The organism is Nonomuraea sp. JJY05 (assembly GCF_043496855.1).
Taxonomy (GTDB): Bacteria; Actinomycetota; Actinomycetes; order Streptosporangiales; family Streptosporangiaceae; genus Nonomuraea.
Map to the genome: position 1 here is coordinate 1 of NZ_JBIEIS010000031.1, position 55242 is coordinate 55242.

A 55242-nucleotide genomic window follows, 5' to 3' on the forward strand; every position below is an offset into this window, starting at 1 on the left:
TCCTTGCGCCCGGCCTGGCGAGCCGCCTCAACCCGGGCCTTCCACTTCTCGTTTCCGAGCAGCCAGTCGAACGACTCGGTCTGCAGAGCGAGAAGGTCAGGAACTTCGAGGGGCTCCTGGATGTGCGCGAATGACACGCGACGGGGACCAGCGGGTACGGCGGAGGCGTTGCGCGAGGCTGCCAACAGATGTCCTTCCGGGAGCTGACGGCGGACCGAATGCGCGCATGCCAAGCGCCCGGCATTTCACCGGGACATGAGGCAGCACGGAATGGCAGCATAAACCGAAAGGGACATGGATGGCAACATTTAATATAGTTGTCAACCTCGCTCCCGCTTCAGGATGGCATATCCCCCTAGTCATCGTCAACTTCAACACCACCGCTCGGGGTGCGGGCGAGCACATCCATGATGCGGCCGGCGACGTGGGCGGGGTTGGGCCGCACCTACCGGCTGGGCGGGGGCGACGGTTCTGGCGCGGGACGGGCGGCGCACGTCATCCTGTTCACGACGTTGCAGGTTTCGGCGAGGTGACGCGTAGATGCGATGGAAGGAGCTGTCCGGCATCGCCAGGTCGCCGCGATTACCCCTGCTGACCGGCGTGATCGGGATCGCCGGCGCGGTGGCGGCGGTGCCGGCCGGGGCGTGGCCGGCGGCGGCGGCGTTCGCCGGGCTGCTGGGCGGCGCCGGGCTGGCGGTCGCCGCCATGCGGCGGGCGGCCGCGGCCCAGCAGGCCGAGCTGGCCCGGCTGGGCGAGCTGGTGGAGCGGCGGGCCGAGCAGGTGACGGCGCTCAGCCACGAGCTGCGTACGCCGCTCAGCATGATCAAGGGAGCGGCGGACCTGCTGGGAGAGGGCAGCCCCGGGCCGCTGACCCCGGACCAGCAGCGCTTCATCGCCATCGTGGACCGGCAGTGCGCGCAGGTCATCGCCCTGTGCGAGAGCCTGCTCACCCAGGCGAAGATCGAGGCGGGGCTGTTCACGCCGCGGCTGGAGCAGGTGGACGTCTCGGTCGTGGCGCGCGACGTGGTGATCGCCATGCGGGCCCTGTGCGCCGAGCGCAAGCAGCGCATCACCCTGGACACCCCGCAGGTCACGCCGCGTATCCAGGCCGACCCCATGCTGATCGTGCAGGCGATGACCAACCTGCTGTCCAACGCCAGCCGGTTCACCACCGTGGGCGGCGGCATCGACGTGCGGGTGGCCGTCATCGACACGGGGATCGCGGTGTACGTCACGGACGACGGCGCGGGGATGACCAGGGAGCAGCGACGGCGCCTGTTCCACCGGTTCGTGACCGGCCGCCCGCTGGCCGACGGCACCGGGCTCGGCCTGGTCATCACCAAGACGATCATCGAGCTGCACGGCGGGGCCATCATGGTGGACACCACGTCGATGCACGGCACCACCTTCCTGTTCACGCTGCCAGGCTAGGGAGAGCCCCATGTTCACCGCGCTCGTCGTCGACGACGAACCCCAGATGACCGCGATCATCGCTTTCGCGCTCGCGACGCAGGGCTTCCAGGCGATCGAGGCGCACGACGGCGCCACCGCCATGCACCTGCTCCGCACCCGCCACGTGGACCTGGTCGTGCTCGACGTGCTCATGCCGGCGCTGGACGGGCTCACCCTCTGCGAGATGATCAAGGCCAAGTACCCCAATGTCGCGATCGTGCTGGTCACCGCGCTCTCCCGGCCCGAGGAGGTCATCGCCGGGCTGGAGCGGGGGGCGGACGACTACGTGACCAAGCCGTTCCACCCGAGAGAGCTCGTCCTGCGGGCGCGGGCCGTGCTGCGCCGCTACACCGGCCCCACGCTGCTGCGGGCCGGCGACCTGGTCATCGACGCCGCCCAGCACACCGTCACGATCGGCGAACGGCGGCTGACCCTGACGGACACCGAGTGCAAGCTGCTCGCCCACCTCGCCGCGCGGCGGGGCACCCCGCAGTCGTGGCAGGACCTGCTGCGGGAGGTGTGGGGCACCACCAACCTGACGGGCGGCCGGGACGTGGTCAAATCCACCGTCTACCGGCTCCGGTCCGCGCTGGAGGCGCTCGACGCCGCCTCGTACGTGCAGACGGTGCGCGGCGCCGGCTACATGATGCCCGACCGGCCCGATTGGTGGGTGACGGCGCCGTCACCGACGCTCACCGCGCTGTCACCGGCGGGGCCCGCCCCGCGGCCTAGCTTTGCGGCATGGCAACCCTTCAGCCGCTCCAGGAGGTCGACGATGGCTTCACCTCTTGCTCGTTCACGTCCGGTCCTGTCGATCGGCGCCGCCCTCGCGCTCGCGTGCTGCGGGTGCACGAACGCACCCGGAGCGGCGAGCGCCGACGCCGGGAAGGTGGTCGTCGCGTGCGGCGCCACCGAGGAGTGGTGCGCGGCGACGACCTCCGTCTTCACCTCCGAGACGGGGGTCCCGGCGGAGTTCGTCCGCCTGTCCAGCGGTGAGGCCCTCGCCCGGATCAAGGCGGGCCGGGCCGATCCGGAGTTCGACGTCTGGCACGGCGGCCCGGCCGACGGGTACGCTGCGGCGGCCGACGACGGCCTGCTGCAGGACTACGTCTCGCCGAACGCCGCCGCCATCCCCGACCGGTACAAGGACCGCGACGGCACCTGGACCGGCGTGTACGTGGGCGTGCTCGGCTTCTGCGACAACACCAAGATCCTCGCCGAGAAGCACCTGCAGGCGCCCACGTCGTGGGAGGGCCTGCTGGACCCGGCTCTCAAGCAGAACGTCGGCATCGCGCACCCCTCCACGTCCGGCACCGCGTACACGGCGCTGTGGACCCAGGTGGTGCTGCACGGGGGCGCCGACGACGGGGCGCTGGCGTACATGAGGCGGCTGCACCCGAACGTGCTGCAGTACAGCAAGTCCGGCGCGGCGCCCGCGCAGCAGGCCGCCAGGGGCGAGATCGGCGTGGGCATCGTGTTCTCCCACGACTGCGTGGCCACGCGGGAGCAGGGCTTCTCCGACCTGCGGGTCACCTTCCCCGCCGAGGGGACGGGCTACGAGGTGGGCGGCGTGGCGATGGTCAAGGGGGCGCACAACGTGGCCGGCGCGAAGAAGTACATCGACTGGGCGCTGACCCCTGCGGCGCAGGAGATCGGGCCGACCGTCCATTCGTACCAGGCGCCGACCAACCCGGCCGCGAAGCGGTCGGACAAGACCGCCGACCTGGCCGCGCTGAAGCTCGTCGACTACGACAGCAGCGCCGCGGGCGCCCGCAAGCTCGACCTGACCCGGCGCTTCGACGCCGAGATCGCGAAGGCCCCCAGATGAGCGCCCTCGTCGACTCTCCGCCCGCGCGGCCCTCGCGGGCGCGGCGCAGGCGGCGCCGCGAGGCGAGCGTGGCGCTGGCGATCGCCGCCTGCGTCGTCCTCGTCCTCGCCGGCAGCGTCTTCCCGCTCGGCACGGTGCTCGCCTCGGCGCTGTCGGCCGAGGCGTGGCCGCGGTACGCCCGGTTCTTCACCTCGCCGGTGGACCTGCGGATCCTCTGGAACACGCTCGTCCTCGGCGTGCTGGTCGGCCTGTGCGGCACGGCGATCGGCTTCCTGTTCGCCTTCGTGCAGACCCGGCTGGACGTGCCGGGCAAGCGGCTGCTGCACCTCGTCGCGCTGATGCCGGTGGTCAGCCCGCCGTTCGCGGTGGCCACGGCCACGATCGTGCTGTTCGGCCGGCGCGGGATGGTGACGCACGACCTGCTCGGCGTCGAGTACGACGTCTACGGGCTGGACGGGCTGGTGTTCGTCCAGTCGCTGTCGCTGTTCCCCGTGGCGTACCTGGGGCTGCTCGGCATGATGCGCGGGCTCGACCCGGCCATGGAGGAGGCCGCGATGACGATGGGCGCGTCCCGGTGGCGCGTCTTCAGGACCGTCATGCTGCCGCTGCTCGCTCCGGGGCTGGCGGCGCCGTTCCTGCTGCTGTTCGTGGAGGCCATCGCGGACCTGGCCAACCCGCTCGTCGTGAGCGGCGACTACACGGTGCTGGCCAGCCGCGCCTACCTGGCCGTGACCGGCGAGTACGACACCACGGGCGCGGCCGTCTACAGCCTGATCCTGCTGGTGCCGTCCGTGGGCGTGTTCGTGGCGCAGCGGTACTGGCTGGGCCGCAAGGTCCGCACCACGATCACCGGCAGGCCCTCCGGCAGCGTGCACCCGGTCACGAGCTGGGTGCGCTGGCCCGTCCTCGCCCTGGCGGTGCTGGTCGCGCTGGTCATCGTCGGCCTCTACGGCACCATGGTGGCCGGCGGGGTCACGCGGGTGTTCGGCGTGGACAACACGCTCACGTTCACGCACCTGCGCGAGGTGCTGCTGGGCGTGGGCCGGGAGGCGCTGACGGACACGACCCTGCTGGCGGCGATCGCCACCCCGGTCGCCGGGGGGTTCGGGCTGCTCATCGCCTGGCTCGCGGTGCGGCAGCTGGGGCGCACGGGCGGCTGGCTGGACTTCGCCGGAACGCTCGGCGTGGCCGTGCCGGGGACGGTGCTCGGCATCGGCTACGTGCTGGCCTACCGGCCCGCCCGGTACGCCGGCGACCTGCTGGTCCTGCCCGGGCTGGTGGGCGGCAGCGCGGTGGCGGGCGGGGCGCTGGCGATCGTGCTGGCGTACGTCGTCCGTTCCGTCCCGGCCGGGCTGCGTACGGGCACGGCGGCGCTGTCGCAGCTGCACCCGAGCCTGGAGGAGGCGTCGAGGAACCTCGGCGCCGGCCCGCTGCGGACGTTCCGCAAGGTCACGCTGCCGCTGATCCGCCCGGCGCTGCTGACGGGGCTCAGCTACGGCTTCGCGCGGTGCATGACCTCCGTCTCGACGATCATCCTGCTGGTCACCCCGGGCACGCACATCATCACCTCGCAGATCCTCAGCGCCGCCAACACCGGCCGCTACGGGGTCGCGTTCGCCTACTGCACGGTGCTGACCGCGATCGTGCTGGCCGGCTTCGGGGTCATCCGGCTGCTCGTCGGGCGCTCCGCCACGCTCCACCGCTCCCCCGGAAGGCAGGAACGATGACGGACGAGACCCGCAGGGGGCGCCTCCACCTGGACAAACTGACCAAGGCGTTCCTGGGCCGCGCCAGGACCCCGGTGGTCGCGGTCGACACGGTCACGCTCGACGTGGCGCCCGGCGAGTTCATCACACTGCTCGGCCCCTCCGGCTGCGGCAAGACCACGACGCTGCGCATCGTGGCCGGCCTGGAGGAGGCGTCGAGCGGGCACGTGCGGCTGGACGGCGAGGTCATCGACGGGTTGCCGCCGCAGCGCCGCCCGATGGCCATGGTGTTCCAGAGCTACGCCCTCTTCCCCCACCTCACCGTGGGCGAGAACATCGCCTACGGCCTGCGTACCCGGCACCGGGCCAAGGACGAGACCGACACCGCCCTCCGGATCGCCCTCACCAGCATGAACCTCGTCGGCCTGGAGAACCGTGCCCCGCACGAGCTGTCCGGCGGCCAGCAGCAGCGCGTCGCCCTGGCCCGCGCCCTCGTCATGCAGCCGGAGGTGCTGCTGTTCGACGAGCCGCTGTCGAACCTCGACGCCAAGCTGCGCGGCGCCATGCGCGCCGAGATCCGCCGCATCCAGCGCCGGCTCGGCATCACCAGCCTGTACGTCACCCACGACCAGGACGAGGCGATGACCATGTCGGACCGCGTCGTGGTGATGAACAGGGGCCGGATCGAGCAGGCGGCCACCCCCGCCGACATCTACTTCCGCCCGGCGACCGTGTTCGTGGCGGACTTCATCGGCCGGGCCAACTTCGTCGAGGTCGTGCCCGAGCGGATGGACGCGGGCGGGGCGGTCGTCACGGCGCTGGGGCGGACCATGACGGTGGCGGCCCACCCCGAGGTGCAGGTGAACGCCGCCGCCTACCTCATGGTCCGGCCGGAGACGCTGTCGCTCCGCCCGGCCGCCGAGGGCGGGACCGGCTCGGTGCTGCGGGCCGCCTTCCACGGGCACAGCGTGGACTACGAGGTGGAGACCGCCTCGGGCACCCTGGTGGTGACCGTGCCGGGGCCGGATCCGCAGGGCCTGCTGGCGGAGGGGACGAACGTGACCGTCGGGATCGACCCCGGCCGCGCCTACGTCCTCACCAAGTCATGACAGGTCGGGCAGCCCGAGGTCGAGGTTGGGCCGGTCGATCCCGCCGTCCACTTCGAGCACCTTGCCCGTCACGTAACGGGCGGCCGGGGAGACCAGGTACAGCACGGCCGCCGCGACGTCCTCCGGCTCGCCGATCCGCCGTAACGGCGTGGCCTGCTCCATCTGGGCGCGCAGACCCTCGTCGTTCATGACGATGTCGAGCGCGGAGGTGGCCACCGCACCGACGGCGACCGCGTTGACCCGAACGGCGGGGGCCAGGTCGAGCGCGGCCAGCCGGGTGTAGTGCGCCAGGGCCGCCTTGGCGGTGCCGTAGGCCAGGTAGCCGCGGCCCGCCACGCGGCCCACGGCGGAGGAGACGTTCACGACCGCGCCGCCGCCCGCCTTCAGCAGGTGCGGGACGGCGGCCCTGGTCAGCTCGTGCGCCACGCCGACGTTGAACTGGAACGCGTTCTCGAGGTGCTTGCGTTTCGTGTCGAGGAAGGCGCGGGGCATCGCGCCGCCCACGTTGTTGACGACCACGTCCAGGCGGCCGAAGGCGGCCGCGGCCCGCTCTGCGAGGTCCTCGGCGGCGCCCGGGAGCGTCAGGTCGGCGGGGACGACCAGGACCCGCCTGCCGGCCTGTTCTACCTGCTCGGCGATGGTGCGGAGCTGGTCCTCTGTGCGGGCGCAGATCGCGACGTCCGCGCCGGCCTGGGCGAGGGCGACGGCGGTGGCCGCGCCGATGCCCCGGCCGGCGCCGGTGACCACGGCCGCGGCGCCGCCGATCTGGAAGCGGTCCAGGATCATGACCCCACCCTAGGAACAACTGCAACCCGTTTCAATACGGACCGGGCCGTGGTGCGTGAGGGTGGGTGGCCCGCCGTCGAGCGGGGGCGGGCCACCCGAGGGTCCGGGTCAGACCTCCAGTTTCTCCTCGATGCCCCGGAGCTGGTGCCTGGACAGCGCCAGGTTGGCGCGCCCACGGTCGAGCGCCAGGTAGAGGAACAGCCCCTTCCCTCCGCGCCCCGTGATCGGCCGGATGATGTGGTACTGGCCGCCCAGCGTGATGAGGATGTCCTCGATGCTGTCCTTGAGACCGAGCGAGTCCATCGTGCGGAGCTTCGCCTTGACCACCTCCGTGTTGCCCGCGGCGGCGACCTGCAGGTCCAGGTCCTTGGAGCCGCCGAGGGTGCCCAGCGCCATGCCGCTGCCGTGATCGACGATCGCCGCTCCGATGGCGCCGTCGATCGTCATCATCTCCTTGAGCGAGACGTCCATGCTGGCCATTGCTTCCTCCCTTTCTGCCAGGTGACGGGTTCAGTGCCTACGTGCTGCGACGGCGGCCACTCCGGCGGCCGTCTTCCTGCCCTCCAGCCGCAGCAGCCCGACGTTCGCGCCGGGCTTGGCCAGGACTGTGAGGACGATGTTGGGGCCGGCGGCGTAGAAGGCCACGAAGCCGGCGGTGCCCGAGATGAGCGTTTCCTCGAGGGCGCCCTGGCCGGTCATGGTCAGCATCCGCCTGCTCATCGCGAGCAGCGCCGCCGACAGCGCCGCGGCCTGCTCGCCGCGGTCTCCTTCCAGGTCGCAGGCGATCTGCATGCCGTCCACGGTGCAGGCGACGCTGCCGCTCACGTCCGGCGTGCGCTCGCGCAGGAGCGTCATTTCCTCCAGAACCTCTTTCCGCAGCTCCACCGGTGGCCTCCTCCTGAGTACGGGGAACCTCACGCCAGCTCCTCGAGCGCCTTCTTGAGCCGCATCAGCAGCGCCAGATCGGTCGGGTCTCCGGTCACGGGCGGGCCGAGCGGCTGGGCCGCCGTCCCGGGATCGTGGGGCGGTCGCCCGTACGGGTGCCGCGCCCGCTTCGGCAGCCCGGCTCCCGGCGCTCCACCGCCGTCGGCGGCCTCATCGGGCTCGGCGGGCCCGGCATGCTTGGGCCGCTTGTCGGCGGGAGCGGCCCGGCCCGGAGCGGGCAGGGCGGTGCGGCCCGGGTCGCCTGGAGCGGCGCGGCCTGGGTCGCCTGGAGCGGCGCGGCCCGGAGCGGATAGGGCGGTGCGGCCCGGGTCGGGTGGGGCGAGCAGGCCGGCGGCCGCCAGCCTTCTGACCGCCAGCAGGACCGCGTAGCCCGACCGGCCGAGCTGCTTGGCCAGCTCCAGCGGCGTGGCCTTGTGGTCGGCCCCGACGATCACCTCCCACTGGACCCGGGTCAGCGTCACCCCGTGCCCCGGCAGCCACGGCACCGGCCGCACCGGCAGCGTGTCCACGTCCGCGGACGGCCAGATCTCGGCGAGGTGCGCCCGCCGCCGCGCGCACTCCCGCACCAGCCCCGCCACCTCGAAGAACCACTGGCCGCCCAGCCAGTGCCGCTCCCCCGGCCGGAACTTGGGCCGCGTCCCGCTGATCGGCAGCAGGAAGAAGGCCGCGTCCAGGACCGTACCCAGCACCGCGAACTGCAGCTCGCCGGGCGTGAGCGGTCCCTCCTCGAGGAGCCGCGCGCAGCCGCCGTCCGCCTGGAGCCCGCGCAGCGCCGCCTCCGTCATCCGGCCCCTGGCCGTGAGCAGGCGCTCGACGCCCGGAGTCTGGGCGCACTCCATGTACGTCACGCGCCCGTCGTGGAGGAAGATCGTGCCGTTCCTCCCGAGCCGGAGCGCGCCCGTCGAACGCTCGCGCGCCAGCCCGGCCAGGAGTGCGTCGAGCCTGGTCATGACTCACGTCGTCAGCTGGCTGGAGACCGACCGCAGACGGTGGCGAGCCAGGGCCAAGTTGGATCGTTCCAGGTCAAGGCGTACGTAGATGACCAACGGCCCCTCGAAGACCGTCTCCAGCGGCCGGAGCAGATGATGCCCCTTGTCCGTGGTGACGAGCATGTCGTCGATCCGTACGATCTCGCCCGGGCAGGCACGGGCAAGACCGTCGGTCGTGGCCCGCAGCGCCTCGGTCAATGCGGCGGCCGACCGGTCGGCGTCCACGCCCGAGGCACTGCTGAAGGCCACCGCCATGCCGCTGGTGTGGTCGAGCAGCATGGCATCCAGCGCCCCCGGTATGGACATGACCTCCGCCAGGCAGGTGTCGATTCCGAGCACGTCATCCCCCTCGCCGTAAGTGGAACGGGGACAGCGTAGGGGGGTAATGAATCACACTGAAGCGCCCCAAAGACCTGCGGTTACGCTTTTATGCGGCCAAGGCGGAGAAAAACAATACCCATACAGATAGTTCTGATATTTATGAGTATTTCTCGTAATGAATGCGCTGCCGCCCGTCCAGCGCGCCAGGCGCCGAGGTGCTCGGCTCCGCACGGCCGCGACGCGGCGCGCCTCGACGGCGGCATGACGGCGGTGATCTGAATGGACGCGAAAGCCCTCGTCGTCACCGGCCCCGGGCACCTCACGATCGAGACCCGGCCCACTCCGGCGCCGCGACCGCACGAAGCCGTCGTCACGGTCGTCTACGGCGGGATCTGCGGCTCCGACCTCCACTACTACCGCAGCGGCCAGGTGGGCGAGGCCGTCCTGCGCTCCCCCATGGTCCTGGGGCACGAGGTGGTCGGGATCGTCGCCGAGTCCGCCGCCGACGGCTCGGGGCCGCCGGCGGGCAGCCGCGTCGCCGTGCACCCCGCCCAGGTGTGCGGCCGCTGCGGCTACTGCCTGCGCGACGAGCAGAACCTCTGCGAGAGGCTGCGCTATCTGGGCAGCGCCGCCCGGACGCCGCACACGGACGGCGGGTTCGCCGAGCGCCTCGCCGTGCCCGCGAGCCGCCTCGTGCCGATCCCCGAGGGGCTCGACCTGCGCACGGCGGCGCTGGCCGAGCCCGCTTCGGTGGCGCTCCACGGCCTGCGCCGGCCGAGCTCCGGCGTCGAGGGCCGCGACGTCCTGGTGATCGGCGCCGGGCCCATCGGCCTGCTCTCCGCTGCCCTGGCCGCCTGCGCGGGCGCGGCCACGGTCACGGCGACCGACGTGTTCGGCGAACCCCTCCGGCTGGCGCTCCAGGTGGGCGCGACCCACGTCGTACGCGCGGACCGCGGCGAGCCGATCCCCGCCGCCGACGTCGCGATCGAGTCCTCCGGCTCCCAGGCCGGGCTCGTCTCCGCCGTCGAGGCGCTGCGCCCCGGCGGAACCCTCGTCAACGTGGGGCACCTGCCCCCGGGCGGGGTCACCGCGCCGCTGCACCTCGCGGTCACCCGCGAGCTGACCCTGATGGGGTCGAGCCGCTTCTACCACGAGATGCCGGCCGCCCTGTCGATCATGAGCCGGGAGGCCGGGCGGTTCGCGCCCATTGTCACGTCCGTCTTCGGGCTCGGCGCGGCGGTGGCGGCGTTCGAGGAGGCGGCCGACGCCCGGCGGTCGAGCAAGGTCCTGCTCGCCTTCACCTGAACCCCCGTGCCGCCCGGGCCGTACCTCCTGTCGACTGTCGGGTCGGGATGGGCGGGCGATGGCGTACGGCACCAAACGCGGCGAGGCGGTGGACGGGCGGACCGGCGACGACCCGCGGCGGCTCGGCGGCCACCGCATCGTGCGCCGGCTCGGCTCGGGCGGGATGGGCATCGTCTACCTCGCGAAGAGCCGGTCGCGGCGGCTCGTGGCGATCAAGGTCATCCACCGGCACCTCGCCGGCGACCCGGAGTTCCGGCGGCGCTTCCGCCGCGAGGTCGCGACCATGCAGCGGGTCGCCCCCTTCTCGACGGCCGCCGTGCTCACGGCCGACCTGGACGGCGAGACGGCGTACGTCGTCACCGAGTACGTGCCGGGGCCGACGCTGTTCCGCGCGGTCGTGGAGCGGGGCCCGATGTCGGGCTCGGAGCTCGAGGGACTGGCCATGAGCACGGCGGTGGCGCTGTGGGCCATCCACGCGGCCGGCGTCGTCCACCGCGACCTCAAGCCGTCGAACGTGCTGCTGTCCCCCGTGGGCCCGAAGGTCATCGACTTCGGGCTCGCCTTCGTCGCCGACTCCACGACGCTCTCCGTCACCAGGATGGGCACCCCGGCGTACATGTCGCCCGAGCAGGTGCGCGGACTGGCGTCGCCGGCCTCCGACGTCTTCGCCTGGGGCGGTGTCATGGCCTTCACCGCGAGCGGGCGGCCTCCGTTCGGCTCGGGGGCGGGCCACGACGTGCTCTACCGCGTGGTCCACGAAGAACCCTTGCTCCCCGAGCTGGGCGGCGTGCTCGGCCAGCTGGTGGCGCGGGCGCTGAGCAAGGACCCGGCGGCCCGCCCGACGGCCGCCGAGCTCGTGGACGCGCTCGGCGAGGGCGCGACGCTCCGCCTCTCGCCCGACTTCGTCCCGGTCGGGCCCCCTCCGCGACGCCGGGCGAGCGGCCGGCTCCCGTACAAGTCCGGGGCGCCGCGCCCGGCCGCCACCGCCTCGGGCCGGACCCACGCCGTCCCCGAGCAGGGCCACGCCGCCACGGATCAGGCCCACCCCGCCACGGGGAAGGACCGCGCCGCCCTGATCCAGGGCCGCACCACCCCGGACCGCAGCCGTTCCACCCCGGACCGGAGCCGCACCACCCCCGACCGGGGCCGCGCCGCTCCGGCGCACAGGGGCCGGCGACGGGTCGCGTCCAGGCGCTGGCGGTGGGGCGGCGCCGCGGCGGCCGCGCTGGCCGTGGCGGCGGCGGGCGCGTACCTGCTACCCGGCCTGCTCCCCGGCCTGCCCGCCGTGCCCCCTGCTGTGAACCCAGCGGTGAACCCGGCGGTGAACCCGGTGGACCCCGCCATCGCGAAGGAGGCCGGCACCCTGTGGCGGCAGCTCCCCGGCGAGAACCCGCTGCGCGCGGACGGCGTGCGCTTCTACGTGCAGCCGGACACCGACGCGGCGCGGCAGGCGCGGACGTGGTCGGCGCAGGGCAGGACGGCCGACGCCGCCGTCATGCGGGCGCTGTCGCAGGTCCCCCAGGCGATGTGGCTGGCCGGCGGCTCCCCCGCCGACGTCTCCCGCACCGTGCGCGAGGCGGTCGCCCAGGCCGAACGCCGGCGAACCGTCCCGGTGTTCGTCACCAACAACATCCCGGGACGTGACTGCTGGAACGGCGGCGCCCCGGACACCGCCGGCTACCGGGCGTGGATGGACGCGGTGGCCGAGGGCATCGGGAACCGGCCCGCGGTCGTCGCCCTGGAGCCCAGCGGCCTGGCGCGCATCCCCGGCAGCCCCGAGTGCCCCCAGGGCGGGGAGGCGGCCGCCGTCCAGCGTTACGGCGATCTCTCCTACGCCGTGGAGACCCTGACCGGCCTGGCCCGCACCGCCGTCTACCTCGACGGCGGGCTGGCGGGCTGGCCCGCGTTCACACAGATCGCCGACCGGCTGGTCAACGCGGGGGCGATGCGCGCCGACGGCTTCTACGTCAACGCCGTCGGCTACCGGCCGACCGGGCGCTCGCTCACGTACGCCGCGAAGCTGTCCAGGTGCGTCTACCTGAGGGCGGCGGCGCGGACCGCATCATGCGCCGACGCGGCACTGGCCGCCGTGCCGGACGACGCGCCCGGCCTGCCGCACTTCATCGTCGACACGAGCAGGAACGGGACCGGCGAGTGGCAACCGCCCGCCGGGCGCTTCCCGGTTCCAGACGAATGGTGCAACCCCCCTGGCAGAGGCGCGGGCGCCCGGCCGTCGGCCGACACCGGGAAGCCGCTGGCCGACGCGTTCCTCTGGCTCAACAGCCCGGGATTCTCCAACGGCCAGTGCACCCGGGGCACCTCGGGACCGGCCGACCCGGTGTACGGCATCGTCACCCCGGCCTCCGGCCAGTGGTGGCCCGACCAGGCCCTCGATCGGGCGCGGAACGCCGTCCCCCCGCTCGCGCCCGAGGCCCCGTAGCCGTTCGCCGCGCGGGTCATCCGCCTTCGACCGCGTACTTCACCAATGTGGTGAGCACCTCCTTGACCGACGCGCGGTCGCGGACGTCGCACAGCACGATCGGGATGCGCTCGTTCAGCGCGAGCGCCCGCCGCACCTTGGCCGGGTCGTGGCGGCGGGCGCCGTCGAAGCAGTTCACGCCGACCACGAACGGGACGCCGCGCTGCTCGAAGTAGTCCACCGCGGGGAAGCAGTCGCCCAGGCGGCGCGTGTCGGCGAGCACGACGGCGCCGAGCGCGCCGAGGGCCAGTTCGTCCCACATGAACCAGAAGCGGTCCTGCCCGGGGGTGCCGAACAGGTACAGCCACAGCCCGTCGCGGATGGTGATGCGGCCGAAGTCGAGCGCGACCGTGGTGGTGGTCTTGGACTCCACACCCGAGGTGTCGTCCACCCCGATGCCCCGCTCGCTCAGCAGCTCCTCGGTGTGCAGCGGCCGGATCTCGCTGATGGTGCCGACCAAGGTGGTCTTGCCGACGCCGAAACCGCCCGCGATGAGGATCTTGATGGCCAAGGCCGAGGCGACCGCGGTCGTCCCCGGCTCAGAGGCTGCGTAGTCCATGCAGCACTTCCCTGTAGATGCGTTCGTCGATCGTCTGCGCCGCGGGGCGCGGGCGCTCGATGCTGACAAGGCCCTCTCGCCGCAGATCGCTCAGGATCACCCGGGTGATGTTGAGCGGCAGCCTGAGGTGCGCCGCGACGTCGGCCACCGGCGTGGGCTTCCGGCACAGCGACAGCACGGCGCGATGCTCCGGGAGCAGCTCCGCGGGCTCGTAGGAACCGACGGCCGTCGTGACGATGGCCACCAGGTCGAACGCCTCGCCCTGCGGACGCGCCCGGCCCCCGGTCAGCCCGAAGAGCCGGAGCAGCGGCCCGGGATCCTCCCCGGTCACGGTCTTGCGCCGTTCCAGGCGGGTGCCGGTGCCGCTCCCCTCGGCTGCGCGGAAAGGTGCTCGCCGACCCGCTTGACCATGAGCGCCATCTCGTACGTGACCATGCCCAGCTCGGCGTCGCCCGTGGCCAGCACGGCCAGCCGGGCGCCCTGGCCGGCCGCGGTGACGAACAGGAAGCCGTCCTCCATCTCGATGATCGTCTGCCGTACGCCGCCCATGCCGAAGTGCCGCCCTGCGCCCATGGCAAGGCTGTGGCTGCCGGCGGAGATGGCGGACAGGTGCTCGGCGTCCTCGCGGGTCAGGTTCCGGGAGCCGCCCATGGCCAGCCCGTCGGCGGACAGCACGATGGCGTGCCTAATGCCGGGGACGCGCTGGGTGAGGTCGTCCAGCAGCCAGCTCAGTTCACTTCTCGGGTCGGGCATCGGGATGGTCGTCCTTTCGGTTCCACACGTCTTGTCCCTGCTCTGCCTGGCGACGGCCTTGCTGCCAGCCGCGTTGCATGGACGACATGAGTTGTGCAAGCTCCTCCGGCGAGCGCGCCGAGGTGCTGCGCCGGTCCGCGCGTCTGGCGGAGCGGAGCTGGGGAGCCAGGCTGGCCTGCGGTACCCGCATCGGCAGCCCGTCGAGGTCATCGTCGGCCTCCTCGGCCGGCACCGTGACACTCCAGCCGGCGGGCGGGCCGGGCGGGGTGGCGGGGCCGGGGACCGGCGTCGGAATCCGGATCGGTCCAGTGGCGGGCCCGCTGCCGGACCCGCTGCCCGGCCCGTCCACGAGCCCGTCCACGAGCCCGTCCACGAGCCCGTCCACGAGCCCGTCCGCAGGTCCATCCACGAGCCCGTTCCCGAGCCCGTTGGAGGGTCCGACCACGAGCCCGTTGGAGGACGAACCCGTGAGCCCGTTCGCGGAGCCGTTCAAGGGCCCGCTCGGCGGCCCGCTCACGGGCCCGGCCTGGATGATCGGAGTCGGCGCCGGCGGCGCCTCGAACCAGGTTCCGCGCTCCGGCGCCTGGGCGGGCGCGTCCGGCCCGAGGGGCGGGAAGGGCTCGGGGGCGACGGCCACCCCGCGGGGCCGGGGCTCGGCGGGCCCGGTGCCGAGCGCGCGCATGGGCCTGGCTATGTGTGCGGCGACACGGTCCGCGGCGGGCGCGACGACGGCCGGGGACTGGAGGTTGACGAGCAGGGAGGCCGGCAGCAGCACGATCGCGGTCGTCCCGTCGTACGGCGAGCGGCGCAGCGAGACCTTGATCCCGTGCCGGGCCGCGAGCCTGGACACCACGAACAGGCCGAGCCGGTCGCTGTCGGCCAGGTCGAACTCCGGCGGGTCGGCCAGCCTGGAGTTGAGCTCGTCGAGGGTGGACTGGTTCAGCCCCAGGCCCCGGTCCTCCACCTCCAGCGCGAAGCCGTTGGCCGCCGTCATGCTGCGGATGTGCACGGTCGTGTCGGGCGGGGAGAAGACGGTGGCGTTCTCCACCAGCTCGGCGACCAGGTGGATCACGTCGGTGACGGCGGGGCCGACCAGCAGCGGGGCGTTCGGCATCGGCACGACGCTGACGCGGGTGTAGTCCTCGACCTCCAGCCCCGCCGCGCGTACGACGTCGAACAGCGGCACCGGGTCGCGCCAGCGGCGCGCGGGGGCGGAGTCGGACAGGATGATCAGGTTCTCGGCGTGCCGTCGCATGCGGGTGGTCAGGTGGTCGAGCTTGAACAGGTCCTCCAGGACCTCCGGCTCCTCGACCCGGCGTTCCATGGTGTCGAGCAGCGTGAGCTGGCGGTGGAGCAGCGCCTGGTTGCGCCGGGCCAGGTTGAGGAAGACCAGGCCGACGCCCTTGCGCAGGGTCGCCTGGCCCACCGCCGCCTCGACCGCCGTACGGCGTACGGCCGAGAAGGCGTGCACCACCCGGTCGACCTCGGCGGTGTCGGCGCGGTCGAGGCCGGGCGCCTCGGTGGCCGGGTCCACGTCCTCGCCGCGGCGCAGCCGCTCGACCAGCCGGGGCAGGCGCCGCTCGGCCAGTTCCACGGCCGACTCCTGCAGCCGGCTGAGCTCGGTGATCAGCGAGCGGCCGAACCGGTACGACAGCGCCACCGACGCCACCACCGCGGCCAGGCCCAGGAGCAGGACCAGGCCGATCCGCCAGTACGCACCGGACTTCTGGGACTGCGCCTCCTCCGCGGTGCGGGCCAGCTCCGTCTGCGTGTCACGGCTGATCGCGCCGAAGATGGCGTCGGCGTCGCGCTTCCACACGGTCGGGTCCACGGGCGGCGCGCCGCCGCTGGTGTCCCAGCCGAACAGCAGGTCCTCCGCATCCACCAGCCGCTTGTACGACGCGCTGGCGACCAGCCGGTCGTAGTTCGCCCGCAATTGGGGGCCGACGTCGCGCTCGGCGTTGGCGAAGACGAGCCGGCGGCTGGTCATCGCGGAGACGAACGAGGCCCGGTCCCTGGGGGTCATCTTGCGGTGCACGATCGTGGTGGTGAGCACGGCGTGCTCACGGCCCAGATACTCGGCCGCGGCGCTGTAGGCGGCCATGCCGCGCACCGCCTGGTAGGACGAGACGTCGCTGAGCGCGTCGCGGTCGTTGAACTGCCCGTTGGCGACGCTGATCAGGTTGTTGTACGCCTCGATGATGGTCAGCGGCGGGGCCAGCACGCCACCGTCGGCCGAATCGCGCAGCGACTGCAGCCCGTCGAGCGCCTGCAGCAGCGCCTGCACCTGGGCCGGGGTCTCCCCGTCCACCGCGCCGACGTCGAGGGCGCTGATCACCTCGCGCAGGCGCTTGGCCTTGCCGTCGGTGACCCGCCGCTGTTCGGCCAGCGGCTCGTACGAGCCGGTGCCGCGGACCGCCTCCGCCGAGAGCTGGCGCTCCCGCTGTAACTCGACGATCAGCTGCAGCACCGGCGACCCGATGCCCTCCCAGCGGTCCTGCGCCTGGGAGACGGTGACGATCTCCTCAACGCTGGAGTAGGCGATGAACCCCCACAGGGCGACCATGGAGACCAGCGGAAGCAGGAGAATCCTGAGCAGCTTGGTACGGATCGGCGGGGGCGAACTCATCCATCATGTCCAATTCCGCGCACCGGATGATGCGCCGCCGGGCAGTCGCGAACCGGCACTACCCCGAGAATGTCCGCCACGACTGGCACGCCTGTGGTCCGTCCACTATGCCGATGGGGCAGATGTACTTCAAGGTACAGATGCGAAGAAACATCACGAATGGCGGGTTGACTCTTTGTCAGCACACGGTTCGTGACCGTAACGGCCTCCATGTGACAGAGAGTGACGATCCTGGGACTCCGGATGAGGGGCGGGGCCTCCCAGGCGCTCTGACCTGATATGTAAATAAGTCCATAAATAGCCTTTCTAAGCTTTTGCAGAGGTGGAGCTACAATTAAGGAAGAAAGGAAGGGGGAGGCTCAATGGGACACGGCGCTGACTTTGGGGCGGTCGAGTCGCTGGATCGCGAGACCCAGCACCTGACCCAAGCCGAACTCGACCGGCTGCGCGAACTGCTGTCCGCCACAACCGGCGATGGCAGACAGTAGGCCGCATCAATTTCCGGAATCCGGGCGGCCATTCTGTGAGACGGAACGGGCGGTGCCGGTGGACGAGGCCGGGAGGCGGGCGTCCGCGGCCCTGACCGCGCTCGGCCTGCGTGCGGAGCTCGTGGACGCGGGCGACGGCCGCGACCCGACGGCCTGGTGGTGCCGCCTGCTCAGCGACGAGGGAGGCATCTCGCCGGTCGCGTGCGGGATGGGCAAAGGACGCCCGGACGAGGCCCGCGTGGGGGCGCTGTTCGAGGCCGTCGAGCACTATCTCACCGGCCCGGCCGGATTCGACCCCGCCGCCGTGCGGCCCGTCACGCCCGCCGCGCTCGCGACGGGGCCGCTGCGCGGAGAGGCCTGCGCGCTGTTGCTGGCCGGGACGCCCGGTCGGCGGATGGCCTGCCTGCGCTATCACCTCCTCAGCGGGCCGTCCCTTCCCCGAAGCCGCGCCGAGGCACTGGTACCGCTGTTCCTGTCCGCTCCCTGGTACGTCGAGACCGGCGCCGCGCCGCTGCGCGAGCTGGCCGGGGACGACTGCGACTACGCCCATCTGATGCGCTACAGCTGCAACAGCGGCTCGGCCGTCGGCGTCACCGTCGCCGAGGCGCTGCTGCACGCCGTCAACGAGGCGATCGAACGGGACGCCCTCTCCCTGCTCCTGATACGGGCCTTCCTGAGCGGGAACGGCTTCCGCCCCACGCTGATCGACCCGCGGACGCTTCCGCCCGGCCTCGCGCGAGCGTACGCGACGGCGGAAGAGCTGACCGGGTCACCGGTGCACCTGCTCGACATCACCAGCGACCTCGGCGTGCCGACGATGCTGGCGTACACGGCTCCCACCTCCCGGCAGCCGCACCGGCGCGGCGGCGGGACCTCGCTGGACCCGGCCTATGCCGTCTGGCGCGCCCTCACCGAGCTCGTCCAGACCACTCTCGGCGAGAGCCTGCCGCACTCCGGTGCCGCCGTACGCGGCGATCTGACCGGACTGGCGGCGCATCCCGCGCTGCACGCGTGCGGGCGCTTCGATCTCACCGGCCCCCTGCACGAGGCACGCACGGTCCCCTTCCCGCGGGCCGCCGCGCCGGCCGGATCTCCCGGCAGCCAGCTGCGGCAAGTGACCGCGACGCTGGCCGCGCGGGGCCACCCGGCCTACCACCGCATGGTGCGCGTCCTCCCCTGCGGGATCACCGCCGTGCACGTGATCGTGCCGGACCTGGAGCGGTTCATGCTGGTCATCGACGGTAACCTCGTCCTGCCCGGCCGCCGGGGGCTGGCCGCCGCGGCGGGAACGGTTTCCGAATCCATGCCGCCCGATTGGCAGTCCCATCAATGAGGTGAATGGTTTTTCCGTTTTATCGACCTTGCGTGGAGAATTATCAGCCTCTTTATCCCCACATACTGGATTTATGGGCGCACGATATTGGCAGAATCGCCAGGCCAAGACGTCAGTAGTGCTAGGCGTTCTGCTCCTGGCTCTGGCTACCGTGATCCTGGCCGTGGTCGGCCGATTTCCTAAGGAATGGGGGATACCCACCGGAATCGCGCAGATCGTGGCGGCTGTGACGGCCGTCATCGGGCTGGGCAACGGCCTGGTGCAGTTCCTGTCCTGGTGGCACAAGCGTGGCGCGGTCGCCTCCGCGCCCACGTCCGCCGCGATCGCCACCGCGAAGGATGTCCTCGCCGGCCTGGTGGCCCAGCAGTGGCGGGACGAGACGGTCCTGCGCTCGCTGTGCGATCCCGAGCCCATGCCCCTGCCCTGGCACTCGACCGGGCACCGCGAGCTCGCCGACCGCCCCGAGATCATCGCCAAGGGCACCGTGGCCTTCCCCGGCCTGGACGTGCACATCGCGGACATGGCACGTAACTTCCGCGCCCTGCGCTGCCGCCGGCTGGTCATCCTGGGCGGTCCGGGCACCGGGAAGACGACCCTGGCCGTGCAGCTCATGCTCGAACTGCTGCGCACGCGGGAGCCGCAGGAGCCCGTCCCGGTGCTGGTGTCGGCCGCTCGCTGGGACGACCGCGTCTATCGGCGGCTGCAGGACTGGCTGGCCGCGAGCCTGGCGACGGACTACCCCGCGTTGCGCGCGGAAGCCCTCGGCACGGACATCCCGGAGACGCTCGTGACCCGGGGCGAGGTGCTGCCCGTCATCGACGGGCTGGACGAGCTGCCCGAGACCGCCCGCGCCGACATGCTCACCGCGCTCAACCGGTCACTGTACGAGACCGACCAGCTCATCCTCACCTGCCGCACGGAGCAGTTCGCCGAGTCCGTCGAGAAGATCGGCGACGCCCTCAGGGCGGCGGCGGTCATCGAGCCACAGCCCATGTCCCCCGCCTCGGCGGCCGACTACCTGGAGGCGTGCCTGCCCCCCGTGCCCCACCCCGTCTGGCCCCAGGTCCTGGCGGAGCTACGCAAGGGCACCGTTCCCGCCATGTCCGAGATCACCTCGGCGTCTCTGGGACTCTGGCTGGTCCGCGCCACCTACATCGCGCCGCGGGTGGATCCGACGCCGCTGCTGGAGCTGGGGCGCGGCAGCGCGGCCGAACTGCACGACCATCTGTGCGACCAGCTCATCCCCGCCCTGGTGAGCGCGCGCACGCCCGCCGGCGGCCCGCCGCAGCCGTTCCGGCCGCAACACGCGTGGACCCCGGAGCAGGTCGATCGCTGGCTCACGTACCTGTCCCGCCAGCTCGCGCGCAACCAGGAGGATGTGCGCGACATGGCGTGGTGGCATCTGGCCCGCTACACCCCCAGCCGCACGGTCCGGACCGGGGTCGCCGTCGCGATCGGGGCCGTGGTCTGGGCGGGCTTCGGACTGCTGGCAGGGGAGCCGTACCTGGGCGCGATGATCGGGCTGTTCTCCGCTCTCGTGTCCGAGATCCTGATCGGTTCCTGGTTCACCGAGTCGCCGGGACACGCCGACTTCCACCTCCGCGGCAGGCTCGCCGAGCTCGTCCCCGCCCTTCAGGACGGGCTGATCGTCGGAGCCCTGGGAGCCATCGTCGGCTGGCTCATGGCCTACGCGAGCGGCAAGCCGGTCTTCGCCCTGAAATCCTCGGTGCAGATCGGCCTGCTGTCCTTCGTCGGGTTCGTGGCCCTGCTCAGCTTGATCCGCTGGGTCGAGAGCCCCACCGCTGAGCTGACCGCGAGATCCCCGCGCTCGACCTGGCAGGCCGACCGGAACCTGACCGCCATCCGGATCATCGGCGGACTCGTCGTCGGGTTCGCGACCGCCGGCGTCCTGCTGTATTCGGGGCTCCCCACGGGCATGGCGATCATGGTCGGCCTGGTGCTGGGGCTGCTGTTCGGGCTCGTCCTGGGCCGCCACCATGCCTGGCTGGCCTACAAGCTGACGATCCCCCGCCTGGCCACCCGGGGAAGCCTGCCGCTGCGGGCGATGGACTTCCTGGACGACGCCCACCGGCTGGGCCTGTTGCGCACGGAAGGGCCGTACTACCAGTTCCGGCACATCGAGCTGCAGCAGCACCTCGCGAACGGGCGGCACGGGGCGCCCGCGCAGGAGCCGCGACCGCCGACACGGCGCCCGTGATCCCGCAGGTCAAGCCTCCTCCGCATAGTGACGGCCCTGGTGGGCAGGACGGACGCACATAGTCGTATCGGGGGCGTCATGGCAACTTCAGGAGGCGTCTTCAGACGCAAACCGGTGGAGCTCATCGCCACCGAGCACGAGGGCGAGCTGGCCAGGACGCTCGGGTTGTGGCAGCTCACCGCCATCGGCGTGGGCGGCATCATCGGCGCGGGCATCTTCGCCCTGGCCGGCGCGGTCGCCAACCAGACCGCGGGGCCTGCCGTGCTCATCTCGTTCATCATCGCGGGGATCGCCAGCGCCGCGGCCGCGTTCTCGTACGCCGAGTTCGCGGGCCTGATCCCGAAGGCCGGGTCCGCCTACACCTACGGGTACGCGGTGCTCGGGGAGATCGTCGGCTGGTGCATCGGCTGGGACCTGCTGCTGGAGTACACCGCCATCGTCGCAGTGGTGGCCATCGGCATCTCCGGCTACTTCGGCTTCCTCGTGGAGCAGCTCGGCTTCACGCTGCCCGCGTGGATGCTCGGCGCGCCGGGCACCGGCGCGGGGCACGTGGTGGACCTGTTCGCGGCGATCCTGTGCCTGCTCATCGCCTTCCTGCTGAATCTCGGGATCCGCGCCGCGGCCAGGTTCGAGACGTCCGTGGTGGCCATCAAGGTCGTCGTCGTGCTGCTGGTGATCGTGGTCGGCTTCTTCTACATCAACCCGGTCAACTACACCCCGTTCTTCCCGTTCGGGGTGAGCGGGGCGATCACCGGCGCCGCCACCGTGTTCTTCGCGGTGTTCGGCTACGACGCGATGAGCACCGCGGCCGAGGAGTCACGGGACGCGCAGCGGCACATGCCGAAGGCGATCCTCTACTCGCTGGCCATCTCCATGGTCCTGTACGTGCTGGCCACGCTGGTGCTCACCGGCATGCAGAACTACCGGGAGATCGATCCCGAGAGCGGCTTCTCCTCGGCGTTCGCCGCCGTCGGGCTGCCCGGGCTCGCGTCCCTGATCGCGGCGGGGGCCGTGGTGGGCATCCTGACGGTCATGTTCACGTTCATGCTCGGCGTCACCCGGGTGTGGTTCTCGATGAGCCGGGACGGGCTGCTGCCGCACTGGTTCGCCAAGCTCCACCCGGTACGCCGGGTGCCCACGCGGGTCACCTGGATCGTGGGCGTCGCGTCGGCGGTGATCGCCGGGTTCCTGCCCATCCGTGAGGCGGCCGAGCTGACGAACATCGGGATCCTGCTGGCGTTCGTGGTCGTGTGCGTGGCGGTGATCGTGCTCCGCTACCGGCATCCCGAGCTGCCGCGCCAGTTCCGCATGCCGGGGATGCCGCTGGTGCCGGGCATCGGGGCGCTCTTCTCGATCTGGCTGATCACGTTCCTGAGTCCGGTGACGTGGCTGCGCTTCGCCGTCTGGTTCCTGATCGGGCTGATCATCTACTTCGCCTACAGCCGGCGCCACTCGGCGCTCGCGTAGACCGGGCCGGGCACGGCCCTCCGCCGGCGTTGCCGTCCACGGCCGCCGAGGCGGGCGTGCCGGCGTTCTCGGCGGACGACGCGGTGACGGGCTTGCCCTGGGACAGCAGCGGGTCGGCGACCGCCCCGGTCGCGAGAGCTCTCCAACGCCCCGAACCATATGTGGCGGTCAACGGCGTTGAAAGCGCCGCAACCGCTGAGCGGAAGATGAATGCGGGAAGTTCCGGCGGGCGGGCCGTGTTGGTGCCGAGCATGGGAAACCGCTTCGCCGACGGCGACGTCATCAAGCGACTGCTTCACGGGGCGCGGCACTGGGCCTTCGTGGGCCTGAGCGACAACCCGGAGCGCACGGCCTACGACCAGGCAAGGCTGCTCCAGGCACGCGGCAAACGGGTCATTCCCGTCCATCCGGCCGCCGAGACCGTGCTGGGCGAGCCCGGTTACGCGTCGCTGGCCGAGGTGCCGGACCCGCTGGACGTCGTCGCGGTGTACCGGCGCGCCGAGCTGGCCGGGGAGTCGGTGGACGAGGCGATCGCGGCCGGGGCCAGGGCGATCTGGCTCCCGCTCGGCGTGATCGACGAGGCCGCCGCCGGACGCGCCCTGAGCGCCGGTCTCGACGTCGTCATGGACCGCTGCCCGGGCGTCGAATGGGCACTGCGCAGAGACGCCTGAACGAACGCTGCCTGGAGGCGCCTCGATGGGCGCTGCCTAGGGACGCCTGAACGGGCACTGCCTGGAGGCGCCTCGATGGGCGCTGCCTAGGGACGCCTGAACGGGCACCGCCTGGAGGCGCCTCGATGAGCGGCCGGGGCTGCTAGCCGGCCACCTGGGTCCGGCCGCGGGCAGTGCCGAGGGCGCGGTAGCGCCGCAGCCGTTCGGTGAGCAGGTCGGGGCGGCGGCGGGGCAGCATCGCGGCGAGCTCCCGCTCCAGCTCGCGCCCGACGCGGCGGCAGAACGCCTCCGGTTCGTCGGCCGCGTCCGGGCGCTCGGGGACGATCCGGTCGGCGATGCCGTCGGCGACCAGGTCGGCGGAGCGCACCCCCTGCGCGGCCGCCAGCTCCGGGGCGTGGTCGACGTCGCGGTGCACGATGGCGCTGGCGCCCTCGGGCGGCAGTGGTGACAGCCAGCCGTGCTGGGCGACGAGCACCCGGTCGCACGGGATCAGCGCGAGCGCGCCGCCGCCGCAGCCCTGGCCGAGCAGGATGGACAGCGTCGGCGCCTCAAGGGTGACGAGCTCGGACAGGCACCGGGCGATCTCGCCGGCCAGCCCGCCCTCCTCCGCCTCCGGGCTGAGCGCCGCGCCGGGGGTGTCGATGACGGTGACGAGCGGCAGGTTCAGCTCGTGCGCCAGGCGGAAGCCGCGCCGGGCCGCGCGCAGAGCCGCCGGGCCCATCGGCCCCACGTCGGTCTGGGTGCGGCGGTCCTGGCCGAGCAGCACGCACGAGACGCCGCCGAAGCGGGCCAGCGCCAGGTACAGCCCCGGGTCGTGTTCTCCCTCGCCGGTCCCGTTCAGCGGCAGGACGTCCGAGGCGGCGTGGCGGAGCAGCTGCCGGACGCCGGGCCGGTCGGCGCGCCTGGAGCGGATGATCGACTCCCACGCGGGCACGTCCGGCAGCGGCTCCGGCGGCGGCGCCTCGCCCGGGGGCGGCTCCACCGGCGGCGCCAGCAGGATGCGCAGCGCCCGGTCGGCGATCCCGGCCAGCGCCTGCGGCGGCAGCACGGCGTCGACCAGGCCGTGCCGGTACAGGTTCTCGGCGACCTGGACGCCCTCCGGGAACGGCTCCCCGTACAGGGACCGGTAGACGCGCGGGCCGAGGAAGCCGATCATCGCGCCGGGTTCGGCGGCCGTGACGTGGCCGAGCGAGCCCCACGAGGCCAGCACGCCGCCGAGGGTGGGGTCGCGAAGGTAGACCAGGTACGGCAGGCCCGCGGCCTTGTGCTGGGTGACCGCCGCCGAGATCTTCACCATCTGCAGGAACGCCACCGTGCCCTCCTGCATCCTCGTGCCGCCCGAGGCGGGCGCGGCGAGCAGCGGCAGCCGTTCGGCGGTCGCCCGCTCCACAGCCGACACCAGGCGTTCGGCGGCGGCGACCCCGATGGATCCGGCGAGGAAGCCGAACTCGCAGGCGACGACGGCCACCCGGCGGCCGTTGAGCAGCCCCTCCCCCGTGATCACCGCCTCGTCCAGGCCCGTGCGCTGCCTGGCCGCGGCGACGTCGGCGTCCCCCACCGGCCCGAGCGGCCGGTCCCAGCTGCGGAAGGAGCCGTCGTCGAGGGCGAGCTCGACGAGCTGGAGCGCGGTCATCCGGACAGCCATGAGCGGATCTCCTCCTCGTCGGCGTTCAGCACGGGAGGCGCGGCGTGGTCGGTCCGGGTGATCTCGACCTCGCCGTCCGGCCCGGCCGGGTCGAAGAACCGCAGCGGCGGGCCGGGCAGCGTGATCCGGCCGATGCCCGCGTGCTCGACGTCGATGAGCAGGCCCTGCGACCTGGCCTGCTGCCAGTCGTACACCTCGTCCAGGCTGCGCACCCGCCCGGCGGGCACGCCCGCGGCGGCCAGCCGGCGCAGCAGCTCGTCCGCGCCGAAGGGGGCGAAGGCCGCTTCGACCAGCTCGACCAGCCGCCTGCCCGCGGCCACCCGCTCCGCGTTCGTCGCCAGGCCCGGCTCCCGCGGGTCCAGGCCGAACTCGGCGCAGAAGCGCTGCCACAGCCCCTCGCTGCCCACCGCGATCTGCACGTGCCCGTCCCCGCACCGGAACAGCCCGTACGGGGCGATGGACGGGTGGTGGTTGCCCTGGGCGCGCCCGACCTCGCCGGCCACCGTCCAGCGGGTGCCCTGGAAGGCGTGCACCCCGACGATCCCGGCCAGCAGCGAGGTGCGCACGACCTGGCCGCGCCCGGTGCGCTCGCGTTCGAGCAGCGCGGACACCACGCCGTACGCGCCGTACATGCCGGCCAGCAGGTCACCGATCGGCACGCCGACCCGCTGCGGGTCGTCGGGCCCGGACCCGGTGAGCGACATCAGCCCGGCCTCGCCCTGCGCGATCTGGTCGTAGCCGGCCCGCCCGGCCTCCGGGCCGTCGTGACCGAACCCGGTGATGGACAGCACGACCAGCCGCGGGTTGAGCTCCAGCAGGCGCTCGGTGGTGAAGCCGAGCCGGTCGAGCACGCCGGTGCGGAAGTTCTCCAGCAGCACGTCCGCCTTGCGGATCAGGGCCTCCAGGGTGGCCCGGCCGTCCTCGTCCTTCAGGTCCAGGGCGATCGACTGCTTGTTGCGGTTGCACGACAGGAAGTACGTGGACTCGGAGCCGGCGAACGGCGGGCCCCAGCCCCGGGTGTCGTCGCCGCTCCCGGGCTGCTCCACCTTGATCACCCGCGCGCCCAGGTCGCCGAGCATCATCGCGGCGTGCGGCCCGGCCAGCGCCCTGGTCAGGTCGACGACGACGTAACCCGCGAGCGGGCCGCTCATGACAGGCTCCCCGGCACGACGAGGATCACCCAGCACAGCACCGGCGCGACCACCATGATCGTCATGCCCCAGGTCATCAGGCGCTTGAACACGTTGTCGCGTTCTGCGACGTCCGCGTTCGCGACGACGAGGGCTCCGTTGGTCGAGAAGGGGCTGCAGTCGACCACCGAGGAGGAGATCGCCAGCGCCGTGACCAGGCCGACGGCGCCGACCTGACCGGTCTGCAGGAACGGCACGGCGAGCGGGATGAGCGCCCCGAGGATGCCGGTCGTCGAGGCGAAGGCGGAGACCACGGCGCCGATGAGGCAGATCAGGAACGCGGCCAGGAGCGGGGCGCCGACATGGGCGACCCCGTCGCCGAGCCACTTCACCGTGCCCTGGTCCTCCAGCAGCGAGACATAGGTGACGATGCCGCCGACGAGGAGCACCGTACCCCAGCTGATCTTGTCGACGGTGCCGCGGGCCGCGGAGGGGAAGATCAGCGTGAGCGCGACCGCCACCGCCAGGGCGAGGAAGCCGATGTCGAGGTCGAAGACGAGCGCGCCCACGGCGAGCACGAGCAGGCCGACCAGCGTGAGGGAGCGCTGCGCGTCGAGGCGGGGCAGGTCGTCGTCGGCGGGCTCGGGATCCCCGGCGGCGGAGCCGGCGGACCCGGTGCCGGCGCCGGTTCGCGCGAGGGTCGTGACCTGCTCCTTCGGCGACTCGCGGTCGCGCTGCAGCAGCTTCGTGCCGCCCAGGGTGAGGAAGCCGATCAGGCTGATCAGCGCGCAGGCGCCCATCGCGCTGAAGAACAGCACGGCGGGATTGCCCGGAAGGTGGCTCTTGTCCACGACTCCGTTGGTGATCGCGCCGAAGATGCCGATCGGCGAGAAGCTCCCGCCGGTGGCGCCCTGCACCACCATCAGGCCCATCATGACCGGGTTGATCCGGTAGCGGGCGGCGAAGCCCATCGCCACCGGCGCCACGATCGCCACCGCGGCCGGGCTGGCGGCGCCGATCGCCGTGATCGCGGCGCACACCACGAACATCACCCACGGCATCAGGGCGACGCGCCCGCGCACCGCGACCACGGCCCGGTGCACGATCCAGTCCACGGTGCCGTTGTTCCTGGCCAGCGCGAACAGGTACGTGACGCCGACCAGGATGACGAACAGGTTCGCCGGGAAGCCGCCGAGGACGTCCGACACCTCCACGCCGAACACCGCGGTGCCGACGACGAACGCCGCCACGAGCGCCAGCGCCCCCATGTTGATGGACCGGACGGTGGCTATCAGGAACACCAACACCAATACAACCAACGCAACGACTTCCGCTGACATCGGCGACTCCTCGGGTCAGGTGATTCTCCGGTTACGTGCGTATTTCCGGATTGGCCTAGCCTCTGCGCCACTGCGCCGGATGTCAATAGACTGTCCCCCGTGACCAAGAAGCGCCCGCAGACCTCCGCGGTTCCCGAGCGGATGGAGCGTCCCCGCCTCTACGTGCAGCTGGCCGACCACATCGCGCGCTTCATCGAGGCCCAGGGGCTCTCCCCCGGCGACCGCCTGCCGCCCGAGCGTCGCCTGGCCGCCGAGCTCGGCGTCAGCCGGGCGACGCTGAGCCGCGCCCTGGTCGCGCTCGAGGTCCAGGGCATGGTCGAGGTCCAGCACGGCAACGGCGCCGTGGTGCTCGCGCCGACGCTGCAGGAGGAGCGGCCGGATCCGGCGTTATCGCTGGCCGGGCGCGACCCGGTGGAGCTCGCCCGGGCCCGCGAGGCGATCATGGCGGGGCTGGCGCGCAGCGCGGCGTCACATCCCGACCGCAGCCTCCGGCTCGCCCTGCTCGACGCGGACGGCCGCCCGGTGCGCTTCTCCGACACCTGGCCCTGCGTGCGCAGGCTCGCGGGGGCGAGCCTGCTGGCCGAGCTCGACGACCTGCTCTCGGAGTCCGCGCCGCTGGACGACGTCCGGGTCTCGGCCGAGCGCCTGACGGCTCTCGCCCGAGCCGTCGTGGTCGGTGACGCCGACGCGGCGGCGGCCGCCTGCGCCTCCCTGCTCCAGGTCTGACTCACCTCACGCTCAGGCGCCGTCGGGCGACGGCGCCTGCATTCCCGCGCCAAGGTGAGCCGGCCGTCGGACGCGTTGAAGGCCGAGGCCGCCGCGGGGGGCTCGTTGAAGACCCCGACGGCGCGGTCACTCACCGCTCGACGCCCGGGCTCGCCGGTTGATGGGCGAGTTCACCACCAAGCAGTTGGAGACGATCCACGCCTTCATCGCCGGCAGCCACCGCAACGCCGTCGAGGAGTCCGACCCATGACCGGATGACCAGCGGAGAGTGTCCTTCCGGGCGCCTACCATACGCGCATGACCACGCACGGATTCACGCTCACCGCCGAGGGCCCGTTCGACTTCGGCGCCTCCCTGCGCTTCCTCGAGGACTGGCCGGCCACCAGCGCGCTGCCCTCCGACGGGCGGGCGATGCGCTTCGCCTACTGCGCCGAATCCGACTGGCTGCCGATCGGCGTCACGGTGACGGGCGCGCCGGGCGGGGTCGCCGTGGCCACGACCCGGCCCGCCGGGCCGGGGATCCGGGGCGAGGTGGCGCGGATCCTGTCGCTCGACGTCGACGGCGCCGGCTTCGCCAAGCTCGGCGAGTCCGACCCGGTGCTCGGCGACCTGCAGCGGCGCAGCCCCGGCCTGCGGCCGGTGTGCTTCTGGAGCCCGTGGGAGGCCGCGTGCTGGGCGGTGATCGTGCAGCGTTCGTCGATGCTCATCGCCTCGCGGATCAAGCAGCGCATCGCGGACCGGTACGGCGCCAAGGTCACCGTCGACGGGCGGACGCACTCGGCCTTCCCCCCGCCCGTGTCGCTGCTGGAGGCCGGGGGCCTCGGGCTGCCGGCGCAGAAGGAGGAGTGGCTGCGCGGCCTGGCGCAGGCGGCGCTCGACGGCGTGCTCACCGCCGAGCACCTGCGCGCGCTCGACCCGCAGGACGCCCTGGCCGAGCTGCGCGCGCTGCCCGGCGTGGGGCCGTTCTCCGCGGGGCTGATCCTGATCCGCGGCGCGGGCGCGCCGGACGCCTTCCCCGGCGACGAGCCGCGCCTGTTCGCGATCCTGCGCGAGGCGTACGGCCTGCCGGAGGACGCGCCGAGCGCGTACCGGAAGCTGGCCGAGGCCTGGCGGCCCTACCGGTCCTGGGCGTCCTTCCTCTTCAGAGCCACTTCCTATGGGACCGTCGACGACCGCGACTGAAAGCCGTTGCCATCCGGGCGCCCGTATACGTAGACTCATACGTATACGGGATGAGGATGAGACGATGCCGAATAAGACGATCTACGTGTCGGACGAGGACCTGCCGATCTTCCAGCGGGCGCAGGAGCTCGCCGGCGGCAAGCTGTCGACCGCCATCAGCGTGGCGCTGCGACGCTACGTCGAGATGGAGGAGGGCCGCCAGGAGGGCTACGAAGAGGTCATCGTGCAGGTCGGCCAGGGCGCCGGGCGCAAGCAGCGCTTCTCCGGCGTGCTGCTCGGCGAGTGGGGCCGCACCAGCCGCAGCGGCCGGGTGGAGATGTTCCGGGTGTACCGCTCGCGCAAGGGCAAGTTCGTCCTGCACGTCGACCGCTCCCCCGACTGGGTGAACGGCTCGGAGTCCGAGGACTGGGTGAGCACCTGGCGCGGCTACCTCGGCCTGGGCGAGACGCGATGGGGCTTCGTGCAGGGCGCGGCCACGCTGGACGTCGTCGACACGGTCGAGGAGCTGCGCGGCAGGATCCCTGACGAGTTCTACGACCTGATCGCCGACGTGGCCGAGCGACCCGCCGTCGAGGACCTGGACATCTAGCACCCACTGAGCAAAGCGGGCGGGCGACCGTCCGCCATCCCGTCATGCCCATAAATCATGTCCAACCCCCCAAGAAAAGGAGAAACCAGCGATGCCCCCCGCCATTCACGCCGAGGGCCTGGTCAAGAAGTACGGCGACGTCGTCGCCCTGAACGGGATGGACCTGTCCGTCCCGGAGGGCACGGTGTTCGGCCTGCTCGGACCCAACGGCGCAGGAAAGACCACAACGGTACGGATCCTGACCACCCTGGTCAGACCAGATGCCGGCCGCGCCACCGTCGCCGGCCTGGACGTCGTCGCGCAGGCCGACCGGCTGCGCTCGCGCATCGGCGCGTCCGGCCAGTACGCGGCGGTCGACGACCACATGACCGGCGCCGAGAACCTGGAGATGGTCGGCCGCCTCTACCATCTGGGCGCCAGGCGCAGCAAGCAGCGCGCCCGGGAACTGCTGGAGCGCTTCGACCTGACCGGCGCGGCCGACCGCCCGGTGCGCGGCTACTCCGGCGGCATGCGGCGCCGGCTCGACCTGGCCGGCGCGCTGGTGGCCGACCCGCCCCTGCTCTTCCTCGACGAGCCCACCACCGGCCTGGACCCCCGGGCCCGCGCAAGCCTGTGGGAGGTCATCTCCGAGCTCGTCGCGGGCGGCACCACCGTGCTGCTCACGACCCAGTACCTGGAGGAGGCCGACCGCCTCGCCGACCGGATCGCGGTGGTCGACCACGGTCACGTGATCGCGCTCGGCAGCGCCGACGAACTGAAGGACCAGGTCGGCGGCGACCGGATCGAGCTGACCGTGGCCGGCGCCGGCGACCTGGAGGCCGCGCGGCACGCCCTGGCGTCCTTCGGCGAGGTACGGATCGATCCCACGGCGCTGCACGTGACGGTCCCGGTCACCGGCGGCACCACCGCGCTCGCCACCGCGCTCGGCCTGCTGGCCGCCGAACGCGTCACCGTCCGCGACGCCGGGCTGCGCCGCCCGACCCTGGACGACGTCTTCCTCACCCTCACCGGCCACGAGGTCACCGCAGAGAAGGAGCCCACCCGATGAACGCCCTCCAGCTCGCGCTCGCCGACGGCGTGACGATCACCAAGCGCAACGCGCTCAAGATCAGACGAGCTCCGGACCTGCTCGGCGGGGCGGTCATCCTGCCGATCGTGTTCGTGCTGCTGTTCGCGTACGTCTTCGGCAGCATGATCGAGTTGCCGGGCATGTCGTACCGCGAGTACATGATCCCGGGCATCTTCGTCCAGACCATCGTCACCAGCGCGCAGATCACCGGCTACACCCTCACCCAGGACCTGCAGAAGGGCATCTTCGACCGGTTCCGCACGCTGCCGATGGCGCCCTCGGCGGTGCTGGTGGGCCAGACCATCTGCGACGCGCTCATGAACGTGACCAGCATCGTCGTGATGGCGCTGGTCGGCCTGGCCGTCGGCTGGCGCATCCACACCTCGCCGCTGGAGGCGGTGCTGGGCTTCCTGCTGCTGCTGTTCTTCTCCTACGCCTTCTCCTGGGTGACGGCGACGGTGGCGCTGGCCCTGCGCACGCCCGAGGTGTTCAACAACATCGCCACCATCGTGTCGATGCCGCTGGTCTTCCTGTCCAACGCCTTCGTCGACGCCGGCCGCCTGCCGGGGCCCCTCAGGACCGTCGCCGAGTGGAATCCCGTCTCCACCGTCGTCCAGGCCGCCCGCGAGCTGTTCGGCAACGCGGCCGCGACGCGACCGCAGGCCTGGCCGCTCCAGCACGCGGTGGCGGTGTCGCTGTTCTGGTCGGTGCTGATCCTGGTGGTGTTCGTGCCGCTGGCCACGCGCCTGTACAAGCGGGCGGTCAGCCAGTGACCGCTGGCCACGCGCCCGTACCAGCGGGCGGTCAGCCAGTGACCGCTGGCCACGCGCCCGTACCAGCCGGGCCGTCAGCCAGTGACCTCCCAGCGGTGACGGGCGGCGCGGGTTCGCTCAGGGCGCGATGCCCTCGCGCAACAGCGCCCACACCCGGTCGGCGGTGGCGCGCCGGTCGGGCGCCGGGGTCTTGGCCAGGACCCCGGCGAGCATGCCGACCACCAGCACCAGATCGTCGGCCGAGACGTCCTCGCGGATCCGCCCCGCGCGCCGGGCGTCGCCGAGCACGCCCGCCAGGACTCTCGACACGCGAACGCGTACGTCGACGATGCGGGGATCGGGCTCGAGCGGCGGCGTGCTGACCATGTCGATGAACGCGGTCGAGGCGATGGTCTGCTCGGTCAGCAGCGCCAGCAGGTCGTCGAGCGTGGTGCCGGGCCGGGCCGCCAGCGCCTCCAGCTCCGTGACGCCGTCCTCGAACACGGCCATCGCGAGGCTGATCCGGTCGGGGAAGTGCCGGTAGAGGCTGCCCTGCCCGACCCCGGCCGCGCGGGCGACCGTGCTCAGCGGCGCGTTGTATCCGGCGCTGGCGAACACCTCCCGGGCGGCCGCGACCAACGCCGCCCTGTTCTCGGCTGCGGCGCTCGGCCCTCTGTTCGGTCGACGTGACTCCGGCACAGCGGGTATCGTAGCAACCGGACAATATTGTCCGGTTGCTACGCCGCAAACATGGCGGGCCGGATGACGGCCGGCGAAAGGACGGGCTCTTGAGCACATTCGACGATCGCGTCGCCCTGATCACAGGTGCGGGGTCCGGAATCGGCCGGGCCATGGCCGTGGCGTTCGCCAAGGCGGGCGCCCGAGTCGTGGCCTGCGACATCGACAAGGAGTCGGCCGGGCAGACCGCCGAGGAGATCGGCGAGGCGGCCGTCGCGGTCGCCGCCGACATCTCCGACGAGGCGTCGGTCGCCGAGCTGACCGAGGCGGCGATCGGCGCGTTCGGGCGCATCGACGTGCTGTGCAACAACGCCGGGATCATGGACACGATGGCGCTGCCCGCCGACATCCCGGTCGAGCTGTGGGAGCGGGTCCTGCGGGTGAACCTGACCGGCACGTTCCTGGTCACCCACGCGGTGCTGCCGCACATGCTGCGCCAGGGCGCCGGCGCGATCGTCAACACCGCCTCGGAGGCCGGCATCCGGGGCGGGGCGGCCGGCGCCGCCTACACCGCGTCCAAGCACGGCGTGGTCGGCCTGACCCGCAGCGTGGCCTGGGCGCACGCCAAGGACGGCATCCGCTGCAACGCCATCCTGCCCGGCCCCACCATGACCAACATCGCCACGAACGCGTCCTTCGACCCCACCGGCGCCGCCCGGCTCGGCCCTGTACTCGCCCTCGGCGAGCGGCTGGCCCAGCCGGAGCAGATGGCCGACGCCGCGCTCTTCCTGGCCTCGGACGCCGCCTCGTTCGTCAACGGGGCGATCGTCCCGGTCGACGGCGGCTGGTCGGCGGCCTGACCGCCTTGTCTGTCTGGAACGCCCCGCACCACCCCAGCGCTCTGGAGCCGCCCGGCGAGTGGGCCGACCTGCGCCAGGGCTGCCCGGTCGCGCCGATCAAGCCGGCCGGCGGCGACGAGGAGCCGAAGCGCCGCGCGGGGCTCATCGCCGGCGGCCTGCGGCAGGTCCCGGTGCGCTGGCAGAACCGAAAGGAACCCCTCTGATGAACGTCACCGTCGACACGGACAAATGTTGCGGGGCAGGCAGCTGCGTGCTGCTCGCCCCGGAGGTGTTCGACCAGGGTGAGGACGACGGCATCGTGGTCCTGCTGGACCCGTCGCCGGCCGAGCCCCTGCACGCCGCCGTACGCGAGGCCGCCGCCGTCTGCCCGGCCGCCGCGATCACCCTGGACGGGCAGTCTTGACGGACGTCCTGATCGTGGGCGCCTCCGCCGGCGGCCTGGCCGTCGCCGAGGCGCTGCGCCGCAAGGGCCACCAGGGCGGCCTGACCGTCCTGGGCGCCGAGCCGCACCCGCCCTACGATCGCCCGCCGCTGTCCAAGCAGGTGCTGGCCGGCGCGTGGGAGAGCGAGCGGGCCCACCTGCGGCCCAAGACCGAGCTGGACAAGCTGGGCGCGACGTTCATCCTCGGCGACCCCGCCGTGCGGCTGGACCCCGAGGCGCGGGAGGTGGCCGCCGCGTCCGGGCGGACCCTGCGCGCGCAGGCCGTCGTTCTGGCCACCGGGCTGACCCCGTCCCGGCTGCCCGGCCAGGACGGGCTGGCGGGCGTGCACGTGCTGCGCACCCTGGACGACGCGCTCGCGCTCCGCGCCCACATGCTCGAAGGGCCGCGCCTCGTCGTCGTGGGCGAGGGCGTGCTGGGGGCGGAGGTGGCCGCCACCGCGCGCGGACTCGGCCTGGACGTCACCCTCGTCGGCCTCGGCCGCGCGGTCCTGGCCGACCAGCTCGGCGACCCGGCCGCCGCACTTCTCACCAGGAAGCACGACGAGCACGGCGTCCGGCTGCGGCTCGGCGTCGGGGTCGAGGGCCTGGCCTCCGAGAGTGGCCGGGTCACGGGGGTACGCCTGGTCTCCGGCGAGCTGCTGCCCGCCGACGCGGTGGTGGTGGCGATCGGCTCCCGCCCCGCGACCGGATGGCTCGGCGACAGCGGGCTGGCTCTGCGCGACGGCGTGGAGTGCGACTCCGGCTGCCGTGCCGCCGACGGCGTCTACGCGGTGGGCGACGTGGCCTCCTGGCAGCACGAGGGGCTCGGCCGGCGGCTGCGGCTGGAGAACCGGACCAACGCCGTCGAGCAGGCCCAGCTCGTGGCCGCCAACATCCTCGGCGAGGACCTGGCCTACGCGCCCGTCCCGTACTTCTGGACCGACCAGTACGACGTCAAGATCCAGGTCCACGGGCTGCCCACGCCCGAGGCGGAGGTGAGCGTGGTCGAGGGCGACCCCGAGCAGAACCGCTTCGTCGCCCTCTACCGGTGCGACGGCGTGGTCACGGCGGTGCTGGGCTGGAACATGGCCAAGGCCGCCCGCCTGCGGCGCGGTCAGCTGGGCGCGGCGTAGAACTTGCTCCGCCAGGGTGCCGTCACCCTGGTGGAGCAGCGGCTCAACGGGTGCGGACCTGCTGGTCGGCGTCGGCGGGCAGGCCGGCCGGCTGGGGCTGCGCGGCGCGGCGGCCGGGGATGGTCAGGACGATGAGCGCCGCCACCAGGGCGACCCCGCCGCCGATGAGGAAGCCGGCGCGGAACCCGGCCTCGGACGGCAGCGTCACCGACCCGGATGTGACCGTCAGGTTGGCCAGCACCGCCCCGAGCACGGCACTGGCACAGGACGTGCCGATCGAGCGCATCAGGCTGTTGAGCCCGTTGGCGGCGGCCGTCTCGGTGCGCGGCACGGCGCTCATGATGATGGACGGCATGGCCGCGTACGCGAAGCCGATCCCGGCGCTGACCACGGACGAGAAGATCAGGACGCCCCACGCGTGCCCCATCAGGGCGAGGGCCATGAGGTAGCCGGAGGCGATGACGAGCGTCCCGAGCAGCAGGGACGTCTTGGGCCCGCGAGCCCCCGACAGGCGGGCGGCCACCGGCGAGATCGCCATCATGACCAGCCCGGCCGGGGCCATCCACAGTCCGGCCTCGACCATCGACCGGCCCAGGCCGTAGCCGGTGGCCTCGGGCAGCTGCAGGAGCTGCGGCGTGATCAGCGACATCGCGTACATGGCGAAGCCGATGACGACGGAGGCCAGATTGGTCAGCAGCACCTGACGGCGCGCGCTGGTGCGCAGGTCGATCAGCGGGGCGGTCACGCGCAGCTCCCACCAGCCCCACAGCAGCAGGATCACCGCCGAGGCGGCGAACATGCCGAGCGTGATGCCGCTCGTCCAGCCCCAGTCGCTGCCCTTGGAGACCGGCAGCAGGAACAGGGCCAGGCCGGCCGCCAGGCCCGCCGCTCCGACGAAGTCGAAGCGCCCCGGCGACTTGACCGGTGACTCCGGTACGACGATGAAGATCAGCACGCTCATCACCACGCCGAGCCCGGCAGCGCCCCAGAACAGCGCGTGCCAGCTCACGTACTGGGCGACGAACGCGGCGGCGGGCAGGCCGAGCGCGCCGCCCACGCCGAGCGAGGAGCTCATCAGCCCGATGGCCGAGCCGAGCCGCTGCGGCGGCAGCACGTCACGCATGATGGCGATGCCCAGCGGGATCACGCCCATCCCCAGGCCCTGCAGCGCGCGGCCGATCACCATGGGGGTCAGCGAGTTGGCGGGCGCGCACACCAGGGAGCCGACGGCCAGCAGGACCGCGCTGACGATCATGACGCGGCGCTTGCCGTACAGGTCGCCGAGCCGCCCCGAGACGGGCATGGCGACCGCGCCGGCCAGGAGGGTCGCGGTGATGGCCCAGAAGGCGTTGGCGGCCGTGGTGTGCAGGAGGATCGGCAGGGTCGCGATCAGCGGCACCATCAGGGTCTGCATCAGCGAGACCGTGATGCCCGCCGCCGCCAGGACGCTGATGATCGCTCCACTGGACGGTGCGGCACGCGTTGAACCCATGAGTTCTCCCGTATCTCGCATAATTATATGCACGATGCATATGGTATGTATCCTACACATCACCATATAGAGGGATATTCTGACCGCCGTGGGGAGGTATTCATGCGCGAGGAGATCGTTGGCATCGAGCGCGAGCTCATGCTCATCGGCCGATACAAGGAGCTGGCGTCGTCGGCCGCGCCTTCCTCGGAGCGGCGGCTGGAGCGTGGCAGCAGCTACATCCTGCTCAGCCGGCTGGAGGCCGAGGGGCCGATGTCGATCGGCCAGCTCGCGCAGGCGTTCAGCCTCGACACCTCGACCGTCAACCGGCAGACCGCCGTCCTGCTCCGCGACGGGCTCGCCGAGCGCATCCCCGACCCGGAGGGCGGGATGGCCCGCAAGCTCCGCATCACCGAGGAGGGGCGGCGGCGGGTCGGCGGGGAGCGCGAGTACCGGCTCCGGGGCCTGGCCACGGTCCTGAAGGACTGGACGCCGGAGGAGCTGGCCGCGTTCGCCCGGGGCCTGGCCCACTTCAACGCCAGCATCGAACACTGAGGGCACCGCGCGGGACGGCGGTGTGCCGTCCGCTCAGCCGCTCGTGACTGCGACGATGGTCTTCAGGACGTCGCGGGGCGGGTCGGCCAGGCCGCGACGTACGGCGTCCGGGAGCGGGACGGTCTGGACGGGCAGCCGATCGACCCGGATGTGGCCGGCGTGCAGCAGGGCGACGGCGGCGCGTACGTCGGTGTCCCATCGGTGCGAGGCCGACCCCACGACGCGCTTCTCCCCCAGCACCACGTCCAGCGTGGGCAGCACGGCGGGCTCCGGGGTGACGCCGAGCAGGACCGTGGTGCCGCCGCGACGGCACAGCGACAGCGCGTCCGTCACCGCGGCGGGCGTTCCCGCGCTCTCCACCACCACGTCGGCCCCACGGCCGCCGGTCAGCTCGCGGACGGCGTCCGCCACCTCGCCGGGTGCCGCGCCGGCGAAGCCGCACGAGCCGGCCAGCGCGCGGCGGCCCGGGTCCGGGTCGACCGCGACGACGGCCGCCGCCCCGCGGCAGGCGGCCACCTGGGCGACCAGCAGCCCGATGGCGCCGGAACCGACGACCGCGACCACCGCCCCGGACACGTCACCGGCCTTGTCGAGCGCCCGTACGGCGACCGCCGCCGGCTCGGCGAAGACGGCGACCTCGGCGGGCATGCCCTCGGGCAGCGGGACGCAGCGGTCGGCCGGCGCCACCAGGTACTCGGCCAGCCCTCCGTCGTCCTGCAGCCCGAGCGCCGCCCCGCGCTCGCACAGCGGGTAGTCCCCGCGCGCGCACCACCAGCACCGGCCGCAGCCCAGCACGACGTCCGGCACGACCGGGGTGCCCGGGACGAGGTCGACGCCGGGGCCTGGGCGGGCGACCACGCCGACGACCTCGTGCCCCAGGGTGAGCGGGGCCGTGCGGCCGGTCAGCGGGTGCGGCGTGACCGGCACGACGATCGGGCCCGCGTGATACTCCTCGACGTCGCTGCCGCAGATGCCGCAGAGTGTCACCGCGATCAGGACCTCGCCGGGACCGGGGCTGGGGATCTCGGTCTCGACCAGCCGCACGTCGCCACGCCCGTACCAGCGCAACGCCGCCATCCGCGTCATCGCCGCACCCCGCTCCGCTGGTGGGCCGGGCTCATGGGCGGGTGCCGGTGAGGCGGGTCGTGACGCCCGGGCGAGCGGTGAGCCCGTCGGTGAGCTCCACGCCCAGCCCGGGCCGGTCCTCCAGGCGCACCCGGCCGTCCTCCACGGGCGGCAGGCCGGTGGCCAGCTCGCCGTACCAGGTGTGGCGGAAGGCGCGCACGCTCTCCTGCACGAGCGCGTTGGGCTGGCTCAGGGCCAGGTGCACGCACGCCGCGAACGAGATCGGCCCGGTGCAGTCGTGCGGCGCGAACGGCAGGTCGTACGAGTCCGCGAGCGCGGCGATCTTGCGAGCCTCGGTCAGCCCGCCCGTCCAGCCGATGTCGACGATGGCCACCCGGATCCCCGCGCGTTCCAGCAGCCCGCGGAACGCCCGCTGCCCGGTCAGCGTCTCGCCGGTGGCCAGCGGCACCGGCGTCGCGGCCTGCAGCGTGGCGTACGAGGCCTGGCTGTCGGCCCGCAGCGGGTCCTCGACCCAGTACGGGGCGAAGCGTTCGAGCTCCTTGACCAGGCCGAGCGCGGCATGCAGGCTCCACAGGCCGTGCAGCTCGACCATGACGTCCATCTCGGGGACGGCGTTCTTGATGTCGTCGAGCACCTTCAGACCGGCCCGCAGGTCGTCCCGCTCCAGCCGCATGCCGCCGGTCCGCTCGGCCGCCTGATCGAACGGCCACACCTTCATGGCCCGCAGACCCTCGTCCCACAGCTCCTTGGCCAGCTCGCCGGGGCGTTCCAGGAAGCCGCGCAGGTCCTCGTACCGCGTTGTGTCGGCCAGGCCCCAGTTGGAGACGGCCTGGCGCGGCTCGTCCTTGACGTAGGAGGGGCCCGCGCAGGTGTTGTAGACCGGGAGGCCCTCCTGGTACGGGCCGCCGAGCAGGGTGGCGACGGGCTGCCCGGCGGCCTTGCCGAGCAGGTCCCACACGGCGATGTCGACGGCCCCGTTGCCCCGGGTCTCGACCCCGCTGCCCTGGAAGCCCACATGGCCGGTGAGCAGCCGGCGCAGCCGCTCGGGGCTGGGCAGGGGCGCTCCCACGAGGAGTGGCGCGACGGTCTCGTGCAGGTAGGCCTCGACCGCCTGCGCCCCGAAGAACGACTCGCCGAGGCCGGTCAGGCCGTCGTCGGCGTGCAGCCGCAGCAGGAGCACGTTGGGCTGAATCGGGCATCGGATGGTCTCCAGGCCGGCGACGGCTCGGGTGCTCATGGTTCAAGAACGCTAGCTGGTTAGACCAGTAACCACAAGAACCCCAAGAGAGCCTTGACAGTGAGGATTCGGCCAGCCACGATCTAGCAATCTGGTAAGACCAACATCGGAACGGATGTTGAGAACTATGACGTTGACCAACAGTCCCCTAGCGATCACCATGTGGGACTTCTCCTGGCTCGAACGGCGCTGGGACGGCGCCGGCTACCAGGACTGGGACCGCGCACTCGACGAACTGGCCGAACGGGGCTACGACGCGGTACGCATCGACGCCTTCCCCCACCTGGTGGCGGCCGATCCGGAGCGGACCTGGCGCCTGCTCCCCGTGTGGCACTTCGAGTCCTGGGGCGCCACCGAGCCGGTCTCCGTACGCGTGCTGCCCGACCTGCTCGACTTCATCCGGGCGTGCGCGGCCCGCGGGCTGCGCGTCGCGCTGTCCTCCTGGTTCAGGAAGGACGAGCTCGACGTCCGCTCGCGGATCAGGACCCCGGCCGACCTGGCCCGGGTCTGGGACGTCACGCTCTCGGCGATCGAGGGCGCCGGCCTCGCCGACGCCGTCTACTTCGTCGACCTGGTGAACGAGTGGCCGCTCGCGATGTGGGCGCCCTTCCTGTACGGGAACGACGCGAGCGCCGAGACCCTGTCCCGGGGCGACGAGGTCGTACGGAACTGGACCAAAGAGGCGATCTCCACCCTGCGCGCCGCCCACCCCCGTTACCGCTACACGCTCTCCATCTGCACCGAGACCACCGGCGCCCCGGGCGAGGACCTGTCCGAGCTGGACCTGCTCGAACCGCACGTGTGGATGACGCCGCAGGCCACCACCGACTTCTACGCGGAGATCGGCTACGACCTGCACCACTCCCAGTTCGACCCGCGGGCCTACGAGCCGCTGTCCGGCCCGGCCGAGCGCCTGTACCGGGCCGACCCGCAGCGGTGGGCCGGCCGCCTGACCGAGCACATCGGGGAGGTCGCGGCGTGGTCGCGCGCGGTCGGCAAGCCGCTGGTGACCACCGAATGCTGGGGGATCGTGAACTACAAGGACGGCCCCGGCCGCGACTGGGGCTGGGTCAAGGAGCTGTGCGAGACCGGGGTACGCGCCGCGCTGGCCACCGGACGCTGGGAGGCGCTGTCGACCAGCAACTTCTGCGGCCCCCAGTTCGACGGCATGTGGCGCGACATCGCCTGGCACCGGCGCATGACCGACGCCATCCACGCGGGGGTCACCGAATTCACGCCCGTCCCCTGAGAGGAACCGGACACATGAGCGATATCCCCCGTCGAGACCTCCTGCGCGGCGCCGCCCTGCTGAGCCTGGCGACCCCGCTGGCCGCCTGCGGGTCGAGCGGCGCGCCGGCCGGCTCCAAGGAGTCCGGGCCGCAGGGCACGGTCAACGTCTGGATGCACGAGGAACAGGCGAACACCAAATACTTCAACGCCAAGATCGCCGAGTATCAGCGCCAGTTCCCGAAGGTCACCGTCAAGCCGCTGTACGTCCCCATCGCCAACCTCGACACCAAGCTCTCGACCGCGTTCACCACAGGCTCGCCACCCGACCTGATCAAGGTCGGCGCCTGGACCCTCGCCGAGCGGGCGTCGAAGGGGCAGGTCGCGCCGCTGCCGCCGGCGGAGTTCGGAGCCGGCTCCATCGACGAGCTCAAGACCAGGTTCGACACGAACGCCTTCGCCGCCCTCACCTACAAGGACCAGGTCTACGGCATCCCGATCGACTTCAACTCGGTCCACCTCTGGTACCGCCGCGACCGCTTCGAGCAGGCCGGGCTCGACCCCGACAAGCCTCCGGCGACCTGGGAGGAGGTCGAGGAGTACAACGCCAAGCTCGCCACGGGCTCCCAGGTCGGGCTCCAGTGGCAGCTCGCCGACAACATCTGGGCGATGCTGAACTTCATCCCGCTGATCCACGGCCTCGGCGGGAAGATCGTGGACGACAGCACGGGGCGCGGCGGGCTGAACACCCCGGCGGGCCTGCAGGCGCTCGAGTACTACGGCCGCCAGGGCAACCCCCGATTGAACGACCCGGTCGGCGCGTTCGGCCTGTTCGCCAAGGGCACCGCGGCCATGCTGGTGTCCGGCCGGTTCACCTCCAGCCTCATCCCGGCCCTCAATCCCAAGGCCGAGCTGGGCAAGACCTTCGACAGCGCCGTCATACCGAACTGGGCGGGCAAGGAGAAGGTGGCCTCCGGCTACTCATGGGGGTGGATGGTCGCCAAGAAGGCGAAAAATCCGTACACGGCCTGGCATTTCGTGAACTGGCTGTCGACGTCCGAGCATGTCGACCAGCAGCTGGCCGCCACCGGCCTGGTCACCCCGGCGGCGGGCTGGCAGAAGCTGCCGAGCGCCCGCGACAAGGCCAGCCAGCAGCTGGAGGAGCAGCTCCCGTACACCGACTTCGGCCCGGTGCTGCCGCAGTGGACCGAGACGATCAAGGCGCTGCTCGACGCGCTGGAGTCGGTGATCCACAAGCAGCGCTCCGCCAAGGAGGCCGCGGCCGCCTTCGACGACGCGGTGGGGCGGATTCTCAAATGACCGCTGCACGGCGGGCCACCATGGCCGGGACGGAGGCCCGCGCGGGCGCGGGCCTCGCCGCCCCGGCGATCGTGTACTTCGTCCTGTTCTGGGCGCTGCCCGCGGTCGCGGCCCTCTACCTGAGCTTCACCTCGTACGACCTGTCGGGCACCCCGCAGTGGGTGGGCCTGGACAACTACCGCGAGATGGCGACCAGCGAGGAGTTCTGGAGCAGCGTGTGGGTGACCGTGCTCTACACGGTCTTCGCGGTGGGCCCGACCATCGTGATCGCGCTGGTCGTGGCCGTGCCGCTGGCCAAGCCCGGCCGGCTGCGGGCCTGGCTGCGCGGGCTGATCTTCATCCCCGCGGTGATGCCGCTGGTCGGCGCCACCGTGCTGTGGCAGGTCATCTACTCCACCGGCGGGCTCGCCGACACCCTGGCCGGCGCCCGCCCGTGGCTCACCGACTCCGACCACGCCATCTGGGCGCTGCTCGTGATGGTCATCTGGAAGTACGTCGGCCTCTACGTGATCATCTTCGTCGCCGGGCTGCAGGCCCTGCCGGCCAACGTCTTCGAGGCCGCGGCCATCGACGGCGCCCGCGCGCTGCGTACGTTCTTCCTGATCACCGTGCCGTTGCTGCGCCGCACGTTCACCTTCGTGATCGTGGTGGCCGTCACCGGGGCCATGCAGTCGTTCGTGCCCGCCTACCTGCTCACCAAGGGCGGGCCCGTCAACGCCACCCAGGTGCTGCCGCTCTACCTGTACAACAACGCGTTCTCCTTCTCCCGGTTCGGCTACGCGTCGGCGATCGCGATCGTGCTGCTCGTGGTGCTGCTGGTCTTCGCCTTCACCCAGTTCAAGCTGATCAGGAGTGACGAGGAATGAGAATCCGCCGCTCCCTCACCGTCGTGGCCCTCGTCGGCTTCGTGGCGCTGATGCTGCTGCCGCTCTACTCCATGGTCGTGCTGGCGTCGTCGCCCGACGACAGCGACCTGTCCGGGCTGCGCTTCCACGGGTTCGCGCTGTTCGACAACCTCGGCCAGATCATGACCGACGGCCGGTTCCCGCGCTACCTGCTGAACAGCGTCGTCATCGCCTCGGCGGTCTCCGTGCTGGACGTGGCGATCTCGGCGGCGGCCGGGTACGCGCTGGCCCGGCTGCGCTTCCCCGGCCGGGCCGCGCTGCTCAACCTGGTGATCATCGCGCTCTCGCTGACCCCGGCGGTCGTCATGATCCCGGTGTTCGTGGCGCTCAGCGAGCTCGGCTGGCTCAACAGCTACCAGGGGCTGATCGCGCCGTTCGTGGCCAGCGCGCTCGGCGTCTTCCTGGTCCGGCAGTTCGCGCTGGGCATCCCCGCGCAGATGCTGCACGCCGCGCGGGTGGACGGCGCCGGCGAGCTGCGCATCTTCTTCCTCATCGCCGTCCCGCTGCTGCGCCCGGCCCTGCTCACGGTCCTGCTGCTGCAGTTCCTCGCCCAGTGGGACAACCTCATCTGGCCGCTGATCGCGGCCAGCGAGCAGGAGCTGTGGACGCTGCCGCTCGCGCTGTCGTCCTTCGAGGGGGAGCACGGGATCGTCTACCACCTGCAGACCACGGCGGCGCTGCTGTCGATCCTGCCGCCGCTCGTCCTGTTCGCCCTGCTGCAGCGCTACTACGTCTCGGGCCTCACCCTCGGAGGAGTCAAGCGATGACCGACGGCATCCGCATCGAGCGGGTCACCAAGCGCTACGGCGGCCAGGTGCTGTTCGCCGACGTCGACCTGCACGTGCGCGACGGGGAGTTCCTGGTGATCGTCGGCCCGTCGGGATGCGGGAAGTCCACGCTGATGCGCATCGTCGCCGGGATCGAGCCGGTCAGCGCCGGCCGGGTCACGGTCGGCGGGAAGGACGTCACCCACGCCCACCCCGGCGACCGCGGGATCGGCATGGTGTTCCAGGACTACGCCCTCTACCCGCATCTGAGCGTCGAGGGCAACCTGGCGTTCGGCCTGCGCGCCCATCACGTGCCGAAGGACGTCATCCGGCAGCGGATCGAGGACACCAGCCGCGTGCTCGGGCTCGCCGACCAGCTCAAGAAGAAACCGGGCCAGCTCTCCGGCGGCCAGCGCCAGCGGGTCGCGCTCGGGCGCGCCATGATCCGGGAGCCGGCCGCGTACCTCATGGACGAGCCGCTGTCGAACCTGGACGCCGCGCTGCGCGTGCAGATGCGGGCCGAGCTGATCGAGTTCCACCGCCGCACCAAGGGCACCGTCCTGTACGTGACCCACGACCAGGTCGAGGCCATGACCATGGGCGACAGGGTCGCGGTGCTCAACGAGGGCGAGTTCGCGCAGATCGGCACCCCGACCGAGATCTACGAGCAGCCGGCCACCGTGTTCGTCGCCACGTTCCTCGGCAGCCCGCAGATGAACCTGATCGAGGCCACCGCGCGGACGGTCGCGGACGGGGTGGAGCTGACCGGCGGCGACCTGCGCTGGCGGCTGCCCCGGCTGCCGGACGAGCTGCCGGAGTCGGTGCGCGTCGGGTTCAGGCCCGAGTCCGTACGCGTCCGAGCCGACGACGCGAGCGCCCTGCCCATCGAGGCGACGGTGTCGTACCGGGAGAACCTCGGCAACGAGAGCATCCTGCACCTGCGTGACGACACGGGGCGGGCCGTCGTCGCCCGCGTGCCGCCCCGCACCGGGCCGCGCGACGGCGAACGCGCGACCTTCCACGTGCCGCTCACCGATCTTCACCTGTTCGGCCCGGACGGGCGGGCGTGCTGGCACGGAGCGCGGCTCGGCACCGGCGGCGAGCCGCTACCGTGGTCGGCATGACCGCTGAACGCGGGAGGAAACCGTCACTTGAGAGCCCTGCGGAACCGTCGCCCATGACCGAGGCAAAGGCGCCGACCAGCCCGGGTGCGCTGATCGCCGTTCTCGAAGACCGGATCCTGACCGGACACTGGGCCCCCGGCGTGCGCCTGCCCTCGGAGCGCGACCTGGCGACCGAGTTCGCGGTCAGCCGCCCGGTCATCCGGGAGGTCCTCAGGGCCCTGCAGGAGCGCGGGCTGATCGAGGTCTCGCCGCAGCGGGGCAGCTTCGTCCGCCACTACACGGCGGAGAACCTGATGCGGCCGATGAACCTCGCGGCCCGCGCCGCCGGGGTGACCGCCCGCCAGCTCATGCGGGCGCGCGTGATGCTGGAGACCGAGGCCGCGGGGCTGGCCGCGGTCAACGCGACCAAGCGCGACCGTACCGACCTGCTGCGGGTCCACCAGCTCTTCGCCCGGCCGGGCGACGTGCACGCCAGGGCGCGGGTCGATCTCGCCTTCCACGAGACCATCGCCAGGGCCTCGGGCAACCCGGTCATCCACATGATGTTCACCGCGATCCAGGACCTCACCTACGGGCTGATGCTGCGCAGCCTCAGCGACCGCGAGGTCCGGGAGGCCGGCGAGCCCCTGCACACCGTGATCCTGGAGGCCATCCTCGACCGCGAGCCCGACGGCGCCCGCGAGGCGATGCGCCGCCACCTCGACCTGGCCGAGGACTTCTACGGGCCCGACATGGACACCAACCTCGCCGACGTCATCGAGCACCGGCTCGCGACGTCCGGCGACGACCTCATAGCCGACCTGCGCCAGCCCTCATGACCACCCGCAGGGCCCGGCGCTTGACGGCGTCGATCTGGTCGGGCCGCCCGGTCATGATGCCGTCCACGCCGTACGACATGAGGCGGCGGATGACGGCCCGCCGGTCCGTCGTCCACGTGTAGACCCGCATGCCGTGCTGGTGGACCTGCTTGACGTAGGTCGCGGTGAGACCGCTGTGCGGCACCGTGACCGCGGCGGCGAACCCGGCCAGGTCCTCGAGCCGGGAGGCGTCCGGCTTGCCGAGCAGCGCGACGGGGAGGTCGGGCATCATCTCGTGCAGGCTCCGCATCGACTCCCAGTTGAACGCCTGCACGGCCAGCCGCTTGCCCCTCCACAGGTCCCGGTACTTGCGCAGCTCGGCGGCCACCCGTTCGTCGATGTCCGTACTGGCCGGATCGTGCTTGATCTCCAGCAGCATCCCGACCCCGGTCTTCCTCATCAGCCGCAGTCCCTGTTCCAGGGTGGGCACCTTCTCGCCCTGGAACTGGGCGGAGAACCACGACCCGGCGTCCAGGCGCTGGATCTCCGAGAGCGTGAAGTCGGCGACCCGCCAGGGCGAGCGCCCGGGGAAGACCTGCTCGACGTTGGTGGTGCGGGCCAGCGTCTGGTCGTGCATCAGGATGAGCCGGTGGTCCTTCGTCTGCTGGACGTCGTACTCGCACATGGTGGCCCGCTGCGCCCGGGCCACTTCGCAGGCCACGATGGTGTTCTCGGGCGCGTACCCGGATCCGCCCCGATGCGCGATGTTGTCGACCTCCCACGGCGAGGCGTGGGCCGCCCTCGCCATGACGGCCAGTGCGATGATGACGACGGCACCCAGCAGACGGTACATGAGCGCTCCCCCGACCCTTTCTCCCCCCGAACCCGACACGGACCTCTTATGTCGAGTTACGTCGAAAAGTGCCCACTAATGCCAGCAAAGAGCGGTTCGCTACGGCGTGTCGCGGACGTCCGCACGAACTTTTTGCCGACGAGCTCGGACGGCCTCAGGAGCCGCTCCCCCGGCCCAGGGGGCCGAAGGCCACGTCCTTCTGCTGTCCCAGCACCTGGTCCTGCGCGCCATACGCGGTGACCGTGACCGGCGGGGAGTCCAGGAGCGTGACCGACCCGTCCTCGGGATCCGGCACCAGCTTCCCCGGCACCCGGGCGATGAAGAAGCCGCCGGCCAGCCGCGCGTCGGTGCGCCGCCCGTCCGCCCAGTCGATCTCGACCCGGCGCACGCCCGAGGTGACCCGGCCGACCACGACCCGGTACATGTCGTCGTGCTGGACCCGCTCCGGCCCCGTCGCGTACGAATGCATGTGCGAGGTGTACGCGTCCACCTGGAGATCCCCCTGGAAGCCGGTCAGATCCCCGGGCGGCTTGAACCCCCAGTACGTGAAGACCGCCCGCTCCGCCATGTCCGTCTGCGTGGTCGGGGTGCACAGGACGAAGCCGGCGAGGCTGCCGACCAGGGCCGTCATGCCCTTCTTGTCCTGGTACTCGGCCAGCACCCGGAAGTCCTCGACCGAGCCCTGCTCGGGGAGGCGCCGGTTGCCGTCCATGTTGTGGACGGGTCCGCCGTTGGGCATGCACTCGCGTACGACCTGCAGCTGCTCGGGGGTGTTCTCCGGCAGCCGGGCGACCTCCGCCGCGGTGTCCGGGCCGCTGCCGCCGGTCGGGAGCGCGACGATCACCGCCGTGACCAGGGAGGCGGCCGCCGCGAGCCCGCCGAGCGACCACCCCGCGCGCCGGCGCCGCAACGCGCCGGTCCGTGCCCGCCGGGCGTACGCGAGGGCGTCGACGGGCCTGGCCTCGGCCGCCATCCGCCGGAGCTCCTCGCCGATCCGCTGTTCGTCGATGGTCATCTCAGGCCTCCAGGGTGGCGTTCTCGCCGACCAGCTCGCGCAGCCGGGCGACGGCTTGGTGGGTCTGGCTGCGCACGGTGCCTACCGAGCAGCGCATGATCTTGGCGACCTCCGACTCCGGCAGGTCCTCGTAGTAACGCAGCACCAGGACGGCCCTCTTGCGCGCGGGCAGGGCGCTCAGCGCCTGGTCCAGGGTGAGGCGGGTGTCGACCTCGCCGGTCCGGTCGCCCGTGGCCCGGTCGGGAGGCGCCTCGACGACGCGTTCGCGGCCCCAGCGCGGACTTCGCCACCGCCCGACCTGTTCGTGGTACATGACGCGGCGCACGTACGCCTCCGGATTGTCCCGGATGCGCCGCCAGTGTCCGGCGGTCTTCGCCAGCGCCGTCTGCAGCAGGTCCTCGGCCGCGTGCTGGTCGTTGGTCAGCACGTACGCGAGCCTGATCAGGCTGTCCGAGCGGGCGGCGACGAACTCGGTGAAATCTCGCTGCTGGTCGGGGTGCAAAGGCTCTCCTCTGGTCTCACTCGTCCAGATGGAGCCGGACCCTCGGATCTATGGCGTCAGGGCCTATTACGGACGGCGGCGGTTCCAGGAGTCGGTGATGTGCTTGCGCATCGCGGCCGCCGCCCCCTCCGGGTCGCCGGCCGCGATCGCGTCCTTGATGGCCTGGTGCTCGGCCAGCGTCTGGCGCATCACGGCCTCGTTGTACTCGCCGTGGTAGAGCATGCTCGTACGGGCCTTGTCGTGGATGCTGTTGACGATGGCCCGCCCCAGCCGGTTGCGCGACGCGGCCATGATCATGTCGTGGAAGCGCACGTCGGCGGCGGCGAAGTCGGGCGTGGAGGCGAGGTTGGCCCGCATGACCGCCAGCTCGGCGCCGATGCGCTCCTCGTCGTCGGAGGTGCGCGTCAAGGCTGCGGCGCCGGCCATCTCGGCCTCCAGGGCGGTGCGCACGGACACCAGCTCGTCCAGGAACGTCACGTTCTCGTCGTGCGCGATGACGGCGGTGAGCACGACGTCGTCGAGCAGGTTCCACTGCCGGGGGTCGGTGACCTGGGTGCCGCGACCGTGCTCGATCCTGACCAGGCCCTTCTCCTGGATCACCTTGACCGACTCGCGGATCACGGTCCGGCTGACCCCGAACTCCTCGCAGAGGTCGGCCTCGGGCGGGAGCGCCGCGCCGGGCGGCAGTGTGCCGCGCACGATGTCGTCGACCAGCTGCTCGACCACGGTGGTGCCCAGCTTGGCCCCGCGCACCCGGCGCGGTGGCCGCTTGCCGGCCCGCTCGGGCGGCTGCGAACTCCGCGTCGAATCCCACGGCCCCGTAGTCGCGTGCTGAGTCAACGCATCCTCCCGTCCGCCTGAACGCCCTTCAGTGTAGGGCATTGTGAATACGTCACACGTATGATGTCATATCCGGAAACACGGCGTTTACGTACCTCAAGCCGCCTTGTCCGAAGGAAGCCCCATGAGACGACGCACCCACCTGGCGGTCACCGCGGCAGCGGCCCTGCTCGCCGTCGCGGCCTGCGCTCCCCCGAACGCGCCGACTGCCGCGAAGCCGACCGGCTCCGCCGGATCGCAGTACGGCTTCACCCCCGCCGAGCAGAAGGCCGGCAAGCTCCTGGTGTGGGTGGACTCCACCCGGCTCGACGCCGCGAAGGCGTACCAGAAGGCACACCCCGACGTGCAGCTGGACATCGTCACCTACGACGGCAACGCCAACGGCTCCAACACGCTCAAGACCAAGGTGCAGCTGTTCGACCGGGCCGGCGAGGGCTGGCCGGACGTCGTGTTCACCACCGACAACAACACCGCGTCCTGGGCCTCGCAGGGCGACAACGCGTTCGTCGCCCCGCTCAACAAGGGCCTGCTCGACGACGCCACGCTGAGCGGCTTCGCCAAGGGCGCGCTCGACGTGTGCACCGTGGACGGCACGGTCTACTGCCTGCGCAACGACCTGGCGCAGGTCGTGCTCTGGTACAACAAGAAGCTGCTCGACAAGTTCGGCTACCCGCTGCCCACCACCTGGGAGGAGTACCAGGCGCTGGGCGAGAAGGTGGCCGCCGAGCACCCCGGCTACATCATCGGCACCGCCGGTGACGCGTGGGCGCCGGAGATCTACATGTGGGGCGGCGAGTGCCCGGCCAACCAGGTCACCGGCCCGAAGGCGATCACCGTCAAGGCGACCGACGCCAAGTGCGTGCGCACTGCGAAGATGATGGACAAGCTCGTCGCGAACAAGACCATGTCGATGCTGTCCCTGTTCGGCCCCGAGTTCGCCAAGAGCCAGGGCGACAAGGTGCTCATGCTGCCCGGCCCCGCGTGGTACGGCGGCGCGGTCTTCCAGGGCACGCTCAAGACCCCGAAGGGCGAGCTGGCCGTGGGCGATGCCCTGCGCTGGTCCGACCAGAGCACGCCGGTGACGGGCAATGTCGGCGGCGGCACCTGGTGGCTGTCGCGGCACAGCGCGCGCCTCGACGCGGCCAAGGACTTCATCAGCTGGGTCGCCACAGCCGACGCGTACCAGGTCGAGCTCTCCCCCGGCTATCCCGCGTACGCGCCCGCCGCGACCAAGTGGATCAAGAAGCAGCAGGACAGCGGCTACTACGCCGGCGACCTCGCCGGCCCGATCTCGGCCGCGGCCGGGCAGGTGTGGCCCGGCTGGGGCTCGCCCGAGTTCAGCCAGGAGGCGGTCTGGGCCAAGACCGTCATCCCCGGGCAGACCGCGGGCAAGACGATCGAGTCGCTGCTGCCGGAGTGGCAGACGGCCATCGAGCAGCAGGCCCAGGTCTTCGGCTACCAGGTCACCAAGTGATCGGATCGAGACTGCGGCTCTCCGCCGGGCACGTCTTCGTCTCCGGGTACGTGGTGCTGCTGGTCGCGTTCGGCATCGTGCCCACGGTGTACGCGCTCAACCTGGCCTTCACCGACGCCCGCGGCGTCTTCACCGGCTTCACCAACTTCGTCAGGACCGCGCAGGACTTCCGGTTCCTGGCCGCCGTCGAGCACGTGGCGACCTACCTCGTGCTCTGGCTGGTCACCCTGACCGTGCTGGTCCTGCTGCTGGCGCTGCTCGTGCACCGGCTCACCGCGGGCTGGTCGCGGGCCGCGCTGCGGTTCGTCTACTACGTCCCCGGCGCGCTGGCGGGCGCGTCCAGCGTGCTGCTCTGGCTGTTCATGCTGGACCCGTCCGTGAGCCCGGTGGACGACCTCGTCCGCGCGCTCTGGGGCGAGACCTTCGTGCAGGTGATCTCGCCGGGTCACCTGCCGTGGATCTTCACCCTGATCGCGTTCTGGACCGGCGCGGGCGGCTGGATCGTGGTCATGTACGGCGCGCTGAACACGATCCCCCACCAGGTCATGGAGGCCGCCCGGGTGGACGGCGCCGGACCGGTGAAGATCGCGCTGCGGGTGCAGCTGCCGATGCTGCGCAAGTGGATCGTCTACATGCTGATCCTGTCCCTGGCGGCGGGCACGCAGCTCTTCGTCGAGCCGCAGCTCATCTCCCAGGCCAGCTTCGGCGTGGTGGGCAACGACTACTCGATCAACCAGCTGGCATACCTGTACGCCTTCAACCAGAACGACTTCAACGGCTCCGCGGCGATCGCCGTCGACCTGCTCATCGTGGCGCTGTGCTGCGCCGGGCTGTTCGTCGCGCGGGGAGGTCTCTTTGACACGGACTGACCCCGCGCGGGCTGTCGCGAAAGTGCTCGTCATCGCGTTCCTGCTGGTCTTCGCGGTGTTCTTCGTCCTGCCCATGCTGTGGCTGCTGCTCGCCTCGACCAAGAGCCCGGCCGACCTGATCCACGGGAACCCGCTGTCGCCCGGCTCGCTCGGCTCGCTCGTCACCAACTGGCAGCACCTCATGGCCTTCCAGGACGGCGCCGTGCTGACCTGGATGGGCAACTCCGTCACGTACGCCGCGTTCTCCGTGGCGCTGACCCTGCTGGTCAGCATCCCCGCCGGCTACGCGATGGCGCTCATGAGCTTCACCGGCCGGCGGCTGCTGCTGATCGTCACGCTGGTCGTGATGCTCATGCCGGGGACCGCGCTGGTGCTGCCGATCTTCCTGGAGCTCAGCTACGTCGGCCTGGTCAACCAGGCGGCCTCGGTCGTGCTGCCGATGTCGTTCTTCCCGTTCGGCGTCTATCTGACGTACATCTACTTCTCCACCAGCGTCCCCGGCGAGCTGCTCGACGCGGCGCGGCTGGACGGGTGCGGGGAGAGCGCGACGTTCCTGCGGGTGGCGCTGCCGCTGGCCAAGCCGGTGGTCGCCCTGGTCGCGTTCTTCAGCTTCGTGACGAACTGGAACAACTTCTTCCTGCCGTACGTCATGCTGCCGGACAGCGACAACTACCCCATGCAGGTCGGGCTCACGCAGATGCTGGCCGCGACCCCCACGTTCAACCCCGTCGTCGGCGCCAACGCCGAGGTGCAGCCGCCCGAGCTGATCCTGGCGACCCTGCTGTCCATCGCTCCCGTGCTGCTGGTGTTCCTCTTCTCCCAGCGCTTCCTGGTCGCCGGGCTGACCGCCGGAGCGACCAAGGGATGACCCCCTCTCCTAGGAGTCACATGACCGTCGTGAAAGCCAGCGTCCCCGTCCTCGACCCCCCGGCGTGGGCGCTGGCCCAGCGAGCCCTGCTCGACCTGCTGGACAGCGGGTGGCGGCTGTTCTCCGACCGCTACACCAGGGCGGACGGCTCGCTGCGGTATTCCGGCCGGCTGTCCTCCCGCGACGGCGCGGACGACTTCTTCGAGCCGTTCTTCAACTGGCCGCAGCTCTACCTGCTGGGCGGCGCGGACGACCTGCTCGACGCCAGTGCCCGGCACTGGCACGGCGTCGTCGGGCAGATGACCGAGCTGGGCATGTTCGCCGACGAGTTCGAGATCGGCTACGACTGGTTCCACCAGGGCGAGAGCCTGCTGTTCACGTACTTCCTGACCGCCGCCGACCCGGCGGCCTGGGCCGGGCGGGCGACCAGGTTCGCCGACCTCTATCTCGACCCGGCCAAGGGCAACTACGACCCGGCGCGCCACATCATCAAGGCGCCGCACAACGGCAGCCGGGGGGCGCGGGAAGGGGTGTCCGGCTCGCCCTCATATCCGTGGACTCCGGCGGAAGCGGCGCAGTACGGCTACCCGCTGGACTGGCTCGTCCCCGACGGCGCGCCCGTGCCGCCGCTCGCCGAGGACCCCCGCCTGGGCGCCGAGATGCAGCACCGCCTCGGCCGGGGCGACACGGTCGGCAACCTCAGCGTGGCCGGCCTGGTCTGCAACGCCTACCTCGTCTCGGGCGACGAGCGGTACGCCGCCTGGCTGCGCGAGTACGTCGGCGCCTGGCAGCGCCGGGCCGAGGAGAACGGCGGTGTCGTCCCCGACAACGTCGGCCTCGACGGCGTGGTCGGCAGCCTGCTCGACGGACGCTGGTACGGCGGTCACTACGGCTGGACCTGGCCGCACGGCATGTACAGCATCGGCCAGGCGTCGGCCGTCGGCGCCCTCAGCGCCGCCCTGGCCACCCGCGACGACGGCTACCTCGACCTCGTCAGGTCGCTGCTGGACGCGGTCATCGCCATGGGCGTGAAGCTGCCGTTCAGCCAGAGCGACTCGGCCAACCAGGGCCGCTGGCGCGCCCACCTCGGCTCCGACGTGGACGTGCCGACGCTGCTGGTCCCCTATCGGCACAGCGACAAGGGCTGGTTCGACTACAACCCGGTCCAGACCTCGGTGCCGCTCGCGCTCTGGCACCACACCGGCGCCCCGGAGGACCGCGCCCGCCTGGACGCGCTGCGCGCCGCGACCGGCTACGACTGGGCCACGGTGCGGCCGTTCCGCGACAAGGAGGAGGCCGGGCACGAGGAGCCCTGGTACGCGTACCTGTGCGGCGACAACCCCGGCTACCCCGAGCGGATCCTCGCCGCCGCGCACGCCCAGGCCCGCCGCCGCATCGCCCTGCTGCTCGCCAACGCCGACCGCGACCTGCCCGAATCGGACATCCACCTCTGGCAGAACGTCAACCCCGTGGTGACCGAGGCCCTCACTCAACTCATGTGGGGCGGGCCGCAGGTCATCTACAACGGGGGCCTGCAGCAGGCCAGGGTCCGCTACTTCGACGCCGTACGCCGCCGTCCCGGCGTGCCCGAGCAGGTGGCGGCGCTCGTCAGCTCGATCGAGCCCGAGGCCACGGTGGTCACGCTCGTCAACCTCTCCGCCACCGCCGACCAGGTGCTGGTCGTGCAGGCGGGGGCGTTCGGGGAGCACGAGATCGCCGGTGTCACGGCCACGGGCGCCGAGCCGGGCTGGACCGGCCACGACACCGAGTACGTCCACCACGAACCGGTGCGGTCGGTCACCGAGACCGCGGTGAACGGCCCGCACCTGACGGTGGAGCTGCCCGCCGGCACCACCGTCACCCTCACCCTGCGCCTGCGCCTGCACGCCTACCAGCCGTCCTACCGGCAGCCCTGGGACTGACACCCCGCTCCCCTCCCTTGGGATCCTTTCGGGGAGGGGATGCTCTTCCCGGTTGCCGGTCTCCCCTCCGAAGGCCCCTCTCCAAGGGGACCTCAGCCGAAGCACGGAGGGTCACACGGGTGCGGCGGGTCGCGAAACGGGGCCCTACCGGTGCAGCAACCGCGCGGGCACCGCGTCCGCGAGCGCCTTGTAGCCCGCCGGGTTCAGGTGCAGGTGGTCGCCCACGTCGAAGGCCGCGAGCATCCGCCGGGGATCGGCCGGATCCCGCAGCGCCCGGTCGAAGTCGATCACCGCGTCGAACGCGCCGCTCGTGCGGATCCAGTCGTTGACCGCCTGCCGGGCCGCCTCACGATAGCCCTGGGCGTCGTCGTAGAAGCTGCCGCCGAAGGGCGTGATCGTGGCGCCGTACACCTGGAGGTCCTGCGCGTGGGCGCGCACGATGATCTGGTCGTAGGCGGCGATCAGCTCGTCGGCGACCCTCTTCTGGGCCTCCTGGGTGGCGTCCGCGGTGCCGATGTCGTTGACGCCCTCGAAGAGGATCAGCCACTTCACGCCGCTCTGCGCGAGCACGTCCCGGTCGAGGCGGGCCAGGACGTTGGGGCCCAGCCCGTCGTTGAGCACGCGGTTGCCGCCCGCCGCCTGGTTGGCGAAGGCGACGCCCGCGGTGCGGCGGTCGGCCCGCAGGCGGTCGAAGAGCTGGTCCGGCCAGCGGTTGTTCTGGTTGGTGGTGGAGCCCCTGCCGTCGGTCAGCGAGTCGCCGACCAGGGCGAGCGTCGCGGTGGCGGGTTTGGCCCAGACCTCGAGGCCGCTGAGGAAGTACCAGTGGTCGACGGGGGTGGCGCCGGTGAGGTCCGCCGCGTCGGCCTGGTTGCCTCTGGCGAGGTAGGAGGTGGTCCGGGAGCCGGGGTGCGAGGTGATGTCGGTCGAGGCCTGACCGTCGGCCAGGTAGAGGGTCACGGTCAGTACGGTGCCCGCGGCCAGCGTGAGGTCGAGCGGGTCGGACACGACCTGCGCCCCGACCGGCACGACCGCCGAGGGCCGGCCGAAGAACGTCACCGGCCGGACGCTCTCCGGCTGGATCGCGCTCACCCCGGCCTTGCCGCCGCTCGGGAGCGCCACGGTGACGCGGGTGACGGGCAGCGGCGCGCCGCCGAACGCGTTGGACAGGCGCAGCCGGAACCGCTGCCCGCCGACCGACACCCGCAGGGTCTGCCGTACGGTGCTGTCGGCCAGGACCAGGTTCTCCTGCGTGTACGGCGCGGGCGGCATGTTGCCCGGCTCGGTGAGCTGCGGCATCGCCGTCCACGTGGTGACCCAGTGCCCGCCGGGCGACGCCGCCCCGTCGGCCGCCCCGGCAGTGCCCATGGCGAGTCCCAGAACCGCGACGATGGCCAACTTCAGCGCCCTACCCATAGATCCGGCCTCCCGAAAATTTCGGGCAGAAATCGAACATTTCGGTTGGGAAGGTATGACAGGTCGCCCTCGCGGTCAATGCCAGGGGCGGAACATCCTGTGCAACGTCCTGGATGGGCGGCCGAGATTTCGGTTCCACGACGAGCGGACCAGCATGCCGGTCGATCCGCGCCATCGCACACCGCTGGTGCCTCACGAGCGCCCCCCACTTCAGCCACGCCTTCCGGGCCGCGTACGGGCTCAGCCCGGAGAACTACCGCAGCAGGCACTACAGCTCCCGCAGCCCACTCAGCCTTACCTAGCGAACTATGAAAAATATAGTACGCTTCGGCCATGGAACTAGGTATCGCCCTACCCACGTCGGGCCCGCTGGCCGGCCCGGAGAACATCGCCCGCGTCGCCCGCGAGGCCGAACGGCTCGGGTACGACTCGGT

Annotated in this window: 55 protein-coding genes (1 of these 55 only partly in view); 33 read left to right on the forward strand and 22 right to left on the reverse strand. The window is 72.0% G+C overall.

Features of this window, described 5'->3' with window-relative positions; translation table 11 throughout:
- Window positions 1–185, reverse strand: a 185-nt coding sequence (locus ACFKCF_RS39025; RefSeq protein WP_394500336.1) for a hypothetical protein, incomplete at its 3' end; no start/stop codon positions are given.
- A gap of 355 nt (window positions 186–540) precedes the next feature.
- Here ACFKCF_RS39025 and ACFKCF_RS39030 point away from each other — a divergent pair.
- The 4 genes from ACFKCF_RS39030 to ACFKCF_RS39045 are packed head-to-tail and all read left to right on the forward strand — an operon-like array spanning window position 541 to window position 6095.
- Window positions 541–1431 (forward strand): sensor histidine kinase, encoded by an 891-nt coding sequence (locus ACFKCF_RS39030; RefSeq protein WP_394500337.1) that lies wholly within the window; start codon window positions 541–543, stop codon window positions 1429–1431.
- A gap of 10 nt (window positions 1432–1441) precedes the next feature.
- On the forward strand, window positions 1442–3280 hold the full coding sequence (locus ACFKCF_RS39035) for an extracellular solute-binding protein (protein WP_394500338.1): 1839 nt from the start codon (window positions 1442–1444) through the stop codon (window positions 3278–3280).
- Window positions 3277–5007, forward strand: a complete 1731-nt coding sequence (locus tag ACFKCF_RS39040; RefSeq protein ID WP_394500339.1) for an ABC transporter permease — start codon at window positions 3277–3279, stop codon at window positions 5005–5007. Before ACFKCF_RS39035 ends, ACFKCF_RS39040 begins: the two co-directional genes overlap by 4 nt.
- The gene (locus ACFKCF_RS39045; protein WP_394500340.1) at window positions 5004–6095 is read left to right on the forward strand and encodes an ABC transporter ATP-binding protein; all 1092 of its coding nucleotides are present in this window, start codon (window positions 5004–5006) and stop codon (window positions 6093–6095) included. The genes ACFKCF_RS39040 and ACFKCF_RS39045 overlap by 4 nt, the downstream gene beginning before the upstream one ends.
- Here the strand turns inward: ACFKCF_RS39045 and ACFKCF_RS39050 are convergent.
- The 5 genes from ACFKCF_RS39050 to ACFKCF_RS39070 all read right to left on the reverse strand — a co-directional run bounded on the left by ACFKCF_RS39050 (window position 6090) and on the right by ACFKCF_RS39070 (window position 9154).
- A complete protein-coding gene (locus ACFKCF_RS39050; protein ID WP_394500341.1) occupies window positions 6090–6881 on the reverse strand; it encodes an SDR family oxidoreductase in 792 nt (263 codons plus the stop codon). The genes ACFKCF_RS39045 and ACFKCF_RS39050 overlap by 6 nt on opposite strands.
- Window positions 6882–6989: 108 nt before the next feature.
- Window positions 6990–7361, reverse strand: a complete 372-nt coding sequence (locus tag ACFKCF_RS39055) for a hypothetical protein (RefSeq protein ID WP_394500342.1) — start codon at window positions 7359–7361, stop codon at window positions 6990–6992.
- Window positions 7362–7391: 30 nt separating this feature from the next.
- A complete protein-coding gene (locus ACFKCF_RS39060; protein WP_394500343.1) occupies window positions 7392–7766 on the reverse strand; it encodes a roadblock/LC7 domain-containing protein in 375 nt (124 codons plus the stop codon).
- Between the two features lie 29 nt (window positions 7767–7795).
- On the reverse strand, window positions 7796–8776 hold the full coding sequence (locus ACFKCF_RS39065; protein ID WP_394500344.1) for a hypothetical protein: 981 nt from the start codon (window positions 8774–8776) through the stop codon (window positions 7796–7798).
- A gap of 3 nt (window positions 8777–8779) precedes the next feature.
- Entirely contained in the window at window positions 8780–9154 is a 375-nt protein-coding gene (locus ACFKCF_RS39070) for a roadblock/LC7 domain-containing protein (RefSeq protein WP_185072500.1), read from the reverse strand.
- Between the two features lie 261 nt (window positions 9155–9415).
- Here ACFKCF_RS39070 and ACFKCF_RS39075 point away from each other — a divergent pair, with 261 nt between their 5' ends.
- Both ACFKCF_RS39075 and ACFKCF_RS39080 read left to right on the forward strand, forming a co-directional pair.
- Window positions 9416–10441: an alcohol dehydrogenase catalytic domain-containing protein gene (locus tag ACFKCF_RS39075; protein ID WP_394500345.1), complete on the forward strand. Its 1026-nt coding sequence runs from the start codon at window positions 9416–9418 to the stop codon at window positions 10439–10441.
- A gap of 58 nt (window positions 10442–10499) precedes the next feature.
- Window positions 10500–12881, forward strand: coding sequence for a glycoside hydrolase family 6 protein (locus ACFKCF_RS39080; protein WP_394500346.1), 2382 nt, complete (start codon window positions 10500–10502; stop codon window positions 12879–12881).
- A 16-nt stretch (window positions 12882–12897) separates the two neighbouring features.
- Here the strand turns inward: ACFKCF_RS39080 and ACFKCF_RS39085 are convergent, their stop codons facing one another.
- From ACFKCF_RS39085 to ACFKCF_RS39100, 4 genes are read right to left on the reverse strand one after another with little or no spacing between them, the layout of a single operon-like run.
- Complete coding sequence (locus ACFKCF_RS39085) at window positions 12898–13479, reverse strand: ATP/GTP-binding protein (RefSeq protein WP_394500347.1); 582 nt, start codon at window positions 13477–13479, stop codon at window positions 12898–12900.
- The gene (locus ACFKCF_RS39090; protein WP_394500348.1) at window positions 13460–13810 is read right to left on the reverse strand and encodes a DUF742 domain-containing protein; all 351 of its coding nucleotides are present in this window, start codon (window positions 13808–13810) and stop codon (window positions 13460–13462) included. The genes ACFKCF_RS39085 and ACFKCF_RS39090 overlap by 20 nt, the downstream gene beginning before the upstream one ends.
- Complete coding sequence (locus tag ACFKCF_RS39095; protein WP_355389461.1) at window positions 13807–14232, reverse strand: roadblock/LC7 domain-containing protein; 426 nt, start codon at window positions 14230–14232, stop codon at window positions 13807–13809. Before ACFKCF_RS39095 ends, ACFKCF_RS39090 begins: the two co-directional genes overlap by 4 nt.
- The gene (locus tag ACFKCF_RS39100; RefSeq protein WP_394500349.1) at window positions 14213–16861 is read right to left on the reverse strand and encodes a nitrate- and nitrite sensing domain-containing protein; all 2649 of its coding nucleotides are present in this window, start codon (window positions 16859–16861) and stop codon (window positions 14213–14215) included. The genes ACFKCF_RS39095 and ACFKCF_RS39100 overlap by 20 nt, the downstream gene beginning before the upstream one ends.
- A 362-nt stretch (window positions 16862–17223) precedes the next feature.
- On the opposite strand from ACFKCF_RS39100, the gene ACFKCF_RS39105 reads away from it, so the two are divergent.
- The 5 genes from ACFKCF_RS39105 (at window position 17224) to ACFKCF_RS39125 (ending at window position 23038) form a co-directional block, all read left to right on the forward strand.
- Window positions 17224–17349, forward strand: a complete 126-nt coding sequence (locus tag ACFKCF_RS39105) for a hypothetical protein (protein ID WP_394500350.1) — start codon at window positions 17224–17226, stop codon at window positions 17347–17349.
- Window positions 17350–17401: 52 nt separating this feature from the next.
- Window positions 17402–18682, forward strand: coding sequence for a YcaO-like family protein (locus ACFKCF_RS39110; RefSeq protein ID WP_394500351.1), 1281 nt, complete (start codon window positions 17402–17404; stop codon window positions 18680–18682).
- Between the two features lie 226 nt (window positions 18683–18908).
- Complete coding sequence (locus ACFKCF_RS39115; RefSeq protein ID WP_394500352.1) at window positions 18909–20900, forward strand: NACHT domain-containing protein; 1992 nt, start codon at window positions 18909–18911, stop codon at window positions 20898–20900.
- 78 nt (window positions 20901–20978) lie between these two features.
- On the forward strand, window positions 20979–22367 hold the full coding sequence (locus tag ACFKCF_RS39120; RefSeq protein WP_394500353.1) for an amino acid permease: 1389 nt from the start codon (window positions 20979–20981) through the stop codon (window positions 22365–22367).
- A 251-nt stretch (window positions 22368–22618) separates the two neighbouring features.
- Window positions 22619–23038 carry a CoA-binding protein gene (locus tag ACFKCF_RS39125; RefSeq protein ID WP_394500354.1) on the forward strand — a complete coding sequence of 140 codons (420 nt, stop codon included), beginning with the start codon at window positions 22619–22621 and terminating at the stop codon, window positions 23036–23038.
- A 142-nt stretch (window positions 23039–23180) separates the two neighbouring features.
- On the opposite strand, the gene ACFKCF_RS39130 is transcribed toward ACFKCF_RS39125, so the two are convergent.
- From ACFKCF_RS39130 to ACFKCF_RS39140, 3 genes are read right to left on the reverse strand one after another with little or no spacing between them, the layout of a single operon-like run.
- Window positions 23181–24683 (reverse strand): carboxyl transferase domain-containing protein, encoded by a 1503-nt coding sequence (locus ACFKCF_RS39130; RefSeq protein WP_394500355.1) that lies wholly within the window; start codon window positions 24681–24683, stop codon window positions 23181–23183.
- Window positions 24668–25834, reverse strand: coding sequence for a CaiB/BaiF CoA transferase family protein (locus ACFKCF_RS39135; protein WP_394500356.1), 1167 nt, complete (start codon window positions 25832–25834; stop codon window positions 24668–24670). The genes ACFKCF_RS39130 and ACFKCF_RS39135 overlap by 16 nt, the downstream gene beginning before the upstream one ends.
- Window positions 25831–27153: an SLC13 family permease gene (locus ACFKCF_RS39140; protein WP_394500357.1), complete on the reverse strand. Its 1323-nt coding sequence runs from the start codon at window positions 27151–27153 to the stop codon at window positions 25831–25833. The genes ACFKCF_RS39135 and ACFKCF_RS39140 overlap by 4 nt, the downstream gene beginning before the upstream one ends.
- 99 nt (window positions 27154–27252) lie before the next feature.
- Between ACFKCF_RS39140 and ACFKCF_RS39145 the strand changes: the two genes are divergently transcribed.
- The 5 genes from ACFKCF_RS39145 to ACFKCF_RS39165 all read left to right on the forward strand — a co-directional run bounded on the left by ACFKCF_RS39145 (window position 27253) and on the right by ACFKCF_RS39165 (window position 31492).
- Window positions 27253–27879, forward strand: a complete 627-nt coding sequence (locus ACFKCF_RS39145; RefSeq protein ID WP_394500358.1) for a FadR/GntR family transcriptional regulator — start codon at window positions 27253–27255, stop codon at window positions 27877–27879.
- A 297-nt stretch (window positions 27880–28176) separates the two neighbouring features.
- A complete protein-coding gene (locus ACFKCF_RS39150; RefSeq protein ID WP_394500359.1) occupies window positions 28177–29061 on the forward strand; it encodes a DNA-3-methyladenine glycosylase family protein in 885 nt (294 codons plus the stop codon).
- Between the two features lie 64 nt (window positions 29062–29125).
- Window positions 29126–29650, forward strand: coding sequence for an EXLDI protein (locus tag ACFKCF_RS39155; RefSeq protein ID WP_394500360.1), 525 nt, complete (start codon window positions 29126–29128; stop codon window positions 29648–29650).
- 91 nt (window positions 29651–29741) lie between these two features.
- Window positions 29742–30698, forward strand: coding sequence for an ATP-binding cassette domain-containing protein (locus tag ACFKCF_RS39160; protein WP_394500361.1), 957 nt, complete (start codon window positions 29742–29744; stop codon window positions 30696–30698).
- Entirely contained in the window at window positions 30695–31492 is a 798-nt protein-coding gene (locus ACFKCF_RS39165) for an ABC transporter permease (protein ID WP_394500362.1), read from the forward strand. Before ACFKCF_RS39160 ends, ACFKCF_RS39165 begins: the two co-directional genes overlap by 4 nt.
- 117 nt (window positions 31493–31609) lie before the next feature.
- On the opposite strand, the gene ACFKCF_RS39170 is transcribed toward ACFKCF_RS39165, so the two are convergent.
- Window positions 31610–32170, reverse strand: a complete 561-nt coding sequence (locus tag ACFKCF_RS39170) for a TetR/AcrR family transcriptional regulator (RefSeq protein WP_394500363.1) — start codon at window positions 32168–32170, stop codon at window positions 31610–31612.
- 89 nt (window positions 32171–32259) lie between these two features.
- Between ACFKCF_RS39170 and ACFKCF_RS39175 the strand changes: the two genes are divergently transcribed.
- The 4 genes from ACFKCF_RS39175 to ACFKCF_RS39190 are packed head-to-tail and all read left to right on the forward strand — an operon-like array spanning window position 32260 to window position 34563.
- Window positions 32260–33009, forward strand: a complete 750-nt coding sequence (locus tag ACFKCF_RS39175; RefSeq protein ID WP_394500364.1) for an SDR family NAD(P)-dependent oxidoreductase — start codon at window positions 32260–32262, stop codon at window positions 33007–33009.
- A 5-nt stretch (window positions 33010–33014) separates the two neighbouring features.
- Window positions 33015–33212, forward strand: a complete 198-nt coding sequence (locus ACFKCF_RS39180; protein ID WP_394500365.1) for a hypothetical protein — start codon at window positions 33015–33017, stop codon at window positions 33210–33212.
- A complete protein-coding gene (locus ACFKCF_RS39185) occupies window positions 33212–33412 on the forward strand; it encodes a ferredoxin (RefSeq protein ID WP_394500366.1) in 201 nt (66 codons plus the stop codon). The genes ACFKCF_RS39180 and ACFKCF_RS39185 overlap by 1 nt, the downstream gene beginning before the upstream one ends.
- On the forward strand, window positions 33409–34563 hold the full coding sequence (locus tag ACFKCF_RS39190; RefSeq protein WP_394500367.1) for an NAD(P)/FAD-dependent oxidoreductase: 1155 nt from the start codon (window positions 33409–33411) through the stop codon (window positions 34561–34563). The genes ACFKCF_RS39185 and ACFKCF_RS39190 overlap by 4 nt, the downstream gene beginning before the upstream one ends.
- A gap of 43 nt (window positions 34564–34606) precedes the next feature.
- Here the strand turns inward: ACFKCF_RS39190 and ACFKCF_RS39195 are convergent, their stop codons facing one another.
- On the reverse strand, window positions 34607–36055 hold the full coding sequence (locus ACFKCF_RS39195) for an MFS transporter (RefSeq protein ID WP_394500368.1): 1449 nt from the start codon (window positions 36053–36055) through the stop codon (window positions 34607–34609).
- A 102-nt stretch (window positions 36056–36157) separates the two neighbouring features.
- On the opposite strand from ACFKCF_RS39195, the gene ACFKCF_RS39200 reads away from it, so the two are divergent.
- On the forward strand, window positions 36158–36589 hold the full coding sequence (locus ACFKCF_RS39200) for a MarR family winged helix-turn-helix transcriptional regulator (protein WP_394500369.1): 432 nt from the start codon (window positions 36158–36160) through the stop codon (window positions 36587–36589).
- Window positions 36590–36622: 33 nt separating this feature from the next.
- Here ACFKCF_RS39200 and ACFKCF_RS39205 read toward each other — a convergent pair whose 3' ends face one another.
- A complete protein-coding gene (locus tag ACFKCF_RS39205) occupies window positions 36623–37675 on the reverse strand; it encodes a zinc-binding dehydrogenase (protein ID WP_394500370.1) in 1053 nt (350 codons plus the stop codon).
- Between the two features lie 31 nt (window positions 37676–37706).
- On the reverse strand, window positions 37707–38912 hold the full coding sequence (locus ACFKCF_RS39210; protein ID WP_394500371.1) for a mandelate racemase/muconate lactonizing enzyme family protein: 1206 nt from the start codon (window positions 38910–38912) through the stop codon (window positions 37707–37709).
- Between the two features lie 127 nt (window positions 38913–39039).
- Here ACFKCF_RS39210 and ACFKCF_RS39215 point away from each other — a divergent pair, with 127 nt between their 5' ends.
- The 6 genes from ACFKCF_RS39215 to ACFKCF_RS39240 are packed head-to-tail and all read left to right on the forward strand — an operon-like array spanning window position 39040 to window position 45073.
- Window positions 39040–40161, forward strand: a complete 1122-nt coding sequence (locus tag ACFKCF_RS39215; RefSeq protein WP_394500372.1) for a cellulase-like family protein — start codon at window positions 39040–39042, stop codon at window positions 40159–40161.
- 14 nt (window positions 40162–40175) lie between these two features.
- Window positions 40176–41459, forward strand: a complete 1284-nt coding sequence (locus ACFKCF_RS39220; RefSeq protein ID WP_394500373.1) for an extracellular solute-binding protein — start codon at window positions 40176–40178, stop codon at window positions 41457–41459.
- Window positions 41456–42325 (forward strand): carbohydrate ABC transporter permease, encoded by an 870-nt coding sequence (locus tag ACFKCF_RS39225; RefSeq protein ID WP_394500374.1) that lies wholly within the window; start codon window positions 41456–41458, stop codon window positions 42323–42325. The genes ACFKCF_RS39220 and ACFKCF_RS39225 overlap by 4 nt, the downstream gene beginning before the upstream one ends.
- Window positions 42322–43131, forward strand: coding sequence for a carbohydrate ABC transporter permease (locus ACFKCF_RS39230; RefSeq protein ID WP_394500375.1), 810 nt, complete (start codon window positions 42322–42324; stop codon window positions 43129–43131). The genes ACFKCF_RS39225 and ACFKCF_RS39230 overlap by 4 nt, the downstream gene beginning before the upstream one ends.
- The gene (locus ACFKCF_RS39235) at window positions 43128–44255 is read left to right on the forward strand and encodes an ABC transporter ATP-binding protein (protein ID WP_394500376.1); all 1128 of its coding nucleotides are present in this window, start codon (window positions 43128–43130) and stop codon (window positions 44253–44255) included. Before ACFKCF_RS39230 ends, ACFKCF_RS39235 begins: the two co-directional genes overlap by 4 nt.
- Window positions 44256–44308: 53 nt before the next feature.
- Window positions 44309–45073, forward strand: coding sequence for a FadR/GntR family transcriptional regulator (locus tag ACFKCF_RS39240; protein WP_394500377.1), 765 nt, complete (start codon window positions 44309–44311; stop codon window positions 45071–45073).
- Here the strand turns inward: ACFKCF_RS39240 and ACFKCF_RS39245 are convergent.
- From ACFKCF_RS39245 to ACFKCF_RS39260, 4 genes are all read right to left on the reverse strand, one after another.
- Entirely contained in the window at window positions 45045–45905 is an 861-nt protein-coding gene (locus ACFKCF_RS39245) for a glycerophosphodiester phosphodiesterase (protein WP_394500378.1), read from the reverse strand. The genes ACFKCF_RS39240 and ACFKCF_RS39245 overlap by 29 nt on opposite strands.
- Window positions 45906–46059: 154 nt before the next feature.
- The gene (locus ACFKCF_RS39250; RefSeq protein WP_394500379.1) at window positions 46060–46920 is read right to left on the reverse strand and encodes a hypothetical protein; all 861 of its coding nucleotides are present in this window, start codon (window positions 46918–46920) and stop codon (window positions 46060–46062) included.
- A gap of 1 nt (window position 46921) precedes the next feature.
- Entirely contained in the window at window positions 46922–47422 is a 501-nt protein-coding gene (locus tag ACFKCF_RS39255) for a SigE family RNA polymerase sigma factor (RefSeq protein WP_394500380.1), read from the reverse strand.
- Window positions 47423–47488: 66 nt separating this feature from the next.
- A complete protein-coding gene (locus tag ACFKCF_RS39260; RefSeq protein WP_394500381.1) occupies window positions 47489–48262 on the reverse strand; it encodes a FadR/GntR family transcriptional regulator in 774 nt (257 codons plus the stop codon).
- A gap of 124 nt (window positions 48263–48386) precedes the next feature.
- On the opposite strand from ACFKCF_RS39260, the gene ACFKCF_RS39265 reads away from it, so the two are divergent.
- Genes ACFKCF_RS39265 through ACFKCF_RS39280 form a run of 4 tightly spaced genes read left to right on the forward strand, consistent with a single transcriptional unit; the run spans window position 48387 to window position 53395 of the window.
- Window positions 48387–49736 carry an ABC transporter substrate-binding protein gene (locus ACFKCF_RS39265; protein WP_394500382.1) on the forward strand — a complete coding sequence of 450 codons (1350 nt, stop codon included), beginning with the start codon at window positions 48387–48389 and terminating at the stop codon, window positions 49734–49736.
- Entirely contained in the window at window positions 49733–50605 is an 873-nt protein-coding gene (locus ACFKCF_RS39270; protein ID WP_394500383.1) for a carbohydrate ABC transporter permease, read from the forward strand. The genes ACFKCF_RS39265 and ACFKCF_RS39270 overlap by 4 nt, the downstream gene beginning before the upstream one ends.
- Complete coding sequence (locus tag ACFKCF_RS39275; protein WP_394500384.1) at window positions 50592–51473, forward strand: carbohydrate ABC transporter permease; 882 nt, start codon at window positions 50592–50594, stop codon at window positions 51471–51473. The genes ACFKCF_RS39270 and ACFKCF_RS39275 overlap by 14 nt, the downstream gene beginning before the upstream one ends.
- Before the next feature lie 20 nt (window positions 51474–51493).
- Complete coding sequence (locus ACFKCF_RS39280; protein ID WP_394500385.1) at window positions 51494–53395, forward strand: hypothetical protein; 1902 nt, start codon at window positions 51494–51496, stop codon at window positions 53393–53395.
- Between the two features lie 144 nt (window positions 53396–53539).
- On the opposite strand, the gene ACFKCF_RS39285 is transcribed toward ACFKCF_RS39280, so the two are convergent.
- Window positions 53540–54808: an SGNH/GDSL hydrolase family protein gene (locus ACFKCF_RS39285; protein WP_394500386.1), complete on the reverse strand. Its 1269-nt coding sequence runs from the start codon at window positions 54806–54808 to the stop codon at window positions 53540–53542.
- A gap of 113 nt (window positions 54809–54921) precedes the next feature.
- Between ACFKCF_RS39285 and ACFKCF_RS39290 the strand changes: the two genes are divergently transcribed.
- Together ACFKCF_RS39290 and ACFKCF_RS39295 are read left to right on the forward strand one after the other, a co-directional pair.
- Complete coding sequence (locus ACFKCF_RS39290; protein WP_394500387.1) at window positions 54922–55110, forward strand: AraC family transcriptional regulator; 189 nt, start codon at window positions 54922–54924, stop codon at window positions 55108–55110.
- Window positions 55111–55141: 31 nt separating this feature from the next.
- Window positions 55142–55242: the beginning of a TIGR03619 family F420-dependent LLM class oxidoreductase gene (locus ACFKCF_RS39295; protein ID WP_394500388.1), read on the forward strand. Its footprint extends 823 nt past the window's final position; only the first 101 of its 924 coding nucleotides appear in the window; its start codon is at window positions 55142–55144; the stop codon falls past the right edge of the window.

Bases quoted from the DNA above. Each gene is read 5' to 3' on its own strand.
- ACFKCF_RS39195 (WP_394500368.1), bottom strand. From the start codon at position 36,055: ATGGGTTCAACGCGTGCCGCACCGTCCAGTGGAGCGATCATCAGCGTC.
- ACFKCF_RS39030 (WP_394500337.1), top strand. From the start codon at position 541: ATGCGATGGAAGGAGCTGTCCGGCATCGCCAGGTCGCCGCGATTACCC.
- ACFKCF_RS39285 (WP_394500386.1), bottom strand. From the start codon at position 54,808: ATGGGTAGGGCGCTGAAGTTGGCCATCGTCGCGGTTCTGGGACTCGCC.
- ACFKCF_RS39235 (WP_394500376.1), top strand. From the start codon at position 43,128: ATGACCGACGGCATCCGCATCGAGCGGGTCACCAAGCGCTACGGCGGC.
- ACFKCF_RS39185 (WP_394500366.1), top strand. From the start codon at position 33,212: ATGAACGTCACCGTCGACACGGACAAATGTTGCGGGGCAGGCAGCTGC.
- ACFKCF_RS39035 (WP_394500338.1), top strand. From the start codon at position 1,442: ATGTTCACCGCGCTCGTCGTCGACGACGAACCCCAGATGACCGCGATC.
- ACFKCF_RS39155 (WP_394500360.1), top strand. From the start codon at position 29,126: ATGCCGAATAAGACGATCTACGTGTCGGACGAGGACCTGCCGATCTTC.
- ACFKCF_RS39290 (WP_394500387.1), top strand. From the start codon at position 54,922: ATGGGCGGCCGAGATTTCGGTTCCACGACGAGCGGACCAGCATGCCGG.
- ACFKCF_RS39220 (WP_394500373.1), top strand. From the start codon at position 40,176: ATGAGCGATATCCCCCGTCGAGACCTCCTGCGCGGCGCCGCCCTGCTG.
- ACFKCF_RS39150 (WP_394500359.1), top strand. From the start codon at position 28,177: ATGACCACGCACGGATTCACGCTCACCGCCGAGGGCCCGTTCGACTTC.
- ACFKCF_RS39050 (WP_394500341.1), bottom strand. From the start codon at position 6,881: ATGATCCTGGACCGCTTCCAGATCGGCGGCGCCGCGGCCGTGGTCACC.
- ACFKCF_RS39045 (WP_394500340.1), top strand. From the start codon at position 5,004: ATGACGGACGAGACCCGCAGGGGGCGCCTCCACCTGGACAAACTGACC.
- ACFKCF_RS39140 (WP_394500357.1), bottom strand. From the start codon at position 27,153: ATGTCAGCGGAAGTCGTTGCGTTGGTTGTATTGGTGTTGGTGTTCCTG.
- ACFKCF_RS39055 (WP_394500342.1), bottom strand. From the start codon at position 7,361: ATGGCCAGCATGGACGTCTCGCTCAAGGAGATGATGACGATCGACGGC.
- ACFKCF_RS39225 (WP_394500374.1), top strand. From the start codon at position 41,456: ATGACCGCTGCACGGCGGGCCACCATGGCCGGGACGGAGGCCCGCGCG.
- ACFKCF_RS39210 (WP_394500371.1), bottom strand. From the start codon at position 38,912: ATGAGCACCCGAGCCGTCGCCGGCCTGGAGACCATCCGATGCCCGATT.
- ACFKCF_RS39245 (WP_394500378.1), bottom strand. From the start codon at position 45,905: ATGTACCGTCTGCTGGGTGCCGTCGTCATCATCGCACTGGCCGTCATG.
- ACFKCF_RS39080 (WP_394500346.1), top strand. From the start codon at position 10,500: ATGGCGTACGGCACCAAACGCGGCGAGGCGGTGGACGGGCGGACCGGC.
- ACFKCF_RS39065 (WP_394500344.1), bottom strand. From the start codon at position 8,776: ATGACCAGGCTCGACGCACTCCTGGCCGGGCTGGCGCGCGAGCGTTCG.
- ACFKCF_RS39075 (WP_394500345.1), top strand. From the start codon at position 9,416: ATGGACGCGAAAGCCCTCGTCGTCACCGGCCCCGGGCACCTCACGATC.
- ACFKCF_RS39280 (WP_394500385.1), top strand. From the start codon at position 51,494: ATGACCGTCGTGAAAGCCAGCGTCCCCGTCCTCGACCCCCCGGCGTGG.
- ACFKCF_RS39160 (WP_394500361.1), top strand. From the start codon at position 29,742: ATGCCCCCCGCCATTCACGCCGAGGGCCTGGTCAAGAAGTACGGCGAC.
- ACFKCF_RS39250 (WP_394500379.1), bottom strand. From the start codon at position 46,920: ATGACCATCGACGAACAGCGGATCGGCGAGGAGCTCCGGCGGATGGCG.
- ACFKCF_RS39205 (WP_394500370.1), bottom strand. From the start codon at position 37,675: ATGACGCGGATGGCGGCGTTGCGCTGGTACGGGCGTGGCGACGTGCGG.
- ACFKCF_RS39040 (WP_394500339.1), top strand. From the start codon at position 3,277: ATGAGCGCCCTCGTCGACTCTCCGCCCGCGCGGCCCTCGCGGGCGCGG.
- ACFKCF_RS39125 (WP_394500354.1), top strand. From the start codon at position 22,619: ATGGGAAACCGCTTCGCCGACGGCGACGTCATCAAGCGACTGCTTCAC.
- ACFKCF_RS39105 (WP_394500350.1), top strand. From the start codon at position 17,224: ATGGGACACGGCGCTGACTTTGGGGCGGTCGAGTCGCTGGATCGCGAG.
- ACFKCF_RS39165 (WP_394500362.1), top strand. From the start codon at position 30,695: ATGAACGCCCTCCAGCTCGCGCTCGCCGACGGCGTGACGATCACCAAG.
- ACFKCF_RS39200 (WP_394500369.1), top strand. From the start codon at position 36,158: ATGCGCGAGGAGATCGTTGGCATCGAGCGCGAGCTCATGCTCATCGGC.
- ACFKCF_RS39265 (WP_394500382.1), top strand. From the start codon at position 48,387: ATGAGACGACGCACCCACCTGGCGGTCACCGCGGCAGCGGCCCTGCTC.
- ACFKCF_RS39215 (WP_394500372.1), top strand. From the start codon at position 39,040: ATGACGTTGACCAACAGTCCCCTAGCGATCACCATGTGGGACTTCTCC.
- ACFKCF_RS39240 (WP_394500377.1), top strand. From the start codon at position 44,309: ATGACCGAGGCAAAGGCGCCGACCAGCCCGGGTGCGCTGATCGCCGTT.
- ACFKCF_RS39230 (WP_394500375.1), top strand. From the start codon at position 42,322: ATGAGAATCCGCCGCTCCCTCACCGTCGTGGCCCTCGTCGGCTTCGTG.
- ACFKCF_RS39120 (WP_394500353.1), top strand. From the start codon at position 20,979: ATGGCAACTTCAGGAGGCGTCTTCAGACGCAAACCGGTGGAGCTCATC.
- ACFKCF_RS39095 (WP_355389461.1), bottom strand. From the start codon at position 14,232: ATGCCCGACCCGAGAAGTGAACTGAGCTGGCTGCTGGACGACCTCACC.
- ACFKCF_RS39135 (WP_394500356.1), bottom strand. From the start codon at position 25,834: ATGAGCGGCCCGCTCGCGGGTTACGTCGTCGTCGACCTGACCAGGGCG.
- ACFKCF_RS39100 (WP_394500349.1), bottom strand. From the start codon at position 16,861: ATGAGTTCGCCCCCGCCGATCCGTACCAAGCTGCTCAGGATTCTCCTG.
- ACFKCF_RS39085 (WP_394500347.1), bottom strand. From the start codon at position 13,479: ATGGACTACGCAGCCTCTGAGCCGGGGACGACCGCGGTCGCCTCGGCC.
- ACFKCF_RS39130 (WP_394500355.1), bottom strand. From the start codon at position 24,683: ATGGCTGTCCGGATGACCGCGCTCCAGCTCGTCGAGCTCGCCCTCGAC.